Source organism: Mycobacterium sp. NGS27 (assembly GCF_059813005.1).
This window is the reverse complement of the sequence record NZ_JCALDT010000002.1, coordinates 790,373-831,399: the sequence shown is the minus strand read 5'-3', so window position 1 is coordinate 831,399 and position 41,027 is coordinate 790,373. Positions and strand designations below refer to the sequence as shown.

Annotated in this window: 44 protein-coding genes (1 of these 44 cut by a window edge); 10 read left to right on the top strand and 34 right to left on the bottom strand. The window is 67.9% G+C overall.

The window, feature by feature from the left end:
• The 4 genes from AC5Y30_RS08550 to fadD5 all read right to left on the bottom strand — a co-directional run.
• On the bottom strand, positions 1 to 389 hold a 389-nt coding region (locus AC5Y30_RS08550; RefSeq protein WP_499917624.1), incomplete at its 3' end, for an MlaD family protein.
• Between the two features lie 5 nt (positions 390 to 394).
• Positions 395 to 1,264: an MlaE family ABC transporter permease gene (locus AC5Y30_RS08545; RefSeq protein ID WP_499917623.1), complete on the bottom strand. Its 870-nt coding sequence runs from the start codon at positions 1,262 to 1,264 to the stop codon at positions 395 to 397.
• A 1-nt stretch (position 1,265) separates the two neighbouring features.
• Positions 1,266 to 2,081 carry an MlaE family ABC transporter permease gene (locus tag AC5Y30_RS08540; protein ID WP_499917622.1) on the bottom strand — a complete coding sequence of 272 codons (816 nt, stop codon included), beginning with the start codon at positions 2,079 to 2,081 and terminating at the stop codon, positions 1,266 to 1,268.
• Between the two features lie 293 nt (positions 2,082 to 2,374).
• Positions 2,375 to 3,970, bottom strand: coding sequence for a fatty-acid--CoA ligase FadD5 (gene fadD5, locus AC5Y30_RS08535; protein ID WP_499917621.1), 1,596 nt, complete (start codon positions 3,968 to 3,970; stop codon positions 2,375 to 2,377).
• Positions 3,971 to 4,153: 183 nt separating this feature from the next.
• Here fadD5 and AC5Y30_RS08530 point away from each other — a divergent pair, with 183 nt between their 5' ends.
• Positions 4,154 to 4,834 (top strand): GntR family transcriptional regulator, encoded by a 681-nt coding sequence (locus tag AC5Y30_RS08530; protein ID WP_499917620.1) that lies wholly within the window; start codon positions 4,154 to 4,156, stop codon positions 4,832 to 4,834.
• Here the strand turns inward: AC5Y30_RS08530 and AC5Y30_RS08525 are convergent.
• Both AC5Y30_RS08525 and AC5Y30_RS08520 read right to left on the bottom strand, forming a co-directional pair.
• A complete protein-coding gene (locus AC5Y30_RS08525) occupies positions 4,831 to 5,271 on the bottom strand; it encodes an SRPBCC family protein (RefSeq protein ID WP_499917619.1) in 441 nt (146 codons plus the stop codon). The genes AC5Y30_RS08530 and AC5Y30_RS08525 overlap by 4 nt on opposite strands.
• An 83-nt stretch (positions 5,272 to 5,354) precedes the next feature.
• Positions 5,355 to 5,840: an acyl-CoA thioesterase gene (locus tag AC5Y30_RS08520; protein ID WP_499917618.1), complete on the bottom strand. Its 486-nt coding sequence runs from the start codon at positions 5,838 to 5,840 to the stop codon at positions 5,355 to 5,357.
• A gap of 14 nt (positions 5,841 to 5,854) precedes the next feature.
• Between AC5Y30_RS08520 and AC5Y30_RS08515 the strand changes: the two genes are divergently transcribed.
• Positions 5,855 to 6,979, top strand: coding sequence for an alcohol dehydrogenase catalytic domain-containing protein (locus tag AC5Y30_RS08515; protein WP_499917617.1), 1,125 nt, complete (start codon positions 5,855 to 5,857; stop codon positions 6,977 to 6,979).
• On the opposite strand, the gene AC5Y30_RS08510 is transcribed toward AC5Y30_RS08515, so the two are convergent.
• The 8 genes from AC5Y30_RS08510 to AC5Y30_RS08475 form a co-directional block, all read right to left on the bottom strand.
• Positions 6,976 to 7,914 carry an alpha/beta hydrolase gene (locus AC5Y30_RS08510; protein WP_499917616.1) on the bottom strand — a complete coding sequence of 313 codons (939 nt, stop codon included), beginning with the start codon at positions 7,912 to 7,914 and terminating at the stop codon, positions 6,976 to 6,978. The two genes, AC5Y30_RS08515 and AC5Y30_RS08510, sit on opposite strands and share 4 nt — an antisense overlap.
• Before the next feature lie 28 nt (positions 7,915 to 7,942).
• On the bottom strand, positions 7,943 to 8,671 hold the full coding sequence (locus tag AC5Y30_RS08505; RefSeq protein WP_499917615.1) for an SDR family NAD(P)-dependent oxidoreductase: 729 nt from the start codon (positions 8,669 to 8,671) through the stop codon (positions 7,943 to 7,945).
• 70 nt (positions 8,672 to 8,741) lie between these two features.
• On the bottom strand, positions 8,742 to 9,494 hold the full coding sequence (locus AC5Y30_RS08500; RefSeq protein ID WP_499917614.1) for an HpcH/HpaI aldolase family protein: 753 nt from the start codon (positions 9,492 to 9,494) through the stop codon (positions 8,742 to 8,744).
• The gene (locus tag AC5Y30_RS08495; protein ID WP_499917613.1) at positions 9,491 to 10,465 is read right to left on the bottom strand and encodes a zinc-binding dehydrogenase; all 975 of its coding nucleotides are present in this window, start codon (positions 10,463 to 10,465) and stop codon (positions 9,491 to 9,493) included. Before AC5Y30_RS08495 ends, AC5Y30_RS08500 begins: the two co-directional genes overlap by 4 nt.
• Position 10,466: 1 nt before the next feature.
• On the bottom strand, positions 10,467 to 11,681 hold the full coding sequence (locus AC5Y30_RS08490; protein ID WP_499917693.1) for a cytochrome P450: 1,215 nt from the start codon (positions 11,679 to 11,681) through the stop codon (positions 10,467 to 10,469).
• Between the two features lie 23 nt (positions 11,682 to 11,704).
• Entirely contained in the window at positions 11,705 to 12,409 is a 705-nt protein-coding gene (locus tag AC5Y30_RS08485) for an NIPSNAP family protein (protein WP_499917612.1), read from the bottom strand.
• Positions 12,410 to 12,413: 4 nt separating this feature from the next.
• Entirely contained in the window at positions 12,414 to 12,977 is a 564-nt protein-coding gene (locus tag AC5Y30_RS08480) for a hypothetical protein (RefSeq protein WP_499917611.1), read from the bottom strand.
• A 138-nt stretch (positions 12,978 to 13,115) separates the two neighbouring features.
• Complete coding sequence (locus tag AC5Y30_RS08475) at positions 13,116 to 14,285, bottom strand: CaiB/BaiF CoA transferase family protein (RefSeq protein ID WP_499917610.1); 1,170 nt, start codon at positions 14,283 to 14,285, stop codon at positions 13,116 to 13,118.
• 126 nt (positions 14,286 to 14,411) lie between these two features.
• Between AC5Y30_RS08475 and AC5Y30_RS08470 the strand changes: the two genes are divergently transcribed.
• Positions 14,412 to 15,098, top strand: coding sequence for a DUF427 domain-containing protein (locus AC5Y30_RS08470; RefSeq protein WP_499917609.1), 687 nt, complete (start codon positions 14,412 to 14,414; stop codon positions 15,096 to 15,098).
• Here AC5Y30_RS08470 and AC5Y30_RS08465 read toward each other — a convergent pair.
• From AC5Y30_RS08465 to AC5Y30_RS08455, 3 genes are read right to left on the bottom strand one after another with little or no spacing between them, the layout of a single operon-like run.
• Positions 15,082 to 16,263 (bottom strand): acyl-CoA dehydrogenase family protein, encoded by a 1,182-nt coding sequence (locus AC5Y30_RS08465; protein ID WP_499917608.1) that lies wholly within the window; start codon positions 16,261 to 16,263, stop codon positions 15,082 to 15,084. The genes AC5Y30_RS08470 and AC5Y30_RS08465 overlap by 17 nt on opposite strands.
• 13 nt (positions 16,264 to 16,276) lie before the next feature.
• Complete coding sequence (locus AC5Y30_RS08460; protein ID WP_499917607.1) at positions 16,277 to 17,197, bottom strand: LLM class F420-dependent oxidoreductase; 921 nt, start codon at positions 17,195 to 17,197, stop codon at positions 16,277 to 16,279.
• Between the two features lie 4 nt (positions 17,198 to 17,201).
• Positions 17,202 to 18,092: an acyl-CoA thioesterase gene (locus AC5Y30_RS08455; RefSeq protein ID WP_499917606.1), complete on the bottom strand. Its 891-nt coding sequence runs from the start codon at positions 18,090 to 18,092 to the stop codon at positions 17,202 to 17,204.
• A gap of 287 nt (positions 18,093 to 18,379) precedes the next feature.
• Between AC5Y30_RS08455 and AC5Y30_RS08450 the strand changes: the two genes are divergently transcribed.
• Genes AC5Y30_RS08450 through AC5Y30_RS08440 form a run of 3 tightly spaced genes read left to right on the top strand, consistent with a single transcriptional unit; the run spans position 18,380 to position 20,644 of the window.
• Positions 18,380 to 19,198 (top strand): SMP-30/gluconolactonase/LRE family protein, encoded by an 819-nt coding sequence (locus tag AC5Y30_RS08450; protein ID WP_499917605.1) that lies wholly within the window; start codon positions 18,380 to 18,382, stop codon positions 19,196 to 19,198.
• Between the two features lie 14 nt (positions 19,199 to 19,212).
• Positions 19,213 to 20,046: a thioesterase family protein gene (locus AC5Y30_RS08445; RefSeq protein WP_499917604.1), complete on the top strand. Its 834-nt coding sequence runs from the start codon at positions 19,213 to 19,215 to the stop codon at positions 20,044 to 20,046.
• A 52-nt stretch (positions 20,047 to 20,098) separates the two neighbouring features.
• Positions 20,099 to 20,644, top strand: a complete 546-nt coding sequence (locus AC5Y30_RS08440; RefSeq protein WP_499917603.1) for a TetR/AcrR family transcriptional regulator — start codon at positions 20,099 to 20,101, stop codon at positions 20,642 to 20,644.
• Here the strand turns inward: AC5Y30_RS08440 and AC5Y30_RS08435 are convergent.
• The 3 genes from AC5Y30_RS08435 to AC5Y30_RS08425 all read right to left on the bottom strand — a co-directional run bounded on the left by AC5Y30_RS08435 (position 20,641) and on the right by AC5Y30_RS08425 (position 23,936).
• Entirely contained in the window at positions 20,641 to 21,981 is a 1,341-nt protein-coding gene (locus tag AC5Y30_RS08435; RefSeq protein WP_499917602.1) for an FAD-binding oxidoreductase, read from the bottom strand. The genes AC5Y30_RS08440 and AC5Y30_RS08435 overlap by 4 nt on opposite strands.
• A 96-nt stretch (positions 21,982 to 22,077) precedes the next feature.
• Positions 22,078 to 22,818, bottom strand: a complete 741-nt coding sequence (locus AC5Y30_RS08430) for a glucose 1-dehydrogenase (RefSeq protein ID WP_499917601.1) — start codon at positions 22,816 to 22,818, stop codon at positions 22,078 to 22,080.
• 17 nt (positions 22,819 to 22,835) lie between these two features.
• Positions 22,836 to 23,936, bottom strand: coding sequence for an NAD(P)H-dependent amine dehydrogenase family protein (locus tag AC5Y30_RS08425; RefSeq protein WP_499917600.1), 1,101 nt, complete (start codon positions 23,934 to 23,936; stop codon positions 22,836 to 22,838).
• Positions 23,937 to 24,046: 110 nt separating this feature from the next.
• On the opposite strand from AC5Y30_RS08425, the gene AC5Y30_RS08420 reads away from it, so the two are divergent.
• On the top strand, positions 24,047 to 24,937 hold the full coding sequence (locus tag AC5Y30_RS08420; RefSeq protein ID WP_499917599.1) for an alpha/beta hydrolase: 891 nt from the start codon (positions 24,047 to 24,049) through the stop codon (positions 24,935 to 24,937).
• On the opposite strand, the gene AC5Y30_RS08415 is transcribed toward AC5Y30_RS08420, so the two are convergent.
• Entirely contained in the window at positions 24,934 to 25,569 is a 636-nt protein-coding gene (locus AC5Y30_RS08415; protein WP_064950964.1) for a TetR/AcrR family transcriptional regulator, read from the bottom strand. The genes AC5Y30_RS08420 and AC5Y30_RS08415 overlap by 4 nt on opposite strands.
• Before the next feature lie 158 nt (positions 25,570 to 25,727).
• On the opposite strand from AC5Y30_RS08415, the gene AC5Y30_RS08410 reads away from it, so the two are divergent.
• Entirely contained in the window at positions 25,728 to 25,853 is a 126-nt protein-coding gene (locus AC5Y30_RS08410) for a hypothetical protein (protein ID WP_499917598.1), read from the top strand.
• A 27-nt stretch (positions 25,854 to 25,880) separates the two neighbouring features.
• Here AC5Y30_RS08410 and AC5Y30_RS08405 read toward each other — a convergent pair whose 3' ends face one another.
• The 4 genes from AC5Y30_RS08405 to AC5Y30_RS08390 all read right to left on the bottom strand — a co-directional run bounded on the left by AC5Y30_RS08405 (position 25,881) and on the right by AC5Y30_RS08390 (position 29,466).
• Positions 25,881 to 27,305, bottom strand: coding sequence for an NAD(P)(+) transhydrogenase (Re/Si-specific) subunit beta (locus AC5Y30_RS08405; protein ID WP_499917597.1), 1,425 nt, complete (start codon positions 27,303 to 27,305; stop codon positions 25,881 to 25,883).
• Positions 27,302 to 27,631: an NAD(P) transhydrogenase subunit alpha part 2 gene (locus AC5Y30_RS08400; RefSeq protein WP_007769289.1), complete on the bottom strand. Its 330-nt coding sequence runs from the start codon at positions 27,629 to 27,631 to the stop codon at positions 27,302 to 27,304. The genes AC5Y30_RS08405 and AC5Y30_RS08400 overlap by 4 nt, the downstream gene beginning before the upstream one ends.
• Positions 27,632 to 28,732, bottom strand: coding sequence for a Re/Si-specific NAD(P)(+) transhydrogenase subunit alpha (locus AC5Y30_RS08395; protein WP_499917596.1), 1,101 nt, complete (start codon positions 28,730 to 28,732; stop codon positions 27,632 to 27,634).
• A gap of 272 nt (positions 28,733 to 29,004) precedes the next feature.
• Positions 29,005 to 29,466, bottom strand: a complete 462-nt coding sequence (locus tag AC5Y30_RS08390; protein WP_499917595.1) for a nuclear transport factor 2 family protein — start codon at positions 29,464 to 29,466, stop codon at positions 29,005 to 29,007.
• Positions 29,467 to 29,555: 89 nt separating this feature from the next.
• On the opposite strand from AC5Y30_RS08390, the gene AC5Y30_RS08385 reads away from it, so the two are divergent.
• Positions 29,556 to 30,773: an acyl-CoA dehydrogenase family protein gene (locus tag AC5Y30_RS08385; RefSeq protein WP_499917692.1), complete on the top strand. Its 1,218-nt coding sequence runs from the start codon at positions 29,556 to 29,558 to the stop codon at positions 30,771 to 30,773.
• Positions 30,770 to 31,594 (top strand): tyrosine-protein phosphatase, encoded by an 825-nt coding sequence (locus AC5Y30_RS08380; protein ID WP_499917594.1) that lies wholly within the window; start codon positions 30,770 to 30,772, stop codon positions 31,592 to 31,594. The genes AC5Y30_RS08385 and AC5Y30_RS08380 overlap by 4 nt, the downstream gene beginning before the upstream one ends.
• Before the next feature lie 15 nt (positions 31,595 to 31,609).
• Here AC5Y30_RS08380 and AC5Y30_RS08375 read toward each other — a convergent pair whose 3' ends face one another.
• The 9 genes from AC5Y30_RS08375 to AC5Y30_RS08335 form a co-directional block, all read right to left on the bottom strand.
• A complete protein-coding gene (locus AC5Y30_RS08375; RefSeq protein ID WP_499917593.1) occupies positions 31,610 to 32,473 on the bottom strand; it encodes an SDR family oxidoreductase in 864 nt (287 codons plus the stop codon).
• Between the two features lie 61 nt (positions 32,474 to 32,534).
• Complete coding sequence (locus AC5Y30_RS08370; protein WP_499917592.1) at positions 32,535 to 33,959, bottom strand: aldehyde dehydrogenase family protein; 1,425 nt, start codon at positions 33,957 to 33,959, stop codon at positions 32,535 to 32,537.
• A gap of 160 nt (positions 33,960 to 34,119) precedes the next feature.
• A complete protein-coding gene (locus AC5Y30_RS08365) occupies positions 34,120 to 35,679 on the bottom strand; it encodes an LCP family protein (RefSeq protein WP_499917591.1) in 1,560 nt (519 codons plus the stop codon).
• A gap of 112 nt (positions 35,680 to 35,791) precedes the next feature.
• The gene (locus tag AC5Y30_RS08360; protein WP_499917590.1) at positions 35,792 to 36,733 is read right to left on the bottom strand and encodes a class I SAM-dependent methyltransferase; all 942 of its coding nucleotides are present in this window, start codon (positions 36,731 to 36,733) and stop codon (positions 35,792 to 35,794) included.
• Between the two features lie 26 nt (positions 36,734 to 36,759).
• The gene (locus AC5Y30_RS08355; protein ID WP_499917589.1) at positions 36,760 to 37,701 is read right to left on the bottom strand and encodes a class I SAM-dependent methyltransferase; all 942 of its coding nucleotides are present in this window, start codon (positions 37,699 to 37,701) and stop codon (positions 36,760 to 36,762) included.
• A gap of 75 nt (positions 37,702 to 37,776) precedes the next feature.
• Positions 37,777 to 38,412, bottom strand: a complete 636-nt coding sequence (locus AC5Y30_RS08350) for a TetR/AcrR family transcriptional regulator (protein ID WP_499917588.1) — start codon at positions 38,410 to 38,412, stop codon at positions 37,777 to 37,779.
• A 2-nt stretch (positions 38,413 to 38,414) separates the two neighbouring features.
• Positions 38,415 to 39,395, bottom strand: a complete 981-nt coding sequence (locus tag AC5Y30_RS08345) for a pirin family protein (RefSeq protein ID WP_499917587.1) — start codon at positions 39,393 to 39,395, stop codon at positions 38,415 to 38,417.
• Between the two features lie 135 nt (positions 39,396 to 39,530).
• Positions 39,531 to 40,079: a Dps family protein gene (locus tag AC5Y30_RS08340; protein ID WP_499917586.1), complete on the bottom strand. Its 549-nt coding sequence runs from the start codon at positions 40,077 to 40,079 to the stop codon at positions 39,531 to 39,533.
• A gap of 87 nt (positions 40,080 to 40,166) precedes the next feature.
• A protein-coding gene (locus AC5Y30_RS08335) for a DNA-3-methyladenine glycosylase family protein (RefSeq protein WP_499917585.1) crosses the window boundary here: on the bottom strand, positions 40,167 to 41,027 show its 3' portion. It continues 51 nt past the right edge of the window; the window shows 861 of its 912 coding nt (coding positions 52-912); its start codon lies off the right edge, out of view; its stop codon occupies positions 40,167 to 40,169.

Here is a 41,027-nt window from a genome sequence, read left to right as displayed (position 1 = left end):
GACGGATTGGCCGGCGTCGTCAACGACACATACTTGCCACCGAACACCGTCGTCGCCTTGATATCGGCATTCACATTCGACGGGATCAACTTCAAATACCGCGGATACACCTCAAGAACGAACTTCGCCGCCGGCTTGCCATCACGCACCGTCTCCGAAATCGACCCCACCCGGCCGATCTCCACCCCGTTGTAGGTGACCTTCGAACCCGGATCCATCACCAACCCAGCCCGCGCCGCCAGCATGGTCAGTGATGTCTTCGGGGTGAAGCTGCCCCGGAACTGCCCGTAGACCAGAGCCAGCGCGATGGCGAAGACGACCAGGAGCGCCACGCCGGCCAGCTTGTACGGCGGGGTCCGCGGGGCGTTGGTCTGAATGGGTCGGGACATGGTGATTACACCGTGAGTGCGAAGTTGGGGTTGACGCCATACAGCGCCAGCGCAGCGGACAACACGACAACCTGTACCGACACCAGGGAGAAGCGCATCGATCGGCCGACGGCCTCACCCACGCCGACCGGACCGCCGCCGGCCTCGTAGCCGTAGAAGCAGTGGGTGATCATCACCACCGCGGTGATGAGGATGGCTTCCACGAACGACCAGAACACGTCCTCGGGACGCAGGAACGTCCGGAAGTAGTGCTCGTAGGTGCCGTTGGACTGCCCGTAGATCACCGTCGTCGTGATCTGTGGGGACAGGAAAGTCATGATGATCGCCATCGAGTAGATGGGGATGATCACCACCAGCCCGGCCATGATGCGGGTGGACGCCAGGAACGAGATCGACTTGATGCCCATCACTTCCAGGGCGTCGACCTCCTCGCTGATGCGCATCGCACCCAGCTCCGCCGTGGCACCCGCACCCACCGTGGCGGCCATGGCGATTCCGGTGACGACGGGCGCGGCGATGCGCACATTGATCAGCGCGGCGAAGAAGCCGGTGAACGCCTCGACGCCGATGTTGCCCAGCGAGGCGAAGCCCTGGATCGCGACCAGCGAGCTACCGGACAACGTCACGAAACCGACGATGGCGACGGTGCCACCGATGACCGCCATGGCGCCGGTGCCCATGCCGATCTGAGCGATCAGGCGCAGGGTCTCCTTGCGGTAGTTGCGCAGGGCGTGCGGGATGTGCCCGATGGCGATGGTGCCGAACCACGCCATCTGACCGATGTCGTCCAGACCGCGGGCCGCGGCCAGGCCGTAGCGGTTGAGGTTCTCTGCCGCCCGCGGGAAGCGGGAGCGAAAGACCGCGGATGTCGACATGTCAGTGTCCCGTCCCGAACCGCACGCCGATCGTCGTCAGCACCACGTTCACGGCGTAAAGCGCGACGACGCAGAGCACGACGGTCTCGTTGACGGCGGTGCCCAGGCCTTTGGACCCGCCGCTCACGGTCAGGCCGCGGTAGCAGCCGACCAGGCCGGCGATCAGCCCGAACACAGCGGCTTTGACCGTTGCGATGACAACCTCGGGCAGGCCGGTGATGGTGGTCAGGGTCGCCAGGTACGCACCGCCCGACACGTTCTGCAAGTAGACGCCGAACAGGTAGCCACCGACCAGGCCGACCGTGATCACCAGGCCGTTGAGCAACGTAGCGACCAGGGTCGCGGCCAGCACCCGGGGCACCACCAGGCGGTGGATGGGGTCGATGCCGAGCACCTCCATCGCGTCGATCTCCTCGCGGATGGTGCGAGCGCCAAGGTCCGCGCAGATCGCCGTCGAACCGGCGCCGGCGACCACCAGCACCGTGGTCAGCGGGCCGAGCTGGGTGACCGCGCCGATCGCCGCGCCGGCGCCGGACAGGTCGGCGGCCCCGAACTGAGCGAGCAGCACGTTGAGCGTGAAGATCAGCAACACGGTCAGAGGAATCGAGACGAAGACCGTCGGCAGGAACGCGACCCGCATGATGAACCAGCACTGCAGGATGAATTCGCGCGCCTGGAACGGCCGACGGAACAGCGCTTTCCCGGTCAGGACGCACATCCGGAAGAATCCCCCGACGAGCGTCAACGGCGTCCGCGCTTGGTCGCGCACATAGCTGACGAGGTAGGGGCCTTGCCGATCAGTCGACGTTGAAGTCACCGCTCCCCCCTCCGGCAGTCACCGCGCGCTGTATGGCGCCGCGGCGGATCGTGTAGCACGCCTCGCCCCCTCACCGCTATGTAGCTGGGGTCGTCCCCAACTCGCCCCGGCTTGATGCCTGTGACCATCGGCTCCCTACTGGCAAGTAGTAACGGAGACCACAGGAATGTACCCGATGGCCAAGCACGTGTGAACCGCATCCGCACAATTAACCCTTCGCCAACCGCTGGCAAACGTTACAGCTCCTGTCGCCTTTCTTCTCTACTCCTAAAACCTCTTGCCCGAGAATGGATTTAGCCGATTTGTCCAACTCCGTACCGCACCCGCAGTTCAGTCTTGAGCACCTTGCCGGCCGGGTTGCGCGGCAGGGCGTCGACGATCTCGAGCGCCTTGGGATGCTTGTATCTCGCCAGCCGCTCGGTCAAAAACTCATCGAGTTGATCGAGCCGCAAATTGTCGTCGGCGACAGCGGCCACCGCGATGGGCACCTCACCCCACTTGTCGTGGGCCCGGCCGATCACGGCGACTTCGACGATCGCCGGGTGGCTGGCGAGGACGTTTTCCACCTCGGCGCAGTAGATGTTCTCGCCACCGGAGATGATCATGTCCTTCTTGCGGTCGACCACCCACACATAGCCCTCGGAGTCCATGCGGACGAGATCGCCCGAGTGGAACCAGCCACCGGCGAAGGCTTCCGCCGTGGCCTCGGGGTTGTTCCAGTATCCGCTCATCAAAGTTGGTGCGCGATAAACGATTTCGCCGACTTCACCGATCGGCACGTCGTTCATGTTTTCGTCCACGACGCGGGCGGCCACGGTGGGTATCACCTTGCCGACCGAGCCGCGTTTACGAATGGCGTCCTCGCCCAGCAACATGCACGTGACCGGCGACATCTCCGTCTGGCCGAACGCGGCCAGTATCTGGGTGCCGGGGAATCTCGCCGACATCTCGCGCAGCAACGCGTCGGGTGCCGGCGCGGCGCCCCAGGAGATCACCCGCAATTTCAGGTCACGCGGGCGCGCCTGCTGTTCGGCGCAGACCGCCTGCCATTGGGCGGGCACCAGAAAGATGCCGGTGACCTTCTCCGCGGCGAGCACGTCGAGCAGCTGTCCGGGCTCGAACGCGCCGAGCGGGTAGATCACCGTCGGGATGCCGAGCAGCACCCCGGTCAGCATGTTGCCGATCCCGGCGATGTGGAAGAACGGCACCCCGATGAATCCGACGTCGTTGTTGATGTCGGCGCCGTTGGTGTACAGGCCGGTCATCGTCTGGCCGGTCAAATTGGTGTGGGTCAGCACGGCGCCCTTCGGCCGCCCTGTCGTGCCCGAGGTGTACATGATCAGCGCCGGCGAGTCGTTGGGGATGTCGACCGGCCGGTGCTCTTGCCCGGACTCGTTGATCAGGTCTTCGTAGCCCAGCACGCTGTCGTCGGTCGGACCGCCGGCCACCACGACGGTGCCGAGCTGTGACTCGATGTCGCGGACTCCGGTGGCCACCGGGGCCAGCACGGGTTCCGTGATGATCACGCGCGCTTCGCAGTCCTGGACGAGGAAGGCGATTTCGGCCGGGGTGAGCCGGAAGTTCAGCGGGACCGCGATGGCGCCGAGCATGTTGACGGCCAGCACCGACTCGACGAACTCGGTGCGGTTGAGCATGAGGATCATGACCCGGTCACCGAAGCCGACACCCCGGCGGCTCAACGCGTCGGCCAGCGCCGCCACCCGGCCGCGCAGCTCGCCCCACGTCAGGGTTTTGCCCAGGAACCGCAGCGCCGCCGCGTGCGGCTGCATCAGCGCGTGGCGTTCCAACTGGTTCACCCAGTTCTGTCGACGGGCCAGGTACGGCTGCTCGTCCGCCTGTGTCGGATGGTTCGCCAATTGCGCGGTCAAACTAAGCACTCCCCTTCACTCGCGCACCGCTTGCGCCAGGTTGATATTTGATAAAACTTGGTGTTGTGTGGGTCACACTATGGCGTTGACGGTCCACTGACAAGTCCCCGTTAACGCCCGTCAAAACTTAAACCCCGTCCCGCCAAGCCCACGAAAGCCCTGGCAGCCCCCGTGAACGCACCGATGTCAATGCAGCCGAGGAGTCGGCGGCCGCTGCGTCGGGCGCAGTTGTCCGACGAGGTGGCCGGGCGTCTGCGGGCCGCGATCATGTCCGGCTCGTTGCGGCCGGGGACGTTCATCCGGCTGGACGAGACCGCGGCCCAGCTCGGGGTCAGCGTCACCCCGGTGCGTGAAGCCCTGCTCAAGCTGCGCGGCGAGGGCATGGTGCAGCTCGAACCGCACCGCGGCCACGTCGTACTGCCCTTGACCCGGCAGGACATCGAGGACATCTTCTGGCTGCAGGCATCGATCGCGCGCGAGCTGGCGGCGGCGGCCACCGACCACATCACCGAGGCCGAGATCGACGAGTTGGACCGCATCAACGACTCGCTCGCCGCGGCCGTCGGGTCCGGCGACGCCGAGACCATCGCGGGCATCGAGTTCGCGTTCCATCGCGTCTTCAACCAGGCGAGCGGGCGGATCAAGCTGGCCTGGTTCCTGCTCAACGCCGCGCGCTACATGCCGGTGCTGGTCTACGCCGCCGACCCCCATTGGGGAGAGGCCGCCGTCGACAACCACCGCCAGCTGATCGGTGCGCTGCGCCGGCGCGACACCAGCGCGGTGATCGAACACACCGTGTGGCAGTTCACCGATGCGGCGACCCGCCTGGCCGAGATGCGCGACCGCACCGGAATCTTCGACTAGCTCGAGGCCAGCTGCTCGGCGCGCTGCTTCAGGCTTTCGGCCAGATGGTCGAGCACGTTGTTGAGGAGTTGCTTCACCATCGGCGCCGGCACCGGCATCGACGTTTCGACGTCCAGATCCACCGTCAACAGGCTCGACGCCCCCATCGAAACCACGCTGAACAGCTGCTCCTGCTTGGTGAAGAGGTCGCCCTGCTGCAGGACGGTCTGAATCTGGTTTTCCCCGGGGTAGTACACGGCCTGGATGAACATGCTCTGCATGCCCTGGTAATCGGTGTCGAGCCGCAGCTGGCTGGGGCGCCCGTCGTCATAGCGGGCAAGCACCCAGAGACCTTTTATCTCCTCGTTCCATTGTGGGTAGGCCTCGAAGTCGCCGACGATCCGCATGATCAACGCGGCGTCGGCGTCCACCTCGACGGTCTTGCTCATCACTGGCATGCGCGAAGCATAGCCGGGCCGGCGGCGCCTCCGTGCGGTGCCGTCGCGGCCGATTCGATGACGAAAGCCCTGCTGCCAGGCGGTTATTGGTCGACGGCGGCGGTCGCCAGCAGGGCGCGGACGGCGTCGGGGATGGGGACGGACTTGCGGGTGACCCGGTCGACGTAGACGTGCACCCAGTGCCCCAGCGCGGTGATCGGTCGGGCGTTGTCTTCGGCGAGCTCATTCCCGGCGGCCCGGAACACTCCCAGCCGGTAGGTGACGCTGCTGCGGCCCAGCCGCGTGACGGCGAGTCCGACCACGAGGTGCTGCGGGAACTGCAGCTCGGAGAAGTAGCGGCAGCCCGATTCGGCGACGATGCCCAGCGCGGGCGTGGTGATCGGGTCCAGCCCGGTGCTGGTGTTGATCCAGGCGTTGATCGCGGTGTCGAATAGTTGGTAGTACACGGCGTTGTTGAGGTGGCCGAACATGTCGTTGTCGGCCCACCGGGTGCCGACCGGCCACAACACCGGAAAGTCGTTGCTGGTCAGCCCGTCCGGTGCGGGCGGAACCACGGAAGCCGACGCCATGGTTGTATTCCAGCATGCCTGCAATTCGAGGCGCCGTACTGGAGCACATCGGGTCGCCCCGGCCCTACGCCCGGTCGCGACCGATCACCGTCGCCGAACTCGACCTCGCGCCCCCGGGCCGCGACGAAGTCCTGGTCCGCGTCGAGGCGGCTGGCATCTGCCACTCGGACCTATCCGTGGTCGACGGCAACCGGGTGCGGCCGGTGCCGATGTTGCTGGGCCACGAGGCCGCCGGGATCGTCGAAGAGATCGGTGACGGCGCGCTATCAAGCGGGGTCGACCTGACCGTCGGCCAGCGGGTGGTGCTGGTGTTCTTGCCGCGCTGCGGTCATTGCGTGGCGTGCGCAACCGAGGGGCTGACGCCGTGTGAATCGGGCAGCGCGGCGAACGGCGCGGGCACGTTGCTCGGCGGCGACATTCGGCTCAGCCGAGCCGGCCACGCGGTGTATCACCACCTCGGTGTCTCCGGTTTCGCGACGCACGCGGTCGTCAATCGGGCCAGCGCCGTCCCGGTGCCCGGCGACGTGCCGGCCGACGTCGCCGCGCTCCTGGGTTGCGCGGTACTCACCGGTGGCGGCGCGGTGCTCAACGTGGGTCATCCGCGGCCGGGCCAGACGGTCGCGGTGGTCGGGTTGGGGGGCGTGGGCATGGCAGCGCTGCTCACCGCGCTGACCTATGACGACGTCCGCGTCGTCGCCGTCGACCAGCTGCCGGAGAAGTTGGCGGCCGCCCGGCGCCTGGGCGCCCACGACGCCTACACGCCGCAGCAGGCCACCGACGCCGGGGTGAAGGCCGCGGTGGTGGTCGAGGCCGTCGGTCATCCGGCCGCGCTGGAGACCTCGATCGCCATGACGGCGCCAGGCGGGCGCACGGTCACTGTGGGTCTGCCGCCCCCGGCGGCACGAATCAGCGTGTCGCCGTTGGGTTTTGTGGCCGAGGGCCGGTCGTTGATCGGCAGTTACCTGGGTTCGGCGGTGCCCAGCCGGGACATCCCCCGGTTCGTCGAGCTGTGGCGGTCGGGCAGGTTGCCGGTGGAATCGCTGGTGTCGTCCACGATTTCGTTGGAGAACATCAACGAGGCGATGGACAACCTGGCCGACGGGACCGCCGTGCGTCAACTGATCAGGTTCGACGGCTAGTCAACGTGCAACGCGCCGCATAGTGCGTGGCCCTGCAGCGCGAACAGTCGTTGCGAGCCAGCCCACTCTGGCAGCAGCGAATCGAACCCGTGACAGGCGCGCGCGAAGACGTGCAGTTCGGTCGAGACCCCGGCCCGCAGGAGCCGCAGCGCGTAGTCGATCGCCTCGTCGCGGAACGGGTCGATCTCGGCGCACGTGATCAAAGCCGTTGGCAGTCCGGCCAATTCGCCCCGCCGTGCGGGCACCGAGAGCTCCGACGCGCCGGCCGGCCCCAGGTAGTGGCGCCACATCAATTCGGCGGCCTCGCCGTCGAACGCCGGGCTGGTGCGGAACTGCGCCTTCGATCCGGTAACCCGATCGTCGAGCACCGGCTGGTGCAGCAACTGAAACGCCACCGGCGGCAGTTTCTCGTCGGCGGCCCGCTGCGCCAGGCCCGCGGCCACGGCGGCGCCGGCGCTGCTGCCCGCGACGGCCAGGCGCCCCGGGTCCACTCCCAGGTCCCCCGCGTTCGCGGCCACCCACCGCAGCACGGCGCCCGCATCCTCGAGGGCCGCCGGGAACGGGTGCTCGGGGGCGAGCCGGTAGTCCACCGACAGCACCGTGCAGCGGCCGCGTCGCGAAAGCTCCACGCATTGGCGGTGATCGGTGTCCAGGTTGCCCAGCGCGAATCCGCCGGCGTGGCAGTACACCACGCCCGGCGCCCCGTCGTCGGGCCCACCGCGATAGATGCGCACCCTGACACCGCCGAATTCCGTCGGCACGCGATCCTCGACGATCCCCACCCCGGACGCATTGGTCTGCCCGGCGGTCACCCGGCGGCGTTCGTTGAACGGCTCACGCGCGAGTTGTATTGCGGCCAGCGTAAACTCGGTCCGCGTCGTAACGACGTCACGCAACGCGGGATCGAGCCGATCGGCCCCGTCCAGCTGTGTCACCGCGCGCCGCCGGCGCCGCTGCCGACCTTCAGCGGATCTGCAGGCATTGCCCACCGTCGATGACGAGTTCGGAGCCGGTGATGAACGATGCTTCGTCGGACACCAGGAAGGCCACCGCGTCGGCAACCTCACCGGCCTCGCCGATCCGCCCGAACATGGACGCCCCGGCCAGCCGCGCCTGGGTGGCGTCGTCGAGCATCGTGGTGGCGATCGGCCCGGGGAAGACGGCGTTGACCCGGATGCCGGAGGGGGCGAGCTCGGCCGCGGCGGTCTGGGTGAGCCCGCGCAACGCCCACTTCGATGACCCGTAGGCGCTGTGCTGCGGGAAGGGGCGGATGGCGCCGGTGCTGCAGATGTTGACGATCGAGGCATTCGGCGCCGTGCGTAGCTGCTCCAGCGCTGCGCGCATCCCGAGGAACGGGCCCAGACAGTTGACCCGCCAGGCGGTTTCGAAGCCGGCGGGTGTCTCCGCGCTCAGCGAGGCCCGGTGTAGCACACCCGCGCAGTTGACCAGCGTGCTCAGCGAGCCGAAGCGACCGGCGACCTCGGCGACCACCGAGTCCCACTGCTCGGATGCGGTCACGTCGAGCTCGAGGGCGATCAGGTCTTCGTCGTGCGCTTCGCCGACGGCGGTGAGCAGTTCGGCTGCCCGCAGGTCGCACGCGGCCACCGAAAAGCCTTTGTCGCGCAGGCGTTTGGCGATGGCCCAGCCTTGTCCGCCGGCGGCGCCGGTCACCAGTGCGACGCGTTGATTCATGCTGGGCTCACCTCGCGACTGTCGGCCGATCCGGCGCAGGTGGCGCAGCGGCGCCGCGCCTCGTCGTCCGTCATCGCGTGGCCTCGCGCAGGTGCTCCGCGGCGCCGCGCCGCAGCGCCTGTGACTCGGCCGCCAGGGTGATCATGCCGAATCCCAACTGTGCCATGGCGTGACCCGTCTTGCCATCCCCGGCGTGAATGCCGGTGACCAGACCCGCGTCCGACGCCGCCCGATGGATGCGCACGATCGCGTCGAGCACCTCCGGATGCCGGGTGGCGCCGACGACACCGGCGCCCAGCGAAATGGCCAGATCGGCTGGGCCGACGTAGATTCCGGTCAGGTCGTCGACGGCGCAGATGTCGTGGATGCCGGAGAGCGCGGCGGCGGTCTCGATCATCGCGAACACGCCGGCCCGCGACTCGTGGGCGGCGGGGTCGAGCCCCAGGCTGGCGCGCAGCGGACCGAAGCTGCGCACGCCCCGCGGCGGGTAGCGGGTGGCGGCCACCGCCGCGGCGGCCTGGTCCGCCGACTCGATCATCGCGATGACGACGGCGTCCGCACCCGCGTCGAGCACCCGCCCGATCGGCGCCGCGTCGGCGTTGGGCAGGCGGACCACCGTGGCGACGGGCACGTGCTCGATGCGGCGCAGGATGCGCGCGATGTCGGCGTCGTCGAGGTAGCCGTGTTGCGCGTCGAAGCCGACGTAATCGTAACCGGCGCGGGCGAATTCCTCCGGCCCCAGTTCCGTTGGGCCGGTGATCCAGCCGCCGAATATCGGGGCTTTGCGGCTCAGCGCCTGCTGTAAATTGCTCGGCGAAGTCATGGCGCACCGGCGATGGCGATCTTGATGCGTTCGGCGACCGGCCGGCAGGCCAGTTCGAAGGCGTCCTGCACCTGGTCGACGCCGTAGGTGTGGGTGAGGTAGGCGCCCAGCAGCCGGGGGTGCTCGGCGGCGAACTTGCCGGCAAGCTCCAGCATCCGCCGGCGGTCCAGTGTCACACCGGATTTCAGAGTCAGGTTGTTGCGTAGCATCGCCCGCATGCTGATCGGATACATTTCGTCATCGGCGACGCCGAAATAAAACACGGTGCCGCCGGGGGCGGCGGCGTCGATGGCGTGGTTCAGGGTGGCGACCTGATGGCCGACGGCCTCGATGACGACGTCCGCGCGGTCCGCGCCCTCGAGCTGGCTCACCCAGCGGTCGCTGGTGGCGCGCACCGGGTCGTCGACCCCGAAAGCCTCTGCCAGGCCGTGGCGTTCGATCGGGTCGACGCCGGTGACGCGTCGCGCCCCCGCCGCCTTGGCGACATAGGAGAACAACAGCCCGATGGACCCTTGGCCGATGATCGCGACGTGCCGGCCGGCCAGGTCGCCGAGCTGTTCGCAGGCGTAGAGGACGCAGGCCAGCGGTTGCAGCCCGACCGCCTGGGCGGGGGTCAGCGCCGGATCGTAGGACGCCAGTCCGTCGCCGTCGCTGACGATGCGTTCCATCATGCCGTCGAATCCGGAGGCCCAGCCGACCACCTGATCGCCGGGGCGGTGGGCGGGGTGCCGGCTGGCGATCACCTCGCCGGCGACCTCGTGGATGGGGAAGCCATCTTTCTCGGGACCGCTTCGGCCGTCGTCACCCGGGATCCGTCCGCGGGCGCCGCGGAAGGCCGGCAGATCGCTGCCGCAAACGCCCGCGGCCGAAAACCGCAACAGCACCTGCCCGTCGGCCAGGCACTCGGGGGTCTTGTCGTCGATCGTGGTGCGCTCGAACAGATACGGGGCGATGATCCGATAGGACCACACGTCAGACCTCCACCGGAATGTTGTTCCAGCCCCATTGGAAGCTGGACGGCAGCCGGGTGGCCGAGTCGGCCTGGATCGCGTAGTCGGGCACCCGGCGAAGCCATTCGGCCAGCAGCACAGCCACTTCCAGCCGCGCCAGGTGATATCCGATGCAGAAGTGCTGGCCGCGGCCGAATGCCAGCGAGCGGTGGATGGGCCGGTCCCAGATGAATTCGTCGGGCTCGGGGTACTCCCGCTCGTCGCGGTTGGCCGAGGCGAGCAGGGTGATGACGCGCTGGCCCGGACTCAGGGTTTCGCCGTGAATCTCGAAGGGCTTGCGCACCGTGCGCGCGAACCACTGTGCGGGCGCACAGAATCGGATCATCTCGTCGCGCGCGACGAGCACGTTGTTTTCCAGGTCGGCGCGTACGGCGGCCAGCTGCTCGGGCCGCCGGCTGAGCTCCCAGAGGCCGTGGGCGACGATTTTGGGCACCGTCTCGGTTCCCCCGATGAAGATGCACAGCATCTGGGTCGCGACTTCCATGTCGTCGAGCGCGCTGCCGTCGGGCAGGTGATAGCCCAGCAGGCCGTCGACCACGTCCAGTGGTGTCCCGGACGAATCGGCGCGGCGGCGCGCGACCGCGGGCAGCAGGTATTCGAAATAGTTGGGCCGCGCCTGGCCGGTGTCCACACCGACGCCCGGCTGAGCGAGGCTGCCGGCGTTGACGGTGGCGAGGACTTGCGGCGCGAGATCGGTTGGAATACCGCATAATTCGCAGACGATCGCGGCCACCACGATTCCGCCATAGTCCTGGGTCAGGTCGAACGCACCGCCCGGGAGCAGCGCGTCGAGGCGTTGGTTCGCCAACGCGCGGATCCGGCCCTCCAGGTCGGTGACCGATCGCGGCCGAAACGGCCGCGAGTGGGTGCGCCGGATCTCGCCGTAGAGGTCCGCGTCGAACATGGCGTGAAACGGCAGTGGGTGCAGGGGCGGGTCGGCGACCGGCCCGCTGTTGTGCTGGGCCAGAACCGATGCCGGCGGCAGCGTGCCTTCCGAGGCGACGAACGTGCCGTTGTTGACTTCCAGCACCGTCCAGATGTCCTCGAAGCGTGACAGCGCGAACGTGTCCCACTGCGGCATGTAGTACACGGGGTGGTGGTCGCGCAGGGTCTTGTAGTACGGCAATGGGTTCGCCATCACCGCCGCGTCGAACGGGTCATACCGAAAGTCGTTCATGGTCAAGGCGTTCAGCCGCTCCGTCACTGCAGCGGCGATGGCGGGAGGGCCTGCAGAATGGAATCCTCCCAGCCGTCACGCAACGCGGGCGCCACGCTCATCCACGTGACGATCTCGGCCGGTGGGCTCTCCTTCCAGGACGGATAGTGCTCGGCGAAGCAGTCCCAGCCGCCGTCCAGCGCCCAGTAGTGGATCACTTCGTTGTAGCGGAAGGTCGTGGTGAACGATCCGAGCCAGCGCTTGCCGGTCCGTTCCGACCACGGAACGTAGAGCCGCTCCAGTTCGCGGATGTAGTCGTCCTGGCGTCCCGGTTTGGTCTGCATGATCTCTTGGATCACCAGCGGCGCGGTGAAATTGGCTTCGCGCAGCTGGGCGAGCGTCTTGTTGCTGGGCCCGGGGTACATGATGCGGCCCTCCCCCGAAGCGCCGACGTCAGCCAGGAACGCCGCCCATTTGCCGGATGCGGCCTCGTGGCTGCCGCCGCGGGCCTGCGCGGCCCCGATCCTGGCGTAGTCGGCGAAGCCGTCGATCTCCCAGATGACCGTCACCTGGGGCCAGTGACCGTTGTACGGCGTGGACTCCCAAATCGCGAACAGCCGAGCGCCGAGTTGCTCCATCATCGGTTGATAGGTGTCGGCGAAGATCTCGGTGAACAGGTCGCTGCGCCCGGAGCCCAGCGAAATCGTCTCGTGCAAGTAGAGCAGGGTGTGTCCGAAGTATTTCTTCATCGGGCTAGTCGAGCCGGATCAGCTCTGAGGCGGCCCCCAAGCCCACGTCGCACAGCAACATCTCGGTGGCATCGACCGTCGCGCCCGGAATGCCCGCCGCCGCAAGCGCATAGCTCTTGAACATGCGGGCCGCGCCGCTGAGTAGATGCTGCGCACGCGTCGTCGCACGGTTCACCCCCAGGGGCCATCCCTCACCCCAGAGGGCGACCTCGATCAGCGGGTTGTCCAGTGACTCGAGCACGGCCTCACGCACCCGGGCGTCGGCGGTGAACGCCTGAGCGCTAACGGCCAGGCTCGTCGAGCCCGCGCACACGCCGGCAAGCTCGGGCTCGAGGTCCGCCGCCCGCACCCCCAGGATGCGCAGCGACCGGGTATCGCAGCCCCGCGGGAGCAGCACGGTCACCTCCCAACCGGCCATGGCCCGGTCGTAGAGCCAACCGCCGGCCGACTGCACGACATCCGCGGCGCTGGCCGCGACCACGTCGAGCCGGTAACGCAGACCCTCGCCGGTTGCGCGGGCTGCTTCCGCAGCGCCGCTCTTGCTGATGTCGAACGTGGGAGCGACCATCGATCCATTCCTCACCACCAGTTCGCTGGCGGGTCACAAGCGCTTGTCTTGGGCTGGAGCCGCGTCACGCGCGGGCCGATGCGACTCACCGGACAGGGTGACACTTCTTGCGGAATTTGTAAAGCTACCGCCGGCCCGTCAGGACCCGCGGCGGGCCTTGAGGTCGGCCAGCACTTCCGCGGTGTGTTGCCCGAGTTCCGGTGCCGCAGAACGCGGTGCCCACGGAGTCCCGTGAAAATCCGCCGGTGTGGCAACCATCGGCACGGCGGCTTCGCCGTCGGGGACGTCGACGATGCCGCCCGCGGCGTGGAACTGCTCGTCGGCGACGACGTCCTCGAGGGAGTTGATCGGTGACCAGAAGAAGTCCGGTTCGCCGGCGAACACCTCCGCCCATTCGTCGAGGGGGCGCGTCGCGAAGATGTCATCCAAAGCGGCGATCAGCTCGGTCGAGTTGACGGCGCGGGAACGGGCATCGGCGAATCGGGGATCGCCGCGCCACTCGGGCCGGCCCACCGCCCGGCACAGCGCCGGCCAATGCCGCTCGGCCTCCAGACCGACGATCCAGAACCGCCGGCCGTCGGCCGCGGCATAGTTGTTCATGCACGGATTGCCCATGGTTTCGCGCTGCCCGATCGCGATCGGCTGTCCGCTCATCAGATAGGTGTTGAGGTCGAAGCTGACGGTGTAGGCACCCTGCCGGTAGAGCGAGGTGGTCACCAGCTGACCCGTCCCGGTCCGTTCGCGCGCGAGCAGGGCCGCGCATACGGCCGCGGCCATCGTCATCCCGGCGGAGTGGTCGCCCATGCCGCCACGCTGAAACGGGGGCGTGTCGCCGGGGCGGGTGAGCAGGTGGGCCACCCCGGCCCGGGACCAGAAGGCGGCGACGTCGAAGGCGGCGCGGTCGGCGTCGGGCCCGTCCTCGCCGTACCCGGTGATGAGCCCGTAGACCAGACGCGGATTGGTCGCCGACACCGCCTCGAAGTCCAGGCCGAGGCGCCGTAGCGCGCCGGGCCGCACATTGGTCAGGAAAACGTCTGCCTCAGCAAGCAATTCGAATGCGGTGGCGCGGCCGTCGTCGGTCCCGAGATCCAGCACGACGCTGCGCTTGGACCGGTTGTCCATCTCGAACGGCGGGTTCAAGCCCAAATCGCAGCCCAGCATCCGGCCGAACATGCGCGCCGGATCACCGGCCGGCGGCTCGATCTTGATCACGTCGGCGCCCCAGTCCGCGAGGATGCCGCCGGCGGCCGGGCCGGCCACCCAGACCCCGAGTTCGACGACTTTGACGCCTGCTACCGGTCCCGCCATGGGTAAGTTCCCGCTCTCTGCTATCCGAGCTGGGGGTACCACCCACTTCTGGGGGGACACGCCAGCGCAACGCCGCATACCGAGTGCCACGCTAGCGTGACGTTCAGCGGCCTTAGGCTTGCGCACATGAGTCTGGTGGCCGGGCGTGGTCCGCTCAGCGGCGATCCCGCGGGACGCTTCTCGCCCGCGATACCCGACGACGTCGTCTACGTCGAACCGCATCCCCGGCGCGTGCAGGCAGTCAGGGACGGCCGCGTGGTGATCGACACCGAGCGGGCGCTGATGGTGCACCGGCGCGGCCGGCCGCTGAGCTACGCCTTCGCGGCCGACGAGGTAGGCGACCTACCCGGCGAGCCGGAACCCGCGGCGCCCGGTTTCGTCCAGGTGCCCTGGGACGCGGTCGACACCTGGCTGGAAGAGGGGCGCAAACTCGTGCACTATCCGCCCAATCCCTATCACCGCGTCGACTGCCGTCCGACGCAACGCCGCCTGCGCGTCCGCGCCGACGGGACGACGCTGGTGGACACCGACGACACCGTCATCCTCTTCGAGACCGCGCTCGCCCCGCGGCTCTACGTCGATCCGGCACACGTGCGCACCGATCTGCTGCGGCGCTCCGAGACGTCGAGTTATTGCAATTACAAAGGGGTTGCGACGTACTGGTCGTTCGTCTCCCGCGACCGGGTTGTCGAGGACGTCGCCTGGAGCTATCCCGGCCCGCCGCCGGAAAGCCTGCCCATCAAGGGATTCCTCAGTTTTGACGACACGCGCGCCGAGGTGATGGCCGAGCTGCCGGTCAGCGACCGTAGCTAGGGCGACCGAGACCCAGCTCGTGCTGGGCGATCATGTTGCGGAACACCTCCATCGTGCCGCCGTAGATGCCGGCGGGCACGCCGTGCCGGAAGATGAACTCGATGGCACCATTATCCGCGGAACCCGTTGTATCCGTAGGCAATGTCGATGCCGTACCCAGCAGGTCCATCAACTCCTGGGAGGCCTCCCGCATCGTCTGGATGAGCGCTACCCGCCCGTACATCCCGGGGGTCGACATGGCCGCCTCGATCCGGGCCATGTTGCGCCCGAGCCGGTATTTCGTCGCATCGTCATCGATCGGGCGCCGCCCGGCCGCATCGGGCTTCGACAGGACGGCTGCCACTCCATCGGCCGCCTCGGCCATCAGGTGGCCATGCTCTGACAACATCGAAATGTTCTGCAGGCCATGGTCTTCGGTTTCGGTGATGCCGTGTTCCGCGTCGAGGGCGAACCGCATCACCGTCCAGCCGCCGTTGACCTCGCCGATCCGATAGAGATCGGCGACCCGTACGTCGCTGTAATACACGATGTTGGTGCGGTCGCCGTCGAGCGTGCGAATGCCCTGGATCTCGATGCCCGGCGAATCCAGCGGCACCAGGAACATGGTGAGGTTCTTGTGTTTGCGGCCCTGCGGATCGGTGTTGGTGAGCAGGAAGACGTACTGGGCGTTCTGCGCGTTCGAGGTGAACATCTTGGAGCCGTTGATGATCCAGCTCGATTCGTCCGCCTCGCGCACGGCTCGGGTCTTGCAGGTGGCGACGTCGGAGCCACCCTCGGGCTCGGTGTAGCCCAGGCACAGTCGGATTTCGCCGGACAACACCCCCGGCAGGATCGCGTCGGCGAGTTCGGGCGCCCCGAATTGTTCGACCAACCGCGCGACTGTCGCCGTGGTGCCCCAGTGAAACCACGGCGTGTGCGCGCGACCGATCTCTAGGTGGAAGATCCGCCGCCGCACCGGATCGAATCCCCCCTCGGACTCCAGCTGATAGTCCGACGTCAGGTAGCCCTCTTTGCCCAAAGCCAAATGCACTGGCTCACTGAAGTTTTCGCCGGTCTCTCGATCGCGCCGCCGCACTTCGTCGGTGACGTGTTCGGCGATGAACGCCCGAGTCCGGTCGAAGAAGTCCTGATCCTCGGGCGAGAGCACTACACGGGAGAAGTCCATGTGACGCCTCTGATCACGCCGCGTCGACGACCAGGCTGCGGAACCGGTCGAGGGTCTCGAGCGCGTGCGTCATGCTGTCGCCGGGCAGGTGAATGCTGACCCACGTCACGCCCAGCTTCGCCAGCTTGTCCAGGCCCTCGAGGTAGGCGTCGGCGTTGAAGTCGTCACTCGCGGGGCTGCCGCCCTCGAAGTTGGTGAAGGTGATGTCGATGGCAGACCAATCCCGCTGGGCCGCATCGCATCTGCGCCGCAGATCGTCGATGCCGTCGGCGAGCTTCTGCGGTGAGTCGATGACGGCGGTGCCGGCCGTCTGGGCCAGCTGCGGCGGCGCGGGGAACGGGCACCAGCCGTCGCCGTACTGGGCCACCCGTTGCCGCGAAGAGGACGTGTTGCCGCCGATCCAGAGCGGCGGGTGCGGATCGCTGATCGGGCGGGGGTGCGCGGTGATGCCCCGCGCGCTGAAATGCTTGCCCTCGAACGAGATATCGTCGCCGGTCCAGATGGCCCGGATCACCTGTAGGGATTCCTCGAACAGCTCGGCGCGCTCGTCGAAGCTGACCCCCAGCGCCGCGAACTCGCGCTTGAGGTAGCCCACGCCCACCGCGAGCGTGAACCGCCCGCCGGAGAGCAGGTCCAGGGTGGCGCCGGCCTTGGCCACCACGAACGGGTTTCGGTACGGCAGCACCACGATGTTGGGAATCAGCCGCAGCGTGGACGTGGTGGCCGCCGCGAAACCCAGGGCGACAAAGGGGTCCAACGCGTCGTGCCCGCCGGCCTCCAGCCATCGCTGCGAGGGCGCCGGGTGATCGGTGAAGCCGAAGCCGTGGATCCCGGCCGCCTCGGTCGCCGCGGCCACCTTGCCGATACCGTCCCCACTGACCAGCTCCGGGTTGTACGGATGGCTGTGCATCGGGTGGGTGATGGTGAACCGCATGGCCTTAGAACCGCGCGCGCGAGTCGATCGCCGTGTCGCTGGTGCGCAGCGGGCGGATCAGCGCCTCCTGGGCGAACGAGGCCAGCAGCTCACCCTCTTGCGCGTGCACGGTGCCGCGCACGTACGACATGCCCGCGCCGACCTGGGTGCTCTCGTGTGTGTAGAGCAGCCACCCGGTCCAGTCCACCGGTTCGTGGAAGGCGACCGAGATGCTCATCGGTGCGGTCGACACGGTCAGGTGCGCCTGGGCGGTGCCGATGCCCTCGTGCGCGCGCATGGTGGTCGAGATGCCCAGATGGCCGGTGAAGTACGCGAGCAGCGCCTTGGCCAACTCGTCACGGGTCGGGATCGGGTCGTAGTGCAACCAGGCGTAGAGCTCCGGCGGGCCGACCTCGTCGGGGCTGTTGACGTCGACCACGTCGACCAGGCGCAGCTCGCGACCGACCATCGGCATCGGTGAGGGGTGCGCGTCCGCCGGGGCGGCGACCTCGGGGCGCGGCAGGTGGTGCCGGATGACGTCGTCGGTCGGGACGTCGGCCAGCACGGTGATGCTCAGGCAGCGCCGGCCGTTCTGGTGCACGGCGACCACCGCGGTGGCCGTGGAGCGGCCTTCGGACACCACGTCGAGAACCAGCTCGATGGGCGGGCCGACGGTGATCGCCCGCGAGAAGACCGCATGAGCCGAGCGCACCGACTTGTCCGGAAATCGCTTCGCCACAGCGACGATCGCCTGCGCGAGCACCTGGGTGCCCTCCACCACCTGGCGTTCGTCGCCCACGGCGATGCCGGTCTGGCCGGTGAATCGGTCTTGCCCGTCGCCCTGCACGTCGAACAGATCCAGCAGGCCCTGCACGGTCCACTCGGTCTGCTCGGTTTCCTCAGACGCCTTCGTCACCCACTTCACCCTCTCGCGCTCGCGGCTCAGCGCTCAGCGTGACACTTTGCGTAGGATTTGTAAAGGTTGGCTAACAGACGGCGGCCCAGCCGAGTGGTCAAACGACCGGATGCGTGGGGCGGCAACGCAATTGGGCATTGCCGCCACTACTCCGGGAACCGCGTTCACGCGCCAGGCGGGGGTGGCGCGCCAGCTCGCGCTATCGGCAGATTGACACCGGTACCTGCGGTGCGTGACACTTTTTCGGTGTTTTGTAAAGCCGTCCGATTTGCCGAAGGCCGGGACGAATGATTCCCGAGCCGTTGGCCAACGGATTCTGCTTCGGCGAGGGCCCGCGCTGGTTCGAGGGCCTGTTGTGGTTCTCCGACATGCTGGGCGAAGCCGTCCACACCGCGACCATGGGCGGATCGCTGACCACACTGCCGCTGCCCGGGCACTCACCGTCGGGCCTGGGCTTCCGGCCCGACGGGTCGCTGCTGATCGCCTCGACCGAAGACCGCCAGGTGCTGCGCTATGACGGCGAAACCGTCGTCACCATCGCCGATCTCGCCGACGTCGCGCCGGCCGCCCTGGGCGACATGGTCATCGACGACGCCGGCCGCGCTTACATCGGCTGCCAGGCGCTGCGCGGTGGGGTCATCATTGCGCTGGATCCCGACGACGGCGCCACCGTCGTGGCCGACGACCTCGACTTCCCCAACGGCATGGCGATCACCCCGGACCGCGGGACGCTGATCGTCGCCGAGTCGACGGCCCGGCGGCTGACGGCGTTTTCCATCGGCGACGCCGGCGCACTGTCCGAGCGCCGCGTCTTCGCCGACGGACTGGACGGGCCGCCCGACGGCATCGCGCTGGACGCCGATGGCGGGGTGTGGACATCCATGACGTTGGCGCACCAGTTCGAGCGGATCGTGGCGGACGGCACCGTGACCGACCGCATCGACATGGGCGACCGGGTGGCCATCGCCTGCGCCCTCGGCGGTCCGCAACGCCGCACCCTGTTTCTGTTGTCGAGTACGGAGGCATATCCTCAGCGCCTGATCGGCACCCGGCTTTCCCGGCTGGATGCCGTCACGGTGACCACTCCCGGCGCCGGCCTGCCCTGACCGAGAGGTTGACGATGACCGACGCCTATTACGAGCTGATGGACCCTGTCGGCGACGCCGACGCCGCGCTGGGCGAGAAGTTCCGGGCGACCGACCTGGCCCGCGGTACCTGGTCGGCGGCCATTCAGCATGGCGGCCCGGTGTCGGCGCTGCTGGTCCGGGCGCTGGAGCGGTGCGATCAGCGCGACGACACCCGCCTGTCCCGCGTCGTCATCGACCTGCTGGGCGGGGTCCCGGCCGAGGGCGATTTGTGGGTGCGCGCTGAGGTGCAACGCCCCGGCAAGCAGATCGAATTGCTCAGCGCCGAGATGCTGGCCCCGGGGCCCGACGGCACCCCACGGCCGGTAGCGCGCGCCACCGGATGGCGGCTGCAGCACCAGGACACGCAGTCCCTGGCGCACGCGGCGGCGCCGCTGCCGCGGCCCCGGGCCGAGGCCTTCAACCGCAACCTCAAGGCCCGGGACTGGGACCGTAACTACGTGCACAGCCTGGAGTGGCTGTGGCTGACCGAGCCGCTCAGCGAGGGCCCGGGCGAATCGTGGATTAACCCGACCGTGGACCTGGTCAACGGCGAATCCATGACGCAGCTGGAACGGCTGTTCGCGGTGGCCGACTGCGCGAACGGCATCGGCAGCAAGTTGGACATCACCAAGTGGACGTTCCTCAACACCGATCTGGCGGTGCACGTGTTTCGCGTGCCGGATGGGGACTGGATCGGCATTCGGGCGCAGACCAGCTACGGGCCGGACGGCATCGGGACGACCATCGGCACGTTGTTCGACGAGCAGGGCGCGGTCGGCGCCATCCAGCAGTCGGTGCTGGTGCGCCGGCGCCCGCCTCGGGCCTAACGTGGGAGCGGATGACCATGACACCTCGGCGACACTGCGAAAAGTCTGAATCATGAGCCAGCCGGTCCGGGCGACGACGATCGCCGATAACGACACCTCGACGCGTCAGCGCATCCTGGCGGCCACCGCCGAGGTGCTCGGCCGTAACGGCAAGACCAAGCTCAGCCTGTCCGACGTCGCCACCCAGGCCGGGGTCTCCCGCCCCACGCTGTATCGCTGGTTCGCATCCAAAGAGGAGTTGCTGTCGGCGTTTTCGGCCTACGAGCGCCAGATCTTCGAAAGCGGATTGGTGAAGGCCACCGCGGGGTTGAAGGGCGTGGACAAGCTCGACGCCGTGCTGCGGTTCATCGTCGAATACCAGCATTCGTACTCCGGGGTGCGCATGGTCGACGTCGAGCCCGAGCACACCATCGCCCAGTTCTCCTGGGTCATCCCGCAGATGCGCGAGGGCCTGCAACGCCATTTGCCCGGACCCAACGCGGCGGTCAAAGCGGCGACGGTCATCCGGATTGCGATATCGCACTACATCGTGCGCAGCGATGACGCCGACCAGTTTCTGGCGCAGCTGCGGCACGCGGTGGGGATCAAGGGGAGTTAGTCGAACAACACCGCGGCGTTGAGGTAGCCGGTCGGGTCCAGCGCGGCCTTGACCGTGCGCATCGCGGCGATGTCGGCGGGTCCGCGGGACATGGCGAGGTAGGGCCGCTTGCGGCTGCCGACGCCGTGTTCGGAGCTGACGTTGCCGCCGGATCGCGCGATGAGTTCCATCATCGGCTCGTACAGCGCCCGCTCGCGATCGGCCGGGCAGCGCAACACGTTCAGGTGCAGGTTGCCCTCGCCGACGTGGCCGAACAGCACCGGCAGTGCGTCGGGGGCATGTGTGTGAACCAAATCGATTGCGTGTCTTTCGAATTCGCTGACCGCCGACAGTGGCAGCGACACATCGAATTTCAGCGGTGGCCCGTACACACCGAGCACCTCGGCCAGCGATTCGCGCACCTGCCACAACCGTTGCTGCGCAGCAAGATCCACGCCGACCGCGGGATCGGCGCACATCGGCACGTCGTCGAGCAGGCCGGCGAGCCGTTCGGTCTGGTCGTGATCGGCGGCCAGCTCGACCAGCAGCAGCCAGTCGCCGGCGACCGGGGCGCCGACACCGCGGTGCTCGGCGGTCAGCGCGGCGGCGCGGCCGTCGATCAATTCCAGTGCCGCTATGCCGTCCGCATCGCGGAAGGTGCGCCCGGCGGCCACCAGCGCGTCGAGGTCGGCGAACCCGCCGATCGCCGTCACCCGGTGCGACGGGGTGGCGTGTAGCCGCAGGTCCAGCTCGGTGATGACGCCCAGCGTGCCCTCGGCGCCCACGAACAGCGCCGGCAGGTCGTAGCCGGTGTTGTCGCGGCGCACCCGGCTGTGGCGGCGCAGCAGCGTGCCGTCGGGCAGCGCCACCTGGACGCCGACCACCTGCTCGCCCATGTTGCCGTAGCGGACCGTGCGCAGGCCGCCGGCGTTCGTCGACGCCATGCCGCCGACCGTCGCGGTGTCCCGGGCCGCCAGATCCACGCCGAACACCAAACCCGCTGCGGCGGCGGCCCGTTGCACCGCGGCCAGCGTGGCCCCGGCGCCGGCCTCGATGCGGCGTTCGACGGTGTCGACGTCGCCGACGGCGTGCAGCCGCTCGGTGGACAACAACACGTCGTCGTGCTCGGGGACGGTGCCGGCCACCAACGAGGTCCGGCCGCCCTGCACCGTCACGTGCGCGCCGGCGTCGCGGCACACCCGCAACACCTCGGCCACCTGCTCGGCCGTGCCGGGCCGCACCAGCGCGCTCGCCTTACCGCGGTAGCGGCCGGTGTGGTCGACGCTGCGCGCCGTCAGCACGTCGGGATCGGTGACGACGTGATTCGATCCGACCAGGCCCGCCAGGCTGCGCAGCATCTACACCATCCCCTACGCCGAACGTGCACTGACGGCGGAAAACAAACCCGATTGTCGCAGTGAGTGCACGCTCGGCGTCAAACAGCCCGCCCTGCGTTAGAACTCCTTGTGATTCACGTCGGTGACCAGGCCGCCGTCCATCACGTACTCGCTGCCCGTGGAGTACGACGACTCGTCGCTGGCCAGGAAAAGCACGAACGTCGCGACTTCCCGGACCTCACCCGGACGTCCGAGCGGGATCGTCACCATGTCCTCGGGCAGGTGGGCGGTCATCGGGGTGCGGATGAACCCCGGGTGCACCGAGTTCACCCGAATGTTGTGCGGCGCCAGCTCCAACGCCGCCGACTTCGCCAACCCGCGCACGCCCCACTTCGACGCGACGTAGGGATGCACCATGGGCGCCCCGCGCAGGCCCTCGATGGACGACACGTTGATGATCGAGCCGCCGCCGGCCGCGATCATCGGCTCAACCGATGCCCGCATGCCCAGGAACGTCCCCGTCAGGTTGACGTCAATCACCTTCTGCCACTTGGCCAGATCGAAGCTCTTCAGCGGGCCGAGCGCCACGGTGCCGGCATTGTTGACCAGCACGTTGAGCTTGCCGAATTCGCCGACCGCGGTGGCGACAGCGGCGTCCCACTGGTCGGGCTGGGTGACATCGAGGTGCACGTAGCGCGCGGATTCGCCGATCTCGTCGGCCAGTGCCTTGCCCTGGTCGTCCAGGATGTCGCCGATCACGACCTTGGCGCCCTCCTCGACTAGCAGCCGTGCGTCTTCGGCGCCCATACCGCCAGCGGCACCACTGATCAGCGCTACCTTGCCGTCTACCCGACCCACGCGGGTCTCCTTTCGATTCAGGTGGTCACCAAAGTGCTTGGTGCGTAAAGGCTTTTGCCCGTTACCAGCGGCAGATCAAGCGTGGTCCGGATGCCCGGCGGCGCCGCGATCACCGCGGGAATGGCGTTGACGACGCGGCCCGCGGCGCCCGCGATCGCCGCATGGTTGTGATCGCCCTTGCGGCTGCTGGGAACGATGTCGACGGCGTATGACGGCTCGCCGGTGATCTCGACGCGGTACGAGCCGTCGCCGGAGGCGGGCTGGGGCAGGTCTGGACGCAGGTCCGGGCGCAACCGGGTGACGTGCTCGATGACGATGGCCGGGTGGCCCTTGACCATGCCGCGAATCTCGAACTGCAGCACGGCCACGGTGCCCTTGGCCACGTGCCCCACCGCGATGTCGAAATCCTCGGGTGCGGGCTCGCGCTGGTAGGACTCGGTGATCTCGTCGACCTCGATGCCGAGGCCGGCAGCCAGCTGCCGGATCGCGGTACCCCAGGCGATGCTGAGGATGCCCGGCTGCAGCAGCATCGGGATCTCGTCCATAGGCTTGGCGAACCCCATGTAGTCCATGACCTCGGTGCCGTTGTACGACGCGTAGTCGTGAATCTCCATGCAGCGCACTTGCTCGATGCGCTGACAGGTGCCGGCGAGCGCGAACGGGATCAGGTCGTTGGCAAATCCGGGGTCGACGCCGCTGACGAAGATGCTCGAATTACCTTGCCTGGCAGCGTCTTCCACGCGGGCGATGTACTTGTCCGGCATGACACCCCACGGGAACTGCAGCAGCCCGGGTGACGACCCGACGACGTTGATGCCGGCGGCCAGGATGCGCATGACATCGGCCATCGCCTCGGGCAGCCGGGTGTCACCCATCGCGCAGTACACGACGCAGTCGGGCTTGGCGGCGATGATCGCGTCCAGGTCATCGACGGCCGCGACGCCCGTGACGACGCCGGCGTCCAAACCGACGCCGCACAATTCGCCGGCGTCCCTCCCTACCTTCTCGGGCGTGGAGACGCACACCCCGGCCAATTCGAACTGGGGGTTGGTGATGAGTTCGGCGAGGGCCAGCCCTCCGACATTGCCGGTACCGACGTGCGCGACGCGGATCGCCATTGTGAGTCTCCGTCCGTTGAGCGCTCAGACTTTTCTAGACACTAGTCCATTAATTCGGGAGCGCATACCTGGCTGACTGATCGCGATCGTCCAGGCAGAATCAATCGCTGATGACACAGCGTGAAGACATTCGGTTCCCGTCCGGCGACGACCTGATCAGCGCCTGGCTCTACCGGCCCGCGGCCAGCGGGCCCGTGCCGCTGCTGGTGATGGCGCACGGTCTGGGCGCCGTGCGAAGCATGCGACTGGACGCGTACGCCGAACGCTTCAGCGCGGCCGGCTATGCGTGCCTGGTGTTCGACTATCGCAACTTCGGCGATAGCGAGGGCTTGCCCCGTCAGGTCCTCGACGTCGGCATGCAGCTCGCCGACTGGGCCGCGGCCGTCGCCTTTGCCCGCACCATCCAGGGAATCGACCACGATCGAATCGGGTTGTGGGGCACCTCTTTTGCGGGCGGTCACGTCATCGCCACCGCGGCGCGACAGCCGGGTATCGCCGCGGCCGTCGCCCAATGCCCCTTCACCGACGGCCTCGCGTCGGCACGCACCATCGGCAACCCGCTGATCACCGCGCGCATCACCGCGCGGGCGGTGCGCGACGTGCTCGCAAGCCGGCTGGGCAGGCCGCCGGTGCTGGTCGCGACGGCCGGCAGGCCCGGCGAGGTCGCGCTGATGAACACGCCCGACGCGTATGCCGGCTACCTGCGGTTGGTGCCCGACGGGATCGAAATGCGCAACCAGGTCGCCGCGCGAATCGCGTTGCAGGTCTTCACCTATCGCCCCGGCCGCGCCACGCCCAAGATCAGCTGCCCGATCTTGTTCTGCGTGTGCGAGGCCGACTCAGTGGCGCCCGCGGCGGCGACGCTGCGCCACGCCGCCAAGGCGCCCCGCGGCGAGGTCAGGCTGTACCCCGAGGGGCATTTCGCGATCTACGTCGACGAGGCCTTCGAACGCGTCGTCGCCGACCAGCTCGCGTTCCTCGACAAGCACCTGCGCGCTTAAGGCCCGAGCGGAGACGTCGTGCGGATGGCTTCGTCGCGGATCAGCCCCCGCAGCAGCGCGGTGCTGAACTCGGCGGCGATCTCCTTGGCCGAGCGCCGGCCGCTGGGCCGCAGCCAGCGGTAGCTGCCCAGCGTCATGCCGATGTAGCCCAGCGCCAGCACGTGTGAGTCGCACGGATAGAACTCGCCGTTGGCGATCCCGCGGTCGATCAGGCCGTGCACGTGGTGGTAGACCTGGGCTTCCTTCTCCCGCACCTCGGCGACCTGCTCGCTGGTGAACCACTCGGTGATGTACGGCTGCTCCTGGAAGTACACCGCGGCCCGTTCCGGATCGCTGGCGATGCCGGTGAGCAGCCGAACCGTGTACTGGTAGAGAGCCTCGCGCGCCGTCCAGGACGGGTCGTCGTGCACGGCGGCCAGCGTGCCCTCGGCGGCCTGGCGGTAGATGTCGAACAGAATCAGCGACTTGCTGGCGTAGTAGTGGTAGACGGTCGCCTTGTTCAAGCCGATCACGTCGGCCACGTCGTCCATCCGGGTGCCGTGATAGCCGCGCGCAGCAAACAGCTTGGTGGCGACCGCAAGCAGCTCTTCGCGCCGGGTTAGCCCATTCGGGGTGATGCTGTCGGTGGGCATCTGTTCTCACTATCGTCGGTATGGCCAGGCCAGGGCGGGTGCGGCCAGAATATCTATCAATCAACTGGTTGGACAGTTTATGCAAAACGCCGGGTGTCACGCGCACGCGTATGCGACTAGACTGCCCATCGAACGCGATGATTCGAGAGGTGGGGACGATGGATCCGAATCCGGATTACGACGCAAGCGACGAGATCGAGTTTTTCCTCCGCTACGTCCCCTGGGGTCTGCGCGGGGTGGTCGACGGAAACGGATACCCGCCGCCGGCCTACCCGCCCGTCTAAACGCCCAGCGCAGACGCGCCTGAGTCGTTACAGCGCCTTGAGTTCCTCGGCGACCTCGGTCACCGATTTCTTCGCGTCGCCGAACAGCATGCTGGTGCCCTCGCCGTAGAACAGCGGGTTGTCGATGCCGGCGAAGCCGGAGTTCATCGACCGTTTGAGCACAATCACCGATTTGGCCTTGTCCACGTTGAGAATCGGCATGCCGTAGATCGGGCTGGACGCGTCGTTGCGGGCCGCCGGGTTGGTGACGTCGTTGGCGCCGATGACGATCGCGACGTCGGTGCGAGAGAATTCGTCGTTGATGTCGTCCATGTCCTTCATGGCGTCGTAGTCGACCTCGGCCTCGGCCAGCAACACGTTCATGTGCCCGGGCATTCGGCCCGCCACCGGGTGGATCGCGTACTTCACCTCGACGCCCTTGTCTTCCAGCAGCGCCGCCATGTCCTTGACGGCGTGCTGGGCCTGCGCGACGGCCAGCCCGTAGCCGGGCACCACGATCACCTGGTTGGCATAGGCCATCTGGATCGCAGCGTCGGCGGCCGAGGTGGCCTTGACGGTCTTGTCGCCGCCGTCGCCGCCGCTGGGGGCGACGCCGCCACCGCCGAAGCCACCCGCGACGATCGCCGGGATGGATCGGTTCATGGCCTTGGCCATCAGGTTGGTCAGGATCGAACCCGACGCGCCGACGATCATGCCGGCCACGATCATCGCGGTGTTGTTCAGCGCCAGTCCCGCGGCCGCGGCCGAGAGCCCGGTCATCGCGTTCAGCAGCGAGATGACCACGGGCATGTCGGCGCCGCCGATGGGCAGCACCACCATCAGGCCGAGCACGCCGGCGGCGGCCAGCAGCCCGATCATCCACCACAGCGCCGCCCCGCCGCTGCCGGGATGGGCGTGCAGTCCGATCACCACCGCGGCGGCCACGGCGGCGGCCAGCAGCAGCAGGTTGATCGGCTGTTGCGCCCTGCCGAAGCCGATCGGCGATCCGGAGATGATCTCCTGCAGCTTGCCGAACGCGATGATCGATCCCCAAAACGAGATCGAGCCGATGATCGCGGCGAACAACGACGCCACCACGATGTGCACGGTCGGCGACTCGCCGTGCTGGAAGGCCGAAAAGCCGCTGGTCTCAATGAATTCCGAGAGCGCGATCAAAGCGACCGTGCCACCGCCGACGCCGTTGAAGAACGCCACCAGCTGCGGCATGGCCGTCATCTTGGTGTAGCGGGCCGGCGGGACGCCGAGCACGACGCCCACCACGAGGCCGGCGATGATCAGCACCCACTGGTCGGTGTGGCGGATCTTGATCAGCGTCGCCGCCACCGCCAGCGCCATACCCACCGCGGCGATCAGGTTGCCCCGCACCGCCGTCTTGGGTCCGGTCAGGCCCATCAGGCCGTAGATGAAAAGGGCGAACGAAATGATGTACAGGCCGATGACCAAGTAGTTCATTTGGCGGCCGGCTCCTCACTGGCTGCGGGCAGGGGTTTCTTCTTGCCCTTGAACATGCCCAGCATCCGGTCGGTGACGATGAACCCGCCGATGACGTTCAGCGTGCCGAACACGACGGCGACGAACAGGATGATCTGCACCGCCAGCGAGGGGTGCTCGACCGAGCCGAACACCACCAGCGCGCCCAGCACCACGATGCCGTGGATCGCGTTGGTGCCCGACATCAGCGGGGTGTGCAGCGTGTTGGGCACCTTGGAAATGACCGCGAACCCGACGAACCCGGACAGCACCAGGATCGCCAGGTTGGCCAACAGTTCGTCGTACATCTAGGAATCCTTCTGTCCTTGGTCGCGGGTCACACACGAGTCCGCGACCACTTCGTCGTCGAAGTCCGGCGCCAGCTTGCCGTCGGTGAGCAGCAGGTCCAGCAGGGCGGTGATGTTCTTGCTGTAGAGCTCGCTGGCGTGCTCGGGCATGGTCGCCGGCAGGTTCAGGGGCGAGGCGATGGTGACGTCGTGCTTGACGACCGTCTGCCCTGGCTCGGTGAGCTCGCAGTTGCCTCCGGTCTCTCCGGCCAGGTCCACCACGACGCTGCCGGGTTTCATCGCTTCCACCGCCGCGGCGGTGACCAGGCGCGGCGCCGGGCGCCCCGGGACCAGCGCCGTGGTGATCACGACGTCGAATCCGCTGATCGCCTTTTCCAGGGCTTTCTGCTGCTGGGCGCGCTCCTCGTCGGTGAGCTCACGGGCGTAGCCGCCCTCACCCGCCGCGTCGATGCCGATGTCGAGCCACTGCGCACCCACCGAGCGCACCTGGTCGGCCACCTCGGGCCGCACGTCGTACCCGGTGGTGCGCGCGCCCAGCCGCTTGGCCGTCGCCAGCGCCTGCAGCCCGGCCACGCCCACGCCGAGCACCAGCACGGTGGCGGGCTTCACGGTGCCGGCCGCCGTCGTCAGCATCGGGAAGAACCGGGTCGACTCCGACGCCGCCAGCAGGACGGCCTTGTAGCCGGCCACGTTGCCCTGCGAGGACAGCGCGTCCATCGCCTGGGCCCGGGAGATCCGGGGAATGGCCTCGAGTGCGAATGCCTGAACGCCGGCCCGCTTCAGGGCCCCGATGGAGTTCTCGGCGTTGCGCGGCGCGAGGAAGCCGATCAGCGTCTGGCCGCTGCGCAGCTTGGCGACCTCGGCCTGGGTCGGCGGTGCGACCTTGACCACCACGTCGGCGGCCCAGGCATCCCCGATGCTGGCCCCCGCCTCGGTGTAGAGGGCGTCGGGCAACAGGGCCCGTTCGCCGGCACCGGATTCGACCACCACCGCGACGCCAGTGCCCACCAACGACGCGACCGCCTTCGGCACCAGCGCCACCCGCCGCTCGTCGGCGCCGGACTCGGCGACCACCCCTACCGTCGTCTGCGCATTTGTCATGGCGCGTACATCTACTTTCCGTACTTTTCCGTACTGTCCTGCCGATGGGCGTGGCGCTGGCTCGGCCGCGCGCTTCGCTACCTTAACCAGGTTTCACCGTGGACGTGTGATCGGCTCCGGGCCACCCGAGGCCGGATACCCCGGCCGCCGGCGATCGACCCTCCGGTCGATGCTTCGCCGCCGGGAGGCGATGCAGTAGCGCCCGCGCCGTTGTGAGGTCACAAGACGCGGTTGTTGCGCCGAATGCGGTTGCGCGCTCCTCCGCCCGGCCGCTACCACAGCGGGATGTCGTGACCGTGCTCTGATTCCGGCCGGGGCCCGAAGTAGCGCCGCTGCGATTCGTCGATCGGCACGTCGTTGATGCTGGCTTCGCGGCGCGCCATCAGTCCGGACTCGGTGAACTCCCACAGCTCGTTGCCGTAGCTGCGGTACCACTGGCCGGACTGGTCGTGGCACTCGTATTGGAACCGCACCGCGATGCGGTTGTCGTGAAAGTCCCAGAGGCTCTTGCGTAGCGAGTAGTCGAGCTCGCGCTGCCACTTGCGGGTCAGAAACGCAACGATCTCGTCGCGGCCCACGACGCGTTCGCCGCGATTGCGCCATTGCGAATCGACCGTGTAGGCCATGCTGACGCGTTGCGGATCGCGGGTGTTCCACGCGTCCTCGGCCGCCTGCACCTTGTGAATCGCGGTCTCCCGGGTGAACGGCGGGAACGGCGGGCGGGCTTCACTCATGCCTCCATCGTGCCGCCCCGCGGGCGGGCTGACGACCGGAAACGCGGCGACTCGACACGTGTCCTATCGTGACGGGCATGGACTTCGCGATGTCGGCCAAAGCCAGCGACTACCACAAGCGACTGTCCGACTTCATGACCGAGTACGTCTTTCCGGCCGAGGCCGAGTACGACAAATACCGCGAAGAAGCCGGCCCGCGCGATCACACGGTCCCGCCCGTCATCGAGGACCTCAAAGTCAAGGCCAAGGAGCGCGGCCTGTGGAACCTGTTCCTGCCGGCCGAATCGGGGTTGACCAACCTTGAATACGCCCCGCTGGCCGAGCTGACCGGCTGGAGCATGGAGCTTGCCCCCGAGGCGGTCAATTGCGCGGCGCCGGACACCGGGAACATGGAGACCTTGCACCTGTTCGCCACCGAGGAGCAGCGCAAGCAGTGGCTGGAGCCGCTGCTGGCCGGCGAGATCCGCAGCGCCTTCTCGATGACCGAGCCTGCGGTCGCCAGCAGCGATGCCCGCAACATCCAGACGGCCATCGTGCGCGACGGCGCCGACTACGTCATCAACGGGCGCAAGTGGTGGACCTCGGGCGCGGCCGACCCGCGCTGCAAGATCCTGATCGTGATGGGCCGCACCAACCCGGAGGCCGCGAGCCACCAGCAGCAGTCGATGGTGCTGGTGCCGATGGACACCCCCGGCGTGACGGTGGTGCGCTCCACGTCGGTGTTCGGCTGGCAGGACCAGCACGGGCACTGCGAAATCATCTACGACAACGTCCGGGTGCCGGCCACCAACCTGCTCGGCGAGGAGGGCGGCGGCTTCGCCATCGCCCAGGCCCGGCTGGGGCCCGGCCGCATCCACCACTGCATGCGCGCTCTCGGCGCTGCCGAACGTGCGCTGGCGCTGATGGTGCACCGCGCGAACAGCCGCGTCGCCTTCGGCCGCCCCCTGGCCGACCAGGGTCTGGTGCAGCAGGCAATCGCCAAGTCGCGCAACGAGATCGACCAGTCCAGGCTGCTCTGCGAGAAGGCGGCGTGGACCATCGACCAGCACGGCAACAAGGCCGCCCATCTACTGGTTTCGCAGATCAAGGCGGTGGCGCCGCAGGTGGCGTGCGACGTCATCGACCGCGCGATCCAGGTGCACGGCGCCGCGGGCGTCAGCGACGACACGGTGCTGGCCCGCCTGTACGGCTGGCACCGCGCCATGCGGATCTTCGACGGGCCCGACGAGGTGCACATGCGCACCATCGCGCGCAGCGAGATCGGCCGCGAGCAGTCCGCGTTCGCCGCGGCGGTGACCCGCGAATGACTGAGGCGTTGCGGGAACTGTCGGGCGCGTGGAATTTTCGCGATGTCGCCGACGGCACACCCGCGCTGCGGCCCGGGCGGCTGTTCCGGTCCGGTGAGCTGAGCCGCCTCGACGACCGGGGCCGCGCCACCCTGAGCGAGTTGGGCATCACCGACGTCGCGGATCTGCGCGCGAATCAGGAAGTCGCGCGGCGCGGCCCGGGGTTGGTTCCCGACGGCGTCGAAATCCACCGGCTCCCCCTGCCCGATCTCGGCGACGATCAGCCCAGCGACGACGACGCGCCGCACGAGACCGCGTTTCGGCGCCTGTTCGAGGGCGACCCGAGCCAGTCCGACGAAGAGGTCAACGAGGCCGCGATCCGGCACATGGTCGACGAGTACCGGCACTTTCCGACCCGCAGCGGGGCGCAACGCGCTGTGCGGCAAGTCTTCTCGATGCTGGCCGCCGGGCGTTCGGTGCTCACGCACTGCTTCGCGGGCAAGGACCGCACCGGCTTCGTGATCGCCACGGTGCTGGAGGTGCTCGACATCGATCGCGACACCATCGTCGCCGACTATCTGCGCAGCAACGCCGCGGTGCCCCAGCTGCGCGACCACATCTACGAGATGATCCAGAAACGGTCCGACGTCGAATTGACCCCAGAGGTGGTCACGTTCACCAAGGCGAGGCTGGCCGACGGGGTCCTCGGCGTACGTCCGGAGTATCTGGACGCCGCGCGCCACGCCATCGATCGGGAGTTCGGGTCGCTGCAGGCGTATCTACGCGAAGCCGGCGTCACCGAAAACGAGGTGGACCGGCTCCGCGCAGAGCTGCTGGCCTGAGTCGCAGGCCGGTGCTTACCCCAGCTTGAAGTCGGCCTGCTTCGCCGCGGACAGATCGGTGATCTCGCCCCACCGTGAGGCGATGTCCTCCACCGACGGTGGCTTGTCGTAGTTGACGCCCTGGTTCTGGAACAGCGCGACGCGCTGCACCTTGCCGCCACCGACCACGAAAACCGATGCGCTGTTGGGGTTTTCCTCGGTGCACAGGTAGGCCACCACCGGGGCGACGTACTCGGGGGTCAGCTTCTCGAGAACTTCCTTGGGGAGGATGTCTTCGGTCATCCGGGTCGCCGCGATCGGGGCGACCGCGTTGGCGTGGATGTTGTACTTCGCACCCTCCAGAGCCAGGCTGTTGATCAAGCCGACCAGGCCGAGTTTGGCCGCGCCGTAGTTGGTTTGGCCGAAGTTGCCGAACAGCCCGCTGGTGGAGGTGGCGACGACCACGCGTCCGTAGCTCTGCTCACGGAAGTGCGGCCATGCGGCGCGGATGACGTTGTAACCGCCGTAGAGGTGCACCTTGAGCACGGCGTCCCAGTTCTCGAAGGACATCTTGTGGAAGGTGCCGTCGCGCAGGATGCCGGCGTTGCTGACCACGCCGTGCACGGCGCCGAATTCGTCGAGCGCGGTCTTGACGATGTTCTCGGCGCCCTCGGACTCGGCGACGCTGTCGTAGTTGGCGACCGCCCGCCCGCCGGCGTCCTTGATCTCCTTGACCACATCGTCGGCCATGTTGTGGCCGGCGCCGGTGCCGTCGCGCGAGCCGCCGAGGTCGTTGACGACAACGCTGGCGCCCTCCTTGGCGAGGGTCAGGGCGTAGTCACGGCCCAGTCCTCCACCGGCTCCGGTGACGATGATGACGCGATCCTGCACTCCGGGCATAAGTTTCCTCTCCGTATGAAAAGTTGTGTCGAGCAAGTGATTTCGTGCGGGAAAACGATTCCTAGAACATCCGGCGGGCCATCTTCATGGCGCGGTCGGTGTAGGGCGGGTAGATGAAGCTCGACAGGTCGGGGCGGGTCGGCTTGGTCAGCACCGACTTGCGGTGGCTGAATTCCTCGAAACCGAACTTGCCGTGGTAGGCACCCATTCCCGATGCGCCGACGCCACCGAACGGCAGCTTGGCCGTCGACACCTGGAAGGCGAGGTGGTTGACCAACATTCCGCCGGCGGGCACCTCCTTGATCACCCGCTCGCGAGTCTCGCGCGTCTTGGTGAACAGGTACGCCGAGAGGGGCTTGGGCCGAGAGTTGATGAAACGGATTGCGTCGTCCAGGTTTTGGACGGTGACCACCGGCAGCACCGGCCCGAAGATCTCGTTCTGCATCAGCGGGCCGTCCGGATCGGGGTCCACCACGACGGCCGGCTGGATGCGCAGGCTCGACGCGTCGCACTTGCCGCCGACGACGACCTTGCCGTCGTCACCGGACAGGTAGCTGCTGATCCGGTCGAACTGCCGCTGGTTGACGATCCGCATGCCGTCGGGCTTGTCGGAGGTGAACTTGGTGATGGCGGCGCCGATCTTGTTGACCAGCTCGTCGCGGATCGTGGCGTCCGCCAACACGTAATCCGGTGCGACACAGGTCTGTCCGGCGTTGAGCAGTTTCATCCAGGCGATCCGCTTGGCCGCCACCTCCACGTCGGCGTCCGCCGCGACGATCACCGGGCTCTTGCCGCCGAGTTCCAGGGTGCAGGGGGTCAGGTGCGGGGCCGCGCCCTCGTAGACCTTGCGACCGATCTCGGTGCCGCCGGTGAACAGGACGCGATCCAGGCCTTGCGCGATGAGCTCCTGGCTCGTCGCGCCGTCGCCCTCGACCACGGCGATGGCGTCGTTGTCGAGATACTTCGGCACCAAGTCGGCCATCACGTGTGCCGACGCCGCGGCGATCTCCGAGGGCTTGAGGATGACGGCGTTCCCGGCGGCGATCGCGCCGACCGCCGGACCCAGCGTCAGGTAGAAGGGGTAGTTCCAGGCTCCGATGATCAACACCGTCCCGTAGGGCTCGTATTCGATCCAGCCGCGGCCCGGCAGCTGCGGCACCTCGAGCAACTGGTATTTGCGCTTCGTCCAGCGCCGAACCTTCTTCGCCGCGTACTTCGCCTCGCCGGCGGTCGTCGCGATGTCGGCGATGAAGGCCTCGAAGGGGCTGCGGTCCAGGTCTTCGGCGAGGGCCGAAGCGATGGCGCCCTCGTTTTCTTCCATCAGCTTCGCCAGCTGTAGCAGCTGGCGCTTGCGCCATTCGATGTCGCGGGTACGCCCGGTGGCGAAGGTCCTGCGGAGTTTGGCGACCGTCGCCGGGACGTCGGCGGGCTGAGCCGTCCCATTGGATGCGGAGGTCTTCGATGCAACCGATTCGGTGGTCATCATTGTCCTTCCCGAGCAGAGTCCCGCTGCGGCGGCCGCTCATCGGTGATAACCGCGATACTAACCATCTGGTTGGGAGAGCAGTAGGAAGGATCCGGCCAACCCGGTCTCGCCGGGTCAGGACGTCTAAGAACCCAGCCCGCGGGCGCGATCGCGGCTGCGGTTACTTCACGCAGGGGACGTTCGCCGCGGTCATCTGGCTGAGGTCGGTCGGCGCCGGGGCCCGGTCGCCGGTGCCGGTGGCGGCGACGGCACTCACCCGCCCGGACCCCGACGGGTCGGCCGTTGCGCCGGGGTGGGCGAGGTAGTCGCCGGCGGGAAACTGCGTTCCCACGGTCAGGCGCACCGTGCCCGCGGCCACGGTGTCGTTGGCCGTCACCGGCACGTGCAGTTGATCGGCCAGGGCCTGCGCGGCCCGATCGGCCCCGGCGCCGTATTCGATGATGCTGTCGTCGGCCGGGACCGCCGCGGTCGTGGCGCTGCCGCGGGTGAAGCCGCGGCCGGTGAAGGCCTCCTCGATGGCGCCCGCGAGCCCGTCGCGTGAGGTGGCGTTGACGACGTCGAGAATCGCGGGTTCGGCCGGCGGTGGCTGGGTGTCCGGTGCTGCGGCCTCGAGCGCGACCGGCGTGTCCGACATGAAGCGCTCGTTGACGATGCGCCGGATGGTCGGAAGATCGACCTGATTGATGTCGGATCCGTTGGCGTCCTTGCCGAAGCCGGCGATCGGCAGGGTGTAGAGCGACAGCGGGCGCTCGCTCAATTGCGATGCGCGGGAGGCGAATTCCATGATGTCCAGCCCGTCGTCGACGGCGACGTTGTCGCGGGCCACCTGCAGCAGTTTGCGCAGCCCGCTCACGCTGGACAGCGCACCGCCCCTACGGGCCGCCTCGACCAACGACACCAGGAACGCCTGCTGTCGCCGCGTGCGGTCGAAATCGGTGAAGGATCCGTCGTTTTCGTCGCGCCGCTGCCGCACAAAGGCCATCGCGTCCGCGGCATCGATGCGCTGCACCCCCTGGTGGAAGTCGGCGCCCGAATAGCTGTCCTGCGTATCGGCGTTGAGGCAGACGGTGATCGGCTCGACGGCCTTGGCGATCTGGAAGAAGGCGCCGAGTGTGACCTCGACGAAATGATCGACCGAGACGCCCAGAAAGTCTTTGACGGCGTCGATTTCCGCCTTGCGGCCGGCCTCGCGGGCGGTCTGCTCGCGAGCCGTCAAGTTGTTGGCGCCCGCCCCACCCGAATTCCCGGCCGCCTGCGAATTCAGCGACTGCTGGTAGGCCAGCCCGTATGCCTGCTTGATCTTTCCGGCGCAGACCGACCCGGGACAGCCCGGTAGCTCCGCGTAGTCGTCGCGCGGAATCGATATCGCGGTGACCGGCCCGTCGCCGTCCGAAATATGCACGACGATAAGGACATTGGCGTTGTAGCCGCCCGAACTTTCGTCACCCGCGTGCAGAGCCTCGTAGATCTCCTGGGGCAGGGGCTTGCCGTTCTGGTCCAGCCGGCTGTCCAGACCCATCAGCAGAATGTTCTGGTTGCCGTCCAGCGTCTTCGCCGCGTTCGGCAGGGCATGCGAAATGATGATCTTGCCGAGGGCGGTGTGATAACCCGTCCACCCCATGCCGGTGATCGCCATCACGAACGCCGAAGCGGTGGCGGCGACCAACCGAGCCTTTCTCAGCACCCAGCGCTGCGATTGGTCGGATCCGCCGCTGCCCATAATGAGTGACCATTGTCCCCGATGACCAGGCGAATTCCCGGTAACCGCAGCCGCGAGCCAACGGTGAACGTGCGAGGGGCCTACGCGGTCAGGCGCAACGACGCCGCGCCGTTTAGAGCCGCTCGGCGATCACGAAATCGGAGAACGCGTCCCGGTCCTCGTCCACCTCGGAGCTCTGGACCCCGCGGCCCAGGCGGTGCATCTCGTCGATCGAGTTCTGCGCCGTTGCGCGCCAGCCGTTTTCGTTGAGCCAGTCGGCGAGGTTGGCGCGGTGCTCGTCGCGGTACATCAGCTCGCCGACGTCGACGGTCTCCTCCAGGCCGAGTTGCTCGGCCACCTTCTTGAACCGTTCCCGCATCTGCTGGCGCCGCTCCTCGGCGTGCATGGGTGCGGTTTCGGCCGAGACGCGGCTGCCCGCCGGGCTCAGCTCGCCGATCTGGGTGAACAACTTGTCCTGCGCCTCGGCGGGCAGGTACATCAGCAATCCCTCCGCCAGCCAGGCGGTCGGCTGGGCCGGGTCGAAGCCGGCGGCGCGCAGCGCGGCCGGCCAGTCCTCCCGCAGGTCGATCGCCACCTCGCGGCGATCGGCGGACGGCTTGGCGCCGCTCTCGGCCAGCGTGGTGGTCTTGTAGCCCAGCACCTCGGGCTGGTCGATCTCGTAAACCGTGGTGCCGGCCGGCCAGTCGAGACGGTACGCCCGCGAGTCCAGCCCGGACGCGAGGATCACCACCTGCCGAATCCCGGCGGCGACGGCGTCGGCGAAGTATGCGTCGAAGAAGTGCGTCCGGACCGCCTGGTAGCCGCGCATGTGCTGCATGCGCGCGGCGGATTCTTCGTCGATGGCCTCGATCTTGGCCACCACCTCCGGGTCGAGCATTGCCTCCCACAACACCTCGGCGCCGGCGTTGTTGACGAGCAGCCGGGCGTAGGGGTCGCGGATGAGCGCGTCGGGCTGCTCGGTTTCGATCGCCCGGGCGGCGGCCACCATGACCGCGGTGGTGCCGACGCTGCTCTTGATGTCCCAGGTGTCGTCGTGGGTGCGCAGTGAACTCATGGCGGTGCTCCTTGCTAGATCCGTGGTCAGGCGATGGGCTTGCCGAGACGCGCCCGCACCAACGTGCTGCGGACGGCTTCATCAGTCAGGTCGTCGGGTACCGGACGGCCCAGCCGGGCCATCTCGTCGCGGTTGCTCACGCTGTGCACCCGCCAGCCGTGGTCGGCCAGCCACACGGCGGCGTCGGATCGGTCCGGCTCGTGGTAGGTCAACGCCTGGACATTGACATCCAAACCGAGCCGGTCGCGCATCCGCAGCCAGCGCTGCGAGTTGCTCCGGGAGTTCAGGCCGAACATCTCGATCGCGATCTGGCTGTCCGGCGCGCTGAGCGCGGTGACCATCTCGAAGAGCCGGTCTTGGGCGTCGCTGGGCAAATACGGAAGCAGCCCTTCGGCCAGCCATGCGGTGGGTCGGGTGGGGTCGAACCCTGCCGAGGTCAGGGCCGCGGGCCAATCGGCACGCAGGTCCACCGGGACCGGATGCCGGATAGCGGATGACACGGCGCCGTGCTGCTGCAGGATGTCAGCCTTGTATTGCAGCACCTGGGGCTGGTCGATCTCGTAGACCGTGGCGCCGGCCGGCCAATTCAACCGGTAGGCCCTGGAGTCGAGCCCGGCGGCCAGGATCACCACCTGCCGGATCCCGGCCCCGGCGGCGTCCGCGAAGTACCGGTCGAAGAAGTGAGTGCGCACGGCCTGGTAGTCGATGCCGCACCGATGTGAGCGCTGTCCGTGCTCGTCACCGTCGAGCCAGGCGAGGTCCGGGTCGGCCAGCCGCGCCCACGCCGGACCGGCCGACGCCACCAACAGTCGCGCGAAGTCGTCGCGGATCAGCGGATCGGGTCCGGCGGTTTCTGCCGCGCGCGACGCGGCGACGCCCAACGCGGTGGCGCCGACGAGTTCGGTAATGGTCCAGCTGTCGCCGGCAGACCGTACGGAAGGCGGCGGCGAGGCATCCAGATCAGTCATATCCCGGCCATGATACCGGGATAAGTTAGTTAGCCTATACGCTTTGTGCGCAACTTCACTGAACGCGGGGCAGCGCTAAGCCTCTGGCTGCTGCAGCGCGCCCTCCAGCAGCTGGCGCATCACGCCGACCAGCGCCAACAGGTGCTCGGGGCTCTCGATATAGCCGGCATAGAGACCGACCCCGCAGACCAGCACCAGCAGCGCCTCGGTCAGTGCCGACGCCTCGATGCCGGCGATGATTTCGCCTCGCTCGATCGCGTCGTTTATGACGCCCAGGAGAAAAGATCGGGCAAGTCGAACGGAATCATCGTCGCTTCCGACCAAATCCGGATGGCGTTGCGATTCCAGTACGCCCGTGACTAAAAAAGCGGATCCGGCCGGGTTCTTCGAATTGGCTCTCGTCGCTTCGGCGATGAATGCCGTCAACTGAGCCGCCAGGGTGGTTTCGCGTTCAGCCTGTTTGATGCCGGCCCCGATGACGGATTCGTTGGTGTCTACCAGCACTTCGCGGTAAAGCGCGCGTTTGCTCGAGAAGTAATGGTTGATCGCAGGGCGGGTGAGATCGGCGCGCGCGGCGATGGCCTGGAAGGTCGCGCCGTCGTAGCCACGCTCGCTGAACACCAAACGAGCAGCTTGGATGATTCGTTGCCGAGTCTCGTCGGCCTTCGCGGCGGGCGGACGCCCCGGCCGGCGAGTCCCCCGTGGAAGCATTGCTAAAGTGTGCCACCGCCGTGGTGCGGCATTAGCGCATTTGGCGGAATGCTGCCAAACTTCCCGGCCTGGTAGTCCTCGAGCGCCTCGATCAATTCCGAGCGAGTGTTCATTACGAAAGGCCCGTAGTGGAATACCGGCTCGCGAATCGGCTGCCCGCCCAGAAGCAGCAAATCAATGGCCGTCCGGCTCGAATCCGCGGCCCGCTGGGCCCCCACCGTGATCCGATCGCCCGGTCCCAGGACCGCTAACTGCCCCTGGTGGATCGGATGTGCGACCGGGCCGACGTACCCGCTGCCGGACAGCACATAGACCAGGGCGTTGAAGTCGCGCCGCCACGGGATGTCGAGCCGTGCCCCATTCTCGATCGTCGCGTGCGCGAGGGTGATCGGCGTGTGGGTGACGCCGGGGCCCCGGTGGCCGTCGATCTCGCCGGCGATGATGCGGATCAGCGCTCCGCCGTCGTCGGATGCCAGCAACGCGGCGTCGCCGCCTTCGATCGACTGGTACCGCGGGGGTGCGAACTTGTCTTTCTTCGGCAGGTTCACCCAGAGCTGGACGCCGTGGAAGAGGCCCCCGCTGTCTACCAGCTCGGCGGGCGGCGTCTCGATGTGCAGGATGCCCGAGCCTGCCGTCATCCACTGCGTCGCGCCGTCGGCGATCAGGCCGCCACCGCCGTGGGAGTCCTGGTGCGCGAACTTCCCGTCGAGCATGTAGGTCACGGTTTCGAAGCCGCGGTGCGGATGCCAGTCGGTACCCCGTGGCTCCCCCGGCTGGTATTCGACCTCGCCCATCTGGTCCATGTGCACGAACGGGTCGAGCGCCGCGGTGCTGACCCCCGCGAACGCGCGCACAACCGGAAAACCCTCGCCCTCGTAGCCGCGAGGGCCGGTGGTGATCGATCGAACCGGCCGCCCGGTGTCGGCGGGGCCGGGACCGCTGACTCGTGGCAACGTCAGCGTGTTAGCCGTGACTGCAGGCATCTGGCCTCCTCATATCGTGGATGCCCTATATAACCGGACTAGGGTCCACTTATTCCGGAGGAGGTGCGCTCGGGCGCATGCACTTCGCCCCGGCGCCGAGGCGCCGGGGCGAATGTGTGGAGTCTGGGCTTATTTTCAGGATTTGCCACGGGCGCTGCTTGCGGCATCCTTCTCGGTGCTCTTACCCTGGTGCGCCAGCTCCCCGCCGGCGCTTTCCAGGTGCGCCCGGACGAACCATTGGAACTTCTCCAACTGCCCGGCCTGACCGATCAGCAGATCCTGGGTCACCTGGTCGAGTTCGTCCGTCTCGTCGATGTATTGCCGAATGTCCTCGATGACACCGGTGTAGACGAGGTCCAGCGCGGCCAGATGCGCCTGTACCGTGTCCCGACCGACCGAGTAGTCGTCCCACGACCGGTCCTTGATGATGGCACCGGGCGTCCCCTGCGGCGAAGCGCCAAGGGCCGCAATGCGTTCGGCGACATCGTCGGCAAACCCACGCACCGCGTCCACCTGCGGGTCGATCATCTCGTGCACGCCGATGAAGTTCGGGCCAACCACGTTCCAGTGAATGTGCTTCAGCGTCAGATGAAGATCGTTGTAGGTGCTCAGTTGCTTCTGCAGCAGTTCGGTGAGGCGCGCCGCCTGCTTATCGGTCAATCCCGGAATTGTGAACTGAGTCATCGCTTATTTCCTAGCTTCCTTCCATGGTTCGCACACAGCTACTTGCACTGGTGGGTACCCGATGGCCGCGCTGAAAAACGCTACGGATCAAAGCGAGTGGATTTGCTGCACCGGCAGCCGCGGGCCGCGGCGGGGTTCGTACGCCAGTCCGCTGGCTTCGAGCAGCCGGACCACCCGCTGGCGGTGGGGTCGCATCGGCGCGAGCAGCTCGAGCATGCCGGCGTCGTCGACGGGCCGGCCCAGCAAGGTCCAGCCGATCATTTTGGGAATGTGGTAGTCGCCCACCGACACGGCGTCGGCGTCGCCGAAGGCGCGTTGCGCGGTCTCGGCGGCGGTCCACTCCCCCACCCCCGGCAGCGACATCAACGCCTCACGCGCCTGCACCGCCGGCCGCGACACCAACCGTTCCAGCGAGGGAGCCCGGCGCGCGCAGGCCACCACGGTCTGCGCCCGCCGCGGGTCGACGTTGGCGCGATGAAACTCCCAAGACGGGATGTGCCGCCATACTTGCGCCGGCGGCATGACGCGCATCCCCGCCGGCGCCGGTCCCGGCGCGGGTGTGCCGTACTTGGTCACCAGCACCCGCCACGAGCGAAACGCATCGGCGCCCGGCACCCGCTGCTCGATGATCGCAGGAATCAGGGCCTCCAGCACCAGCCCGGTGCGGCCCAGGCGCAAGTGCGGAACCCGTTGGTGCGCAGCCGCTACCGTCGGATGTTTCGGCACGAAGTCCGAGTCGTCGTCCTCGAGACCCAGCAGGGCGGGCAGCATTTCGATGAATTCCCGCGCCCCACTCCCCCACGCCTCGCCCTGCGCGGCATTGGGCGCGACGCGAGTGATCCGGGCCGTGACGGATCCGCTGGGCAGCAGGCTGGTGCGCCAGATCGAGCCGTCGCCGGGAGATCGGAAGCACGGATCACCGCGACCGCGGCGCAGGGGCGCCAACGT

What these genes read in the sequence shown, in the direction of transcription:
- AC5Y30_RS08410 (WP_499917598.1), top strand. Translation starts at nt 25,728, where the DNA reads ATGGATCCGAATCCGGATTACGACGCAAGCGACGAGATCGAGTTTTTC.
- AC5Y30_RS08450 (WP_499917605.1), top strand. Translation starts at nt 18,380, where the DNA reads ATGATTCCCGAGCCGTTGGCCAACGGATTCTGCTTCGGCGAGGGCCCG.
- AC5Y30_RS08400 (WP_007769289.1), bottom strand. Translation starts at nt 27,631, where the DNA reads ATGTACGACGAACTGTTGGCCAACCTGGCGATCCTGGTGCTGTCCGGG.
- AC5Y30_RS08515 (WP_499917617.1), top strand. Translation starts at nt 5,855, where the DNA reads ATGCCTGCAATTCGAGGCGCCGTACTGGAGCACATCGGGTCGCCCCGG.
- AC5Y30_RS08485 (WP_499917612.1), bottom strand. Translation starts at nt 12,409, where the DNA reads ATGAAGAAATACTTCGGACACACCCTGCTCTACTTGCACGAGACGATT.
- AC5Y30_RS08505 (WP_499917615.1), bottom strand. Translation starts at nt 8,671, where the DNA reads ATGAATCAACGCGTCGCACTGGTGACCGGCGCCGCCGGCGGACAAGGC.
- AC5Y30_RS08460 (WP_499917607.1), bottom strand. Translation starts at nt 17,197, where the DNA reads ATGCGGTTCACCATCACCCACCCGATGCACAGCCATCCGTACAACCCG.
- AC5Y30_RS08530 (WP_499917620.1), top strand. Translation starts at nt 4,154, where the DNA reads ATGTCAATGCAGCCGAGGAGTCGGCGGCCGCTGCGTCGGGCGCAGTTG.
- AC5Y30_RS08425 (WP_499917600.1), bottom strand. Translation starts at nt 23,936, where the DNA reads ATGGCGATCCGCGTCGCGCACGTCGGTACCGGCAATGTCGGAGGGCTG.
- AC5Y30_RS08350 (WP_499917588.1), bottom strand. Translation starts at nt 38,412, where the DNA reads ATGCTTCCACGGGGGACTCGCCGGCCGGGGCGTCCGCCCGCCGCGAAG.
- AC5Y30_RS08385 (WP_499917692.1), top strand. Translation starts at nt 29,556, where the DNA reads ATGTCGGCCAAAGCCAGCGACTACCACAAGCGACTGTCCGACTTCATG.
- AC5Y30_RS08405 (WP_499917597.1), bottom strand. Translation starts at nt 27,305, where the DNA reads ATGAACTACTTGGTCATCGGCCTGTACATCATTTCGTTCGCCCTTTTC.
- AC5Y30_RS08345 (WP_499917587.1), bottom strand. Translation starts at nt 39,395, where the DNA reads ATGCCTGCAGTCACGGCTAACACGCTGACGTTGCCACGAGTCAGCGGT.
- AC5Y30_RS08415 (WP_064950964.1), bottom strand. Translation starts at nt 25,569, where the DNA reads ATGCCCACCGACAGCATCACCCCGAATGGGCTAACCCGGCGCGAAGAG.
- AC5Y30_RS08520 (WP_499917618.1), bottom strand. Translation starts at nt 5,840, where the DNA reads ATGGCGTCGGCTTCCGTGGTTCCGCCCGCACCGGACGGGCTGACCAGC.
- AC5Y30_RS08435 (WP_499917602.1), bottom strand. Translation starts at nt 21,981, where the DNA reads ATGCTGCGCAGCCTGGCGGGCCTGGTCGGATCGAATCACGTCGTCACC.
- AC5Y30_RS08525 (WP_499917619.1), bottom strand. Translation starts at nt 5,271, where the DNA reads ATGCCAGTGATGAGCAAGACCGTCGAGGTGGACGCCGACGCCGCGTTG.
- AC5Y30_RS08490 (WP_499917693.1), bottom strand. Translation starts at nt 11,681, where the DNA reads ATGAACGACTTTCGGTATGACCCGTTCGACGCGGCGGTGATGGCGAAC.
- AC5Y30_RS08420 (WP_499917599.1), top strand. Translation starts at nt 24,047, where the DNA reads ATGACACAGCGTGAAGACATTCGGTTCCCGTCCGGCGACGACCTGATC.
- AC5Y30_RS08475 (WP_499917610.1), bottom strand. Translation starts at nt 14,285, where the DNA reads ATGGCGGGACCGGTAGCAGGCGTCAAAGTCGTCGAACTCGGGGTCTGG.
- AC5Y30_RS08470 (WP_499917609.1), top strand. Translation starts at nt 14,412, where the DNA reads ATGAGTCTGGTGGCCGGGCGTGGTCCGCTCAGCGGCGATCCCGCGGGA.
- AC5Y30_RS08480 (WP_499917611.1), bottom strand. Translation starts at nt 12,977, where the DNA reads ATGGTCGCTCCCACGTTCGACATCAGCAAGAGCGGCGCTGCGGAAGCA.
- AC5Y30_RS08375 (WP_499917593.1), bottom strand. Translation starts at nt 32,473, where the DNA reads ATGCCCGGAGTGCAGGATCGCGTCATCATCGTCACCGGAGCCGGTGGA.
- AC5Y30_RS08545 (WP_499917623.1), bottom strand. Translation starts at nt 1,264, where the DNA reads ATGTCGACATCCGCGGTCTTTCGCTCCCGCTTCCCGCGGGCGGCAGAG.
- AC5Y30_RS08395 (WP_499917596.1), bottom strand. Translation starts at nt 28,732, where the DNA reads ATGACAAATGCGCAGACGACGGTAGGGGTGGTCGCCGAGTCCGGCGCC.
- AC5Y30_RS08445 (WP_499917604.1), top strand. Translation starts at nt 19,213, where the DNA reads ATGACCGACGCCTATTACGAGCTGATGGACCCTGTCGGCGACGCCGAC.
- AC5Y30_RS08355 (WP_499917589.1), bottom strand. Translation starts at nt 37,701, where the DNA reads ATGACTGATCTGGATGCCTCGCCGCCGCCTTCCGTACGGTCTGCCGGC.
- AC5Y30_RS08365 (WP_499917591.1), bottom strand. Translation starts at nt 35,679, where the DNA reads ATGGGCAGCGGCGGATCCGACCAATCGCAGCGCTGGGTGCTGAGAAAG.
- AC5Y30_RS08440 (WP_499917603.1), top strand. Translation starts at nt 20,099, where the DNA reads ATGAGCCAGCCGGTCCGGGCGACGACGATCGCCGATAACGACACCTCG.
- AC5Y30_RS08340 (WP_499917586.1), bottom strand. Translation starts at nt 40,079, where the DNA reads ATGACTCAGTTCACAATTCCGGGATTGACCGATAAGCAGGCGGCGCGC.
- AC5Y30_RS08370 (WP_499917592.1), bottom strand. Translation starts at nt 33,959, where the DNA reads ATGATGACCACCGAATCGGTTGCATCGAAGACCTCCGCATCCAATGGG.
- AC5Y30_RS08360 (WP_499917590.1), bottom strand. Translation starts at nt 36,733, where the DNA reads ATGAGTTCACTGCGCACCCACGACGACACCTGGGACATCAAGAGCAGC.
- AC5Y30_RS08500 (WP_499917614.1), bottom strand. Translation starts at nt 9,494, where the DNA reads ATGACTTCGCCGAGCAATTTACAGCAGGCGCTGAGCCGCAAAGCCCCG.
- AC5Y30_RS08390 (WP_499917595.1), bottom strand. Translation starts at nt 29,466, where the DNA reads ATGAGTGAAGCCCGCCCGCCGTTCCCGCCGTTCACCCGGGAGACCGCG.
- AC5Y30_RS08380 (WP_499917594.1), top strand. Translation starts at nt 30,770, where the DNA reads ATGACTGAGGCGTTGCGGGAACTGTCGGGCGCGTGGAATTTTCGCGAT.
- AC5Y30_RS08465 (WP_499917608.1), bottom strand. Translation starts at nt 16,263, where the DNA reads ATGGACTTCTCCCGTGTAGTGCTCTCGCCCGAGGATCAGGACTTCTTC.